Below are 57671 nucleotides of genomic sequence, written 5' to 3'. Positions count from 1 at the left end.
GTCAGCGCCGCTCCGGTTGCCGGGTCTCGCCAGGCAGGTTTGGACTCGCCCAAATTGTTGAACAATTTCGGCAAATTTTGAACATGAAAAATTTAAATTGGAATAATGGTTTACTCTCTTTGTTGAACAATCCGGCATACTCGCTAAGAGAGCATCAACATTGCCTGGCCTATCGCCCAGGTTGCCCGGCACTGGTGCAATGAGGCGCAGGGAATCGGTTAAAGCAGTCAGCGTGACCGGAAGCAACGGCTAACTAAAAGCTGGGGAACGGGCGTGTCGGTGCCGCTAGCACAACTGATGTGCGCCTTGTGCACCCGAAGCAATGCCATCGGCTGCTAGCGAGACCTTGCATGCGGAAAAATTTATGTTGGCCGCAAACCAGCAGATTTCCTATCGGAAATCGCCCAAGTTGTGCGAAGGTACTTCCGATCTACGCAACCAGGCGCGACGGACTTTATTCTTTCCGATGACCCGTGATCGAGAGAAATGTAGTCAGCCGAGGCCTGCAGCGACAAGGCCAGGCACGAAATCGGATTCCCTCAACTCGGGACTGGGGGCAGGCGTCATGACGGTTCACGCCCGTCAGGCTGCGTCGCAGGGTACAACGCGGAACATATCAAGGGCTTCCGTGCAACACGGACAACTGAATCTCCGTTGCGGGTAGCACAGGCGCGAAGCGATGCCGCGTCGTCTTGTAGGGAAGCAGCCCTTGGTCCAGCAAGATCCGCCGGCGGATGCTATCGATACGGAATGGCTCGCCAGTCTGCCAGTGCGTGACTGAAACTCTCGTTATTGTCCCGGCGAAGTCTGCGGGCGCGCGACGGCGCCGCGCTCGCGCCTGAGCGCCAAAACGACGGCCATCGCCAGCAGGTAGGACGCCGCCACGAAGAAGTAGGTGTATTGCAGCCCGATGCTGTCGCTCAACCAGCCGCCCATGGCGATGCCGGCAATCGACGAAAACTGCGTCGTGCTTTGTGCGATGCCGAGGACGTATCCCTGGTAGAGGCCGTCAGCCGCCCGCGAAATCAGCGACATCAGGACCGGGGTCGTGGCGCCGAGCAGGATGCCCCACAAGAAATGAATCGCGGTGAACACGCCGACGTTGCGCGTGAGCCCGGCAGCCAGCGTCAGGCCGGCGCAGACGAGCGCGATGAACGTCATCCTGCGCAGCGCGTCCGGCAGCGTCCTGTTCTCGAAATAGCGGGCCCAAAGCGAGGCGGACACGACAAAGCCCAACGACAGCATGCCGTAGCACAGGCCCACCACCCAGTTGCCGACGCCGAACATCGAACTCACGTAGAGCGAAAACGGTGTCTGGGTGAGCGTGCGGCTCACGAGCAGCATACCGACAACCCCGAGCAACCCGGGAATCGGCGACGAACGCCACGTGAACCGCGCACCGGACGCGGCCGCCGCATCGGCTGCCGCCACGCGCTTCGACGCCGGCACATTGGGCAGAATCAGCGCCACGGCAACGGCACAGCACACGCACAAGACAGCGGCGACGACATTGATCCAGAAGAATGTCGCGTGGTCGAGAATCAGACCGCCGGCGACTGCACCGGCCAGCGAGCCCAGATTGGTCGAGACCTGCAGATACGCAAACAGGCGCGCCCGGCGCAACGGCGACTCGATGCCGACGCCATAGGTCGTCAGCATGATGCCCAGCATGGGCCCCACATAGACCGCGACGCCGGCAAAGCCAAACTCGAAGCTGGACGTGCTGAGGGCTTTCAGATGGATCGGCCAGAATGGGCCGCTCATCTCCATGGCGCCCATGGAGACGAGTTGAATCACGAACAGCACGCGAATCAGGCGCGCCGCGCGATCCGGCGCGACGGTGACATACGTCATCGCTTAACCCTCGTTGCGCGCCGGCAGCAGCGGATTGGGCAGATGATGCTGAAGCCTGTAATCCGAATACTTGAGCAGATGCATTCGCAATACCGAACGCGTCGGCCATGGATGTTCGAGGGACGCTACCCGCTCGGCCTGCCACAGCGCGCCGGAAACACGCGGCGCGAAGGCGTCGAAGGTGCGAGCCGTTTCTTCGCGCAGAAACTGCCACAAGCGGGATTGCGCCAGCCCATATTCCTCCGTCAGCAGCAGCGCGATTTCGTGCAGATGACACACGAAGCATGCGTCCAGCACGAAGGCTCGAACCGGTTCGATGTCTTCGCTGAAAACGGTCGGCAGAATACCCGGATGCACATACGGCTTGATTTCATGGCCCCGTTCGGCAAGCAGCGGGGCATAGGTACGGCCGTCTCCGAAATCGCGAATCAACAGGCTTCGGGGCGTTCCGTCCGCGGCGAACAGCACCGACGTATTCTGCTGATGCGCCTCGAGCGCGATGCCGTAGAGCAGATAGATGCCGATTACCGGATGCGTGACGACTCGCGCATATCGCCGGAACCAGGCCTCCACCGCTTGCGCTGCCGCAGGCGCGCCGTCGTGCTCGATTAGCTCGGTGATGAGCGGTCGGCCACGCGCCGGCGAGCGGGTCAGCAACGCGGCCACGGTGATCGGGAACAGACCGTCCGTGCGTTCGAACGCATCCTTGCTGGCGCGATACGCAACCGACAGGTGACGTCCCGGCCGATCTTCCTGGCGCACCGCGTGTTTGTAGTGAAGCGCGACCTCTTCCGGAAAAATCTCGAGCGTCTGGTCGAAGCCGTTTTCGTCGGCCAGGATCTGCTTGATGACCGTGCTGACGCGCGGTCCCATATGGATCGACTTTGCCTGGAGGCTGCGCTGCTCGCTCGTCAGCCACAACGCGACCGGCAGCTTGATGAACGGCACCGGCACCGGCAGCCGCGGCATCATCGTACGGAACGACATGGTCGGCAACGTCACGATATCCGGGCCGTCGAGGATCAGCACACCCTCCTCGATCTGATTGGTGCGCAACACCGATAACATCGTGCCGTGGTCGCGAATCTGGTCGTCGTATGCCTCGATGATTTCCTGCTTCAACGGCTTGATCGACGACAGGTCCACACCCAGCCGCTGCTCGATGGCCTTGCACAGCATGCGGCTCTCCTCGTCGCTGCGTTTGAGGAAATGCGCGCCGAGTTCGGGGCAATCGGTCCACCAGCACAGCCGCGTCGAAAACGCCTTGCCGTGCCATTGCCCGTATGGTCCGATCAGCCCATAGATCACCGACCCGTGCATGATCGGGTTGCCGGGCTCGCGGCCGTTGCGTCAGCGGCCGTTGTAAGGGAGCGATCATGCTTGCGAGTCGCGGCTAAAACCGCCGCCTACAAGTTTGCACGCCATTTCCTCATCGCAAACACACGTCATCTCGAACGCATGCAACCCACAATATCGAACAATAGGATCCTCTCGAAGTCGCACTTGCTCGAAGACATGGACCGCCATTTGCACACAACCGACGGGATTCTCACCATCGTCCCAAATGTCATCCTCTGGATGTTGCAACACACCTCTCCCGAACTCGTGGACGCGTTCATTACTTGTGGTCAATGAGACACCCTGACGACTTTGCTAGGCGCGCGCGGGCGCGGTTGCCCCTCGCAGGCCCCTCCCGTGGCATGGCGACGTGTCCCCGTCTTTTAACGAACGCGCTCCGCCGCCAGCGCCGGGCGGCGGCAACTGTTCTTGCACCATTGTTTGCGATTATTTATTCCGGCTCGTCCTCGTCGACTTCTTCGCCATCCTCCGACTCAATCCGCGTGGTTCCACCCGTCGCCGGAGGGTCGCTGGCGGGGAACGTGTCTTCAATAGCCTTATCGACATCGTCCTCAGACTTTTCACGCGTGGGCTTCTGTTCCTTCGGGCTGGTGGCCATGTGGGTCTCCGATTGCGTTGGACATGACTGAGGCAAGCAAGGAGTATTCCGCGATTCTGTCTCCGCTCAGTGTCGCAAAGGCCGGTTGTCAGTCACTCCGGACGAACTGACGTCCTGCAGCCTCTTACAGGAGCGTTGTTATCGAAATGTTTTGAATCGGGACTGAAGAGCCCAGACGGCCGAAAACTCAGGCGGCATGAGGATTGCGAGAGAAATGAGGCGGCGTCACACCAGCCTGGTGCAACAAGCCGCTTTGCATTCCAGGGAGACGGTCATGCAAGTTACCAAAAAGGGAGTCATGTTGTCGATGCTGATTTTGGGTTTGTCGGGCGCCGCCTATGCGATGGGAGCCGGCGGTGGCGGTGAGGGTGGTGCGGGCACTGCCGGCCAGGGCGGCACCGGAATGGGCACACCGAACGCGAGTAGCGCGACGGACACGATGTCTGGCGCGTCCGGCGCGAACACGATGGGTCACTCTGGCAGCAAGTCGAAAAAGCAGATGCAGAAAAAAGGGACGATGGACTCGCCGGCCTCCAGTAGTGAAATGAAAAAGACCTACTAGGGGTGAGTTCCGCCAGTGCGCCCACCATGGCGCTTTCGCCGTCTTCGCGGTGAGCGCGATACAGATTGCAGCAATGGCGATTATTCGCGCGCATCTGGTGGTCAAAGAAAAGCAATGCGCGCATGCCACCGAAGCAGGTCACGGTGGCGCTGGAGCGGCAGATAAGCCATCCGCCTGGGATGGCTTACCGAATAGTGTTTTAGTGCTCGCTCGACCGGAAAGTCGGGTCGCTTTCCACCACGTCCTGTGTTGCTGACCAGTACGGTTCCCGGTTGTAATAGCTGTGCATCGACATGCCCCACTTTACGTCCGCCATGGTGGGCCAGTGGTCCTTGTCAAAACCGGGGTCGTCCTTGAGGCGCTGCGCCGCAATGTCGACGACGAAGCACTTCTGGTCCGTATCGAGAGTCAGCGCGCTCCACGGGATGGCGTGCAGATTCGAACCCATTCCAAGGAAGCCGCCCTCGGAAAGGACTGCATAAGCGACGCGACCGTTACGGACATCGAGCATGATGTCCGAAATCTTTCCGACGTGTTCGCCGTCGGAGGACATGACCTTGTTCCCATCGAGCGTTGCTGCGGCCATGATGTCCGGCCCCGGTCCTTCGCCAACACCACCGCCCACGATATTCGCTCCGCCTCGGGTGCGACTTTGCGGATTGATTGATCCCATGATTCACCTCCTTGAAAAATGGTGCTACAGCGATGTGCAAACTGTGTGCCCGCGCAGTCGGAAGCAGATACAGACATGGAGTCAAACTCTGGGTATCGGCGCTTTCTCAACTCTGCATTTTTCGTTTGTTATGCGCCTAAACAGAGCGGGCTGCCCAACAGGGATTTTTCCTTCTGGTTGCAATGGGTCGGCATCGGGCTCGTCGGACGCGTAAGTTGCGGGTGGGACAGCTCAGAAGCCGGCACATATCGCTGTCGATTAAAGTTCGGTGTCGCGGTCCCGCTAGCTTGCTGACCTACGCGTTCTCAGCATACAAGGACTATCCATTCGACGATGAGCCCGGACTGCACGCAGTCACGGCGTAGAATCTCCTGGTTTCGCGGGCGCCAGGCTTGTCACAGGACCAGATATGGAAATAAAGTGGATTGAAGACTTCATCGCGCTTGCCCGATATCAAAGCTTTTCACGGGCAGCGGAATTCCGGAATGTGACGCAGTCTGGCTTTAGCCGGCGAATCCAGTCGCTTGAGCAATGGGTGGGCGCTGACCTCATCGACCGGAGCAGCTTTCCCCCGACGCTGACGCCAGCAGGGCGACTGTTCCAGGAAGCAGCGGAAGACATTCTCGAAAAGCTCTTCGACACGCGGGCCATCATCCGCACCGAGCAGCGAATGGCCGGTAAGGGGCTGCAGATTGCGGCCGGCCATACCATCGCGCTGAACTTTCTGCCGGCATGGCTGAAGACGCTCACCGCGCATTTTGGCGAGGTGCGCGCTCGGGTCATTCCGACGAACGTGCACGATTCGATTCTGATGCTCGTCAACGGTAACTGCGAACTGATGTTTGCGTATCATCATCCGGAGTTGCCGCTGCATCTGGACCCGGCACGATACCAGCATCTGACCGTGGGCGTTGACACATTCATGCCGGTCTGCAGACCCAATGAACGCTCGGCGCCGGCGTTCCGGTTGCCGGGAACGGCGAATCGTCCGCTGCCGCTCATCTCCTATACGGAAACCAGCTATTTCGGCCGCTGCCTTGCGCTACTTCTGGGGCAAGCTACTGCTGCCCCGGCACTACAGCTTCATTACGAATCGGACATGGCGGAAGTGCTGAAGAAACTCGTGATGGAAGGCGAAGGCGTCGCATGGCTGCCCAAAAGTTCCATCAGCAGCGAACTCGAGTCAGGCGAACTGGTGCCTGCCGGGCGCTCCGAATGGCATCTCGAAGTCGAGTTGCGCGTGTACCGCGATGCCTCGAATCGAAGCGAATTTCTGGAGAAGCTCTGGGGACACATTCGCGCGGCCTCGCAACCCTCATGACAGGGTTTGCACGGGTTATGCGGAATTCGCATAGGCACATGCAGCAATAGCATCGACGTATTTTTGACGTTCCTTAATATCCGTCCATACACAAAAACCTGCTGATTCAGCGATGTTTTTGCCATTCATGCATCCGGTCATGTATCCCACCGCCGGACGCCATTCCTGGACGGATTCAAATGAAGAATCGCCTCACTCTGTATATTTTTGTCGGCATGGTGCTCGGCGTTGTCGTCGGATACATGTGTCACCGGTCGGTCGCGGATGCCGCTGAAGCGAAGATCATCGCCGGCTACTTTTCAATCATCACGGATATCTTTCTTCGCCTTGTGAAGATGATTATCGCGCCGCTGGTCTTTGCGACGTTGGTGTCCGGACTTGCCGGCATGGCGGGAACAAGCGACGTGCGCCGAATCGGATTCAGGTCGGTGGGATGGTTCGTTTGCGCGTCTCTCCTCTCCCTCGCTCTCGGTCTTGTCCTGGCGAACCTGTTTCAGCCAGGCGCCGGGTTACATATGGTGCAGACCAGCGCCGATGTCACGACAGGTCTGAATACCGCCGGGCTGAACTTCAAGGACTTCGTAACCCATGCGTTTCCGACGAGCATCATCGATGCGATGGCCCGAAACGACATCCTTCAAATCCTTGTCTTTTCTGTACTGTTTGGGGTCGTGCTGAGCGTCATCAAAACCGACCCGCGCGTGGCGCCGTTGATTGCAGGCGTAGATGCCCTGGTGCCCGCGATGCTGAAGCTGACCGACTACGTGATGCGCCTCGCGCCCATCGGTGTATTCGGTGCGCTCGCTGCGGCAATTACGACACACGGCCTGGATGTATTGACCACTTATGGCAAGCTCATCGGCAGCTTCTATGTCGGTCTGGCGCTTCTTTGGACACTTCTCATCATCGTTGGCTATTGCTTTCTCGGGAAACAGATTTGGACGCTGCTGAAGGCGGTTCGGGAGCCTGCGATGCTCGCTTTCTCGACGGCGAGCAGCGAAGCGGCTTATCCCCGCCTGACCGAAAAGCTCGAAGCGTTCGGCGTCGACAAAAAAGTTGTCGGGTTCACCTTGCCGCTCGGATACGCGTTCAATCTGGACGGCTCGATGATGTATCAGGCGTTCGCTGCGATTTTCATCGCACAGGCGTTCGGCATTGACATGCCACTGGGCGCCCAAATCATGATGTTGCTCGTACTCATGGTTAGCAGCAAGGGAATGGCTGGTGTTGCCCGAGGCTCGGTGGTCGTGGTTGCCGCGGTCGCGCCGATGTTCCATCTGCCGCCGTCCGGAGTCGTGCTCATTCTCGCCATCGACCAGGTCCTCGACATGGGCCGAACCGCCACGAACGTGATTGGCAACAGCATCGCAACGGCCGTCATCGCGAAGTGGGAAGCGAAGCGCTCAACGAAGCATGCGAAGCGCGCCAGCGACACTGCTTTCGTCCAGTTGCAAGGTGAGGCGGAATGAAGGAAGTGAAGGACAGTAACGTGCGCAAGTTCGGGGTCGTGGGTGGCCTGGGGCCTTTGGCAAGCGCGGACGTATTCTTCAAGCTCGTCAAATCGACTCCTGCTACCAGCGACGCGGAGCACTTCGACGTGGTATTCGAACAGCATCCTTTCGGGAGTTCGGGTGCCGAGACCGAAGCGACGACGCAACGCAAGCTCTATATCTTCGACCTGATTGGCCGTTTCGAAAAGCAAGGTGTGACGACGATTGTGCTTCCCTGCTTTCTCAGTCACACGTTTATTGATGAGCTGAAGGCAAATTCGCCGCTTCAGATTGTCGACATGGTTGAGGCTGTTCGCAGTCACGTTCGGCGCAAGTTCCCCTCTGCCCGTCGAATCGGCGTCCTCGCGTCTGACTACGCGCGCAGAAAAGGTTTGTTCGAGAAGTATTTTGCACCGCCCGAGTTCGAGCTTGTCTATCCCCGTGACCGGGAGAACCTGGACCTCGTCACCGAAGCGGTATATGGGCCTGAGGGCGTCAAAAGCGGAAACCTGAGTGGCCGACCGGCGGAGCTTTTGCGCGAAGCGTGTGAGGACCTCATCGCACAGGGCGTCAGCATCATCGTCCCGGGACTGACCGAAATCGCTCTGGTAGCGGAGGAGGTCGGCCCGATGCAGGTCCCGCTAGTCGATTCGAATCTGGCCTATGCACAATACGTCGTATCGGGACAGTATTCTTCGCCCGAAACGCTGTTCAAGGTCGGCGTGGTCGGCGGGGTTGGACCGGCGGCAACCGTCGATTTCATCCACAAGATAGTCAGGAACACGCCAGCTCAACGCGACCAGGACCATATCAAGCTGCTGGTCGAGCAGAACCCGCAGATTCCGGACCGCACTGAAAGCCTGATTGGCGATGGACCTGACCCGACCATCTCCCTTTACGCGACATGCAAGAAGCTCGAAGCCGGAGACGCGGACATCATTGCTATCCCATGTAACACTGCTCACGCGTTCGTCGAGCGTATCCAGCCCTACCTCGGAATACCCATCGTGAACATGCTGACGGTTACTGTCCGCTACCTTCGCGAGACCTTTCCCTCGCTGCGTTCAGTCGGCGTGCTGGCGACCTCGGGTACGGTCGAGAGCGGTGTCTACGAAAAGGCGCTCATCTCACAAGGGTTGCAGCAGGTCGTTCCGGGCCCGGCTTTGCAGGCGCGAGTTATGGATGCAATTTATGGCAAGCAAGGCGTGAAAGCAGGATTCACGGCCGGGCAGTGCCAGTCCGATATCGCTGCAGCGATTGATGGACTCATTTCCCAGGGCGTGGAAGTCATCATCCTTGGCTGCACCGAGCTGCCGCTACTACTTCCGCACGCGAATTTCGTCGGTTCGAGTGGCACATCGGTCCGCCTGGTGGACCCCACGGATGTGCTCGCCCGGCAGTGCGTTGCGTACGCAACCGTGGCATCGGAATCGCACCGCCCCTAAGCGACCGACCAAATCATTCTTCGCCGACCCCGTGATGCACATGGGAGTCGGGTGTCCAACTTCGCCGGTACTTTTTTAACCTCTCGGTCGGCTCGACGACATCCGGCGCACAGAACAGAAATCACGCGACTCCCGCCTCTTTCCGGGTCACTACGCGCCCGCACGATATTCCAATCAACTTCGCTCCCGCGGCCGCTTCGGCGGCGAGGTCATGCGGAGTCATTCGTCATCTGGAGCGGGTTGCACGTTACAGCGACTCAACGGCTTCAAGTCGCGCTTGCGCTATCTGCGCAATCTGGCCGGGGTGTTGGCAATGGTACGTTCCAAACAGCTGGGAGCATAGCTGGGCAAGGGAAGCAAGGTCCACGGCCTGGTCCGCGTGCTCGACTTCGCGCGCGTTGAGTACATCGTCGAGAACCGGAGCGAGACGGCGCACGCGGATGGACTGCCTGCTACGCGAAGGCATTTGTTACGCGTCCCATTCGGGCGCGAACGGCGGAGTTACGAAGCGGTGGTCCTTCGGCAACACCGCAATGGCATGCCGGTCATCATCGTCGAGTTTCACCGCCAGCGCGTCGAGATTGGATTTCTGACTTTCGCGGCGTTGAGCCTTGGGAATAACGGCCACCCCGTCCTGTTCCAGAAGCCACGCAAGAGCAACCTGGGCAGCGGTCACGCCATGCTTGACGCCGATTCCCTGAAGTACGGGGTCGCTCGCTGCCCGGCCTTGTGCAAGCGGGGCATAGGCGACGAGTGGAATGCCTTTCTCGCGCAAGTAGCTCAGCATTTTCGACTGGTCTAGAAACGCGTGGTATTCAATCTGATGGCAGGCGATGGGTGCGCCGATTTCCTCGATGGCTGTTCGCAGCATCGTCTTGTTGAAATTGCACACACCGATTGAGCGAACTGTGCCGTTCTGCAGAAAGCCTTGCATTGTCTCCATGACGGCGCCGAGGTCCATGTCACGCGACGGCCAATGCACCATGTACAGGTCAACATAGTCGACACCCAGCTTGCCGAGGCTGGCGTCCAGCGCGCGATGGAGAGACTCCGGCTTGAGGTTCTCGTGCCATACCTTGGTCGTCAGATGCAGTTGCTTACGCGCGAGACCCGAGGCAGCAATTGCGGCGCCTACGGCTTCCTCGTTCTGATACATCTCGGCGGTGTCGATGTGTCGATATCCGAGCTCCAGTGCACTTTCGACTACCGGCTGGCAATCTCCACCCGGCATACGGTATGTGCCGAATCCGAGGCGCGGCAGTTCAATGCCCTGTGTCTTCAAAACTTCCATTGATGCACTCCCAGGCTGGTTCAGGTCCGCAGCGCAAGCCGCCGCAGCGTTCAGGCGGACAATTTCTCATTTTTTGATTGTTGAATAAAGTACGTACTGTTCAAATCACTCGTGATTAAACTATCTGAATGAGACTGGCATTGGAGGGAATATGACATTTGATGGTCGGCTGTTTTCTGGCATCACTGTGCTCGCCGCAGTCGCGGAGAGCGGCAGTTTCGTGCGCGCAGCAGACGCTCTCGGATTGTCGCCATCGGGCGTTAGCCGTGCTGTTTCACGCCTCGAGAAGCGGGTAGGCGTGCGGCTGCTTGACCGTACGACGCGCTCGCAGACGCTACTCGAGACGCGCATCATTACGGTCGCATCGCCACGGTATGTGGCTGAGCACGGGCAGCCAGGAAAACCGGAGGAGGTGAGCAAACATCAGCGAATCATGTTTTATAACCCGGTGACTGCAAAGCCCTTCGAGTGGGAGTTCCATCGGGGCAAGAAGGTCACGGAGATACCCGCAGAGGGGCGCCTCCTCGTGTCGGACGTGGAAACCATGCTCGGCGCGTGTATCGCCGGCGCTGGCATCGCCCAGGTGATGGAGATTGGCGTCGAGCAGGTAATGCGCGATGGCTTGCTCGTGGACCTCTTCCCGGACTGGTCGGACGAAAGATTTCCGCTGTACGCGCTCTTTCCGTCACGGCGCCATCGAGCTGCGAAAGTTGAGGCATTCATCAATTTTTGCATCGAGTCATTGTCGGCAGCGGCGCCCGTTAGGCACGCTCAGATACGCCCCCGTGGAGCGTCGGCAGCGAAAAAGCTAAGGCGCACACCTCATGGCGACCGTGACGATTAATATCAAAGCTGTGCATGGAGACTGTCTCGCGCGACACTGACCACTTTTTTACTTGACACCTAAACTATCGAAGCCTAAATTACCCCTCATAGCAGCATCCACATGGGGAAACGAGCATGCGCATCGTCTGTATCGGCGGCGGCCCGGCCGGGTTGTACTTCGGTTTGCTGATGAAGGGCCGGAACCCGGCGTATGAAGTCACGGTCGTCGAGCGCAACCGCCCGTACGACACATTCGGCTGGGGCGTCGTGTTCTCCGACCAGACCCTCGGCAACCTGCGCGCAGCAGACGCCCCAAGCGCCGACGCGATCCTCGACGCCTTCAACCACTGGGACGACATCGAGATCAATTTCCGCGGCAGGCAGATTCGCTCGTCGGGTCACGGCTTTTGCGGCATCGGCCGCAAACGTCTGCTGAATATCCTGCAGGCGCGCTGCGAAGAACTCGGCGTCAAGCTGGTTTTCGAAACCCAGGTAACCGACGACACCGCCTACGAAGCCGACCTGATCGTCGCCTGCGACGGCGCCAACAGCGCAATCCGCCAGAAACACGCGGCCACATACAAACCCGGCATCGATCTGCGCGATTGCCGCTTCGTCTGGCTCGGCACCAAAAAGCTATTCGACGCCTTCACCTTCGCCTTCGAAGAAACCGAATTCGGTTGGTTTCAAGCGCACGCCTATCGTTTCGACGATCAGACCTCGACCTTCATCGTCGAAACACCCGAGCGCGTGTGGCGCGCCGCCGGTCTCGACGAGATGAGCAAGGAAGACAGCATCGCCTTCTGCGAAAAACTTTTCGCGAAGTATCTGGACGGCAACGCGTTGCTATCGAACGCCGCGCATCTGCGCGGCTCGTCGCAATGGATCCGTTTTCCGCGCGTCGTCAACGAGGAATGGGTGCATTGGCGCAACAACGCCGACGGCACCCAAACACCGATCGTATTGATGGGCGACGCGGCACACACGGCACATTTCTCGATCGGCTCAGGCACCAAGCTCGCACTTGAGGATTCGATCGAACTCGCGAACAGGATCGGCGCGCACCCCGGCGGTCTGCCCGCCGCGCTGAAGCACTACACGGACGTGCGCAGCATCGACGTACTGCGTATTCAGAACGCCGCGCGCAATTCGACGGAATGGTTCGAGCACGTCGACCGCTATACGTCGTTCGAGCCAGAACAGTTCGCGTATTCGTTGCTCACACGCTCGCAGCGCATTTCGCACGAGAATCTGCGTGAACGCGACGCGCGTTACTTATCCGAATTCGAAGACTGGCTGGCGCGGCGTTCGGGCGTGGAACGCGAACCGGACAAGCATTCCGTGCCGCCGATGTTCACGCCGTTCAAGCTACGCGGCGTCACGCTGAAGAACCGCGTGATCGTCTCGCCAATGGCGCAATATTCCGCTGTCGACGGCGTCGCCGGCGACTATCACCTCATGCATCTCGGCGCCCGCGCGATGGGCGGTGCCGCACTGGTCATGACGGAAATGACCTGCGTGTCGCCGCAAGCGCGCATCACGCCCGCTTGTCCCGGCATGTATGCGCCGGAACATCTCACCGCGTGGAAACGCATCGTCGATCTCGTGCATCGCCAGTCGGACGCGAAGATCGGCATGCAGCTCGGCCATTCCGGCGCCAAGGGTTCGACCCGCGTCGCGTGGGAAGGCATCGATCAGCCGCTCGACGAAGGCAACTGGCCGCTTATATCGGCATCGCCCCAGCAATATCTGCGCGGCGTCAGCCAGCACTCCCGCGAAGCGACCCGGGGCGAGCTGCGCGAAATCGAAGCGCAATTCGTCCGCGCCACGCAAATGGCCAACGAAGCCGGCTTCGACTGGCTCGAACTGCACTGCGCACACGGCTATTTTCTGTCGAGCTTCCTGTCGCCGTTGACCAACCACCGCACCGACGAGTACGGCGGCTCGCTGGAAAACCGCCTGCGCTACCCGTTGCAGGTCTTCAAAGCAATCCGCGCGGTCTGGCCGCAAGACAAGCCGGTTTCGGTGCGCATTTCCGCTCACGATTGGGTCGACGGCGGCACGACGCCCGACGATGCGGTTGAAATTGCACGCGCGTTCAAAGCGGCGGGTGCGGACATGATCGACGTATCGTCGGGTCAGGTCAGCAAGGAAGAAAAACCCGTATTTGGCCGCATGTTTCAGACGCCGTTCGCCGATCGTGTCCGCAACGAAGCCGGCATCGCGACGATCGCGGTCGGTGCGATCTCCGAAGCCGATCACGTGAACAGCATCATCGCGGCGGGCCGTGCCGATCTATGTGCGATCGCGCGTCCGCATCTGGCGAATCCGTCATGGACCTTAAACGAAGCCGCAAAAATCGGCTATTTCGACGTGATGTGGCCCAAGCCTTACATGGCGGCAAAGTCACAGCTCGAACGTAATCTCGAACGTGAACGCGCGCAGGCTGCCGCCAATGCGGGCCTGTCGCCACAAGAACGCGCGCAACGCGCTGAGGGAACCACGTGAATACGAATACCTCGACACTGGCAGGACAGCACGCCGTCGTCACCGGCGGCGGCAGCGGCATCGGCGCGGCAGTCGCCGAAGCGCTGCTGCGCGCCGGCGCGCGTGTCACCTTGATGGGCCGCAACCCGCAGCGTCTCGATACCCAGCGGGAAAAATTCGAAGCGCTCGGCGAGGTCGCCTGCATCAGTGCGGATGTCGCGAGCGAAGACTCGGTCGAACAAGCATTCGCTCAAGCCGGCGCAATCGACATCCTTGTCAACAATGCAGGCCAGGCGCAAGCCGCCCCATTTACGCATACCGATATGGCGCTCTGGCAGCGCATGCTCGACGTCAACCTCACCGGCGTATTCCTCGGCACGCGCGCTGCCTTGCCGGGCATGCTCGAACGCGGCCACGGCCGCATCGTCAATGTCGCGAGCACGGCGGGACAGATCGGCTACGCGTACGTCGCCGCCTACTGCGCCGCGAAACACGGCGTGATCGGCCTGACGCGTTCGCTCGCCGTGGAAGTCGCGACGAAAGGTGTGACGGTCAACGCGGTATGTCCGGGCTACACCGAGACCGAACTGCTGCACGCATCGCTCGAACAGATCACCAGCAAGACCTCGCGCACCGAACAGCAGGCACGCGAAACGTTGCTGCGCTCGAACCCGCAGCGTCGCTTCGTCAGTCCTGAACAGGTGGCCAACGCCGTGCTCTGGCTCTGCCAACCCGGCTCGGACGCCATTACGGGCCAATCCATATCCATCTCCGGCGGAGAAGTAATGTGACCAAGTCAACGAACATCAAAAAGCCCGCGGCGGCAGAGGCTAAACCGCCGCGCAAAGGCGTTGCCAAACCTGCGGAGAACGTCGTGGATCTGGAAATGAGCACGGGCGCCGATAGTCACATGGGTTTGCGTTTGTGGCTGCGCATGCTGACCACGACCAATCTCGTGCAAGCAGAACTGCGCAAGCGCCTGCGCAACGAATTCGACACCACGCTGCCGCGTTTCGACCTGATGGCGCAACTCGAACGTCATCCTGAAGGCCTGAAGATGACCGAACTGTCGCGCCGATTGATGGTGACGGGCGGCAACGTCACCGGCATTACGGATCAGCTCGAAAAAGAAGGGCTCGTTTCGCGGGATACGGATCCGAACGATCGCCGCTCGATCAGCGTCTGCCTGACGCCCGCGGGCCGCAAGGCGTTCGACAAGATGGCAGTCGCGCACGAGCAATGGGTCGTCGAGTTGTTCGGCGGCCTGAGTCTCGATGAGAAATCGCGTACCCATCAGCGCCTCGGCAAGCTCAAGCAACATCTGCTCGACAGTCTGAAAGACTGATAGGAGACTTCCATGACACGATCCAACGCCGACGCACTGCTGGCCGGCAATCGTCTGACGCTCACCGGTTACGAGGCGCAGCACTTCGGCTGGTCGGTCGCCGGCAAGATCGCGACGATCACGCTGAACCGGCCCGAGCGCAAGAATCCGCTCACCTTCGAATCGTATGCGGAGTTGCGCGACCTGTTCCGGCAACTCGCCTATGCGACCGACGTAAAAGCCGTGGTGCTTCACGGCGCAGGCGAGAACTTCTGCTCCGGCGGCGACGTGCACGACATCATCGCGCCGCTGATCGATCTGCCGATGCCGGAACTGCTGCTGTTCACGCGCATGACCGGCGATCTCGTCAAAGCCATGCGGCATTGCCCGCAGCCTGTGATTGCCGCGGTCGACGGCGTTTGTGCCGGCGCCGGCGCGATTCTCGCCATGGCATCCGACCTGCGGCTCGGCACCGCGCGCAGCAAGCTTGCCTTTCTGTTCTCGCGAGTGGGTCTCGCAGGTTGCGACATGGGCGCCTGCGCGATCCTGCCGCGCATCATCGGCCAGGGACGCGCCGCCGAATTGCTCTTCACCGGCCGCTCGGCCAGTGGCGACGAAGGCTATGCATGGGGTTTCTACAATCGTTTGTGCGAACCGGCAGCGCTCCTCGAAGAAGCACACAAGCTCGCTTCAGACCTGGTTGCCGGTCCGACTTTCGCGCACGGCATCACGAAGAAGATGCTGCACCAGGAATGGAGCATGAGCGTCGATGAAGCGATCGAATCGGAGGCGCAAGCGCAAGCGATCTGCATGAGCACCCGCGATTTCGAGCGCGCCTATAGCGCGTTTGCCGCGAAGTCGCGCCCAGTGTTCGAAGGAGATTGAGTTGAGCGCTCACGTAGATCCGCACAGCGCGCTGGCGTGGCCGTTTTTCGAACCGCGTCATCGCGAACTGGCCGCCGGTATCGAGGCATGGTCTCGCACGCATCTCGCGCACGTCGAACACGATGACGTCGATGCCGCCTGCCGCAAGCTCGTCCGTGAACTCGGCGCGGCCGGCTGGCTGAAATACGGCGTCGGCGGCGTCGCGTATGGCGGGCATGGCGACACCATCGACACCCGCGCCGTTTGCCTGCTGCGCGAAACGCTCGCCAAACATTCCGGTCTCGCGGATTTCGCTTTGGCAATGCAGGGGCTCGGGTCAGGCGCGATCTCGCTCGGCGGCACGCATGAGCAAAAGACGCGCTACTTGCCGCGCGTGGCGAACGGCACGGCGATTGCCGCGTTCGCTTTGTCGGAGCCGCAAGCAGGATCGGACGTCGCCGCGATGGCGCTTGCCGCCCGCGAAGACGGCGACGCCTATGTGCTCGACGGCGACAAGACGTGGATTTCGAACGGCGGCATCGCCGATTTCTATGTGGTGTTCGCCAGAACCGGCGAAGCGCCCGGCGCACGCGGCATCAGTGCATTCATCGTCGATGCCGATACGCCGGGGCTGGACATCGCCGAACGCATCGACGTGATCGCGCCACACCCGCTCGCGCGTCTGCACTTTGCCGGCGCGCGCGTGCCGCGCAGCCAGATGCTCGGCGCACCAGGCGAAGGTTTCAAACTCGCGATGCGTACGCTCGATATTTTTCGCACGTCGGTGGCGGCGGCGTCGTTAGGCTTCGCACGTCATGCGATGGCCGAGGGTCTCGCTCGCGCAGCGTCGCGCAAGATGTTCGGTCAGACACTCGGCGATTTTCAACTGACCCAGGCGAAGCTCGGACAAATGGCGTTGACGATCGACAGCAGCGCGTTGCTGGTCTATCGCGCGGCATGGTTGCGCGATCAGGGCGAAAACGTCACGCGTGAAGCCGCGATGGCGAAGTGGCACGCGAGCGAAGGCGCGCAGCAGGTGATCGACGCCGCCGTGCAACTGTTCGGTGGCATGGGCGTGCAGAGCGGCACGGCCGTCGAGATGCTGTATCGCGAGATTCGGGCGTTGCGGATCTACGAAGGCGCGACTGAAGTGCAGCAGTTGATTGTCGGCCGCGACCTGCTTAAGGCGCACGCTGCTGCCCTCAAGGACAACATTGAGGACAACACGAAATGAGCACGCGCTTCGAAAGGCCCGTTCGCATCCGCTTCTCGCACTGCGATCCGGCGGGCATCGTGTTCTTTCCGCAATATCTGGTGATGACCAACGCGCTGGTCGAAGACTGGTTCAACGAAGCCCTGCATATCGACTACGCGCACATGATCGCGCAGCGCCGCGTCGGCTTGCCGATCGTCAAGCTCGATTGCGAGTTTTCGCGGCCGAGCCAGATGGGTGAAACGATCACGCTCTCGCTCGCCGTGCTTGCGATCGGACGCCGCTCGCTAAGCATCGATATCGTCGGCTATTGCGGCGACGAAACCCGCTTCCGCGCGAAGCAGGTGCTCGTAACGACCTCGCTCGAAAGCGGCACATCCATCGACATCCCCGCCGACATCGCGAGCGCGCTCGCGAAGTTTGCCCCACAGCCTGAACCCATCGAGGCGCAACGCTCATGAAAACAGCACTCCTCCCCGCCGGTTGGGTCAAGCCGCGCGGTTATGCGAACGGCGTCGCCGCCACCGGCACGCAAGTGTTCATCGCCGGCCAGATCGGCTGGGACGAACAGGCGCGTTTCCAGACCACCGACTTCGCCGCCCAGGCCATTCAGGCGCTCAAAAACATCGTGGCCGTACTGCATGAAGCGGGCGGTTCGCCGCATCATCTGGTGCGCCTGACGTGGTACGTCACCGACAAACGCGAATATCTGGCATCGCTGAAAGACATCGGCCGCGCGTTTCGCGAGTTGATCGGCGACTACGACATCGCGATGAGCGCGGTCCAGGTCGTCGCGTTACTCGAAGACGAGGCCAAAGTCGAGATCGAAGCGACAGCAGTGATCCCCAACTAAGCCAACCGAAGCGCAATCAAGCCGGCTCAACACCCGGGAGACCATGATGGAACCGTCAGCACACGTCGATACCTTCGCGCGCGACAATCTTCCGCCGCAGGATCAATGGCCCGTTTTTCTGCTCGACAATCCCGACGTTGCATACTCCGCGCGCTTGAACTGCGCGACGGAATTGCTGGACCGGAGCATCGAAGCGGGCCATCGCGATCACCCGGCAATCTGGTCCGAGGTGGACGGCAAGCCTCAAGCCACCACCTACGGCGAGCTCCTCGCGCTGGTGAACCGCAGTGCGCATGTGCTGGTCGACGAGATGGGGTTGCAACCGGGCAACCGCGTGCTGCTGCGCGGGCCGAACACGTTGCAAATGGCCGTGACCGCACTCGCCGCGCTGAAGGCGGGCCTCGTCGTGGTGCCGACCATGCCGTTGCTGCGCGCGAAAGAACTGAAGCAGATCATCGACAAGGCGCAAGTCGGCGCGGCGTTATGCGATGCCCGTCTAACCGAGGAACTGGCGCGCTGCATCGATCCTCAAGACGAGTTCTATTGCTCGGGCCTGAAGCAAACTCGTCTGTTCCATGACGACACCGCCGATTCTCTCGAGACGCTCGCGATCAACAAGCCGGACCAGTTCACCGCGTGCGACACCGCCGCCGACGACGTCTGCCTGATCGCTTTCACCAGCGGCACGACCGGCGCACCCAAGGGCTGCATGCACTTTCATCGCGACGTCCTGGCGATGTGCGACCTGTTTCCGCGTCACGTGTTGAAACCGTCTTCGAGCGATATCTTTTGCGGCACGCCGCCGCTCGCCTTCACGTTCGGGCTCGGCGGCATGCTGTGCTTTCCGCTGCGCGTCGGCGCGTCGACGGTGCTGATCGAGCGGCTCACGCCCGAGACCTTGCTGCAGACTGTCGAGCGCTTTCACGCCACCATCATGTTCACCGCGCCGACGTTCTACCGTCAGATGGCGCCGCTGGTTGCGCATCACGACGTGTCGAGCCTGCAAAAGACGGTGTCGGCGGGTGAAGCGTTGCCGGATTCGACGCGTCATCTTTGGCGCGACGCCACCGGCATCGACATGATCGACGGGATCGGCGGCACTGAACTGATCCATATTTTCATTTCGGCGCAGGGCGAAGAGATTCGTCCGCATGCAATCGGCCGCGCGGTGCCCGGCTACGTCGTCCAGGCGGTGGACGATGCGATGCAACCGGTCCCGCCCGGCACGATCGGCAAACTCGCGGTGCGCGGACCGACCGGCTGCCGCTATCTGGCCGACGAGCGGCAAGCGAAGTTCGTCCGCGACGGCTGGAACCTGCCCGGCGACTCGGTCTACCTGGACGAAGACGGCTATGTGTTCTACCAGGCCCGCGCCGACGACATGATCGTCTCCGCCGGGTACAACATCTCCGGCCCGGAAGTGGAAAGCGTGCTGATGCAGCATGACGCGGTGGCCGAATGCGGCGTGGTCGGCGTACCGGACGAAACGCGCGGACAGATCGTCAAGGCGTTCGTGGTGCTGAACCCGGGTTACGCGCCGGGTGACAAACTGGTCGCGCAGCTGCAGGATTTCGTGAAAAATAGCGTGGCGCCGTATAAGTATCCACGCGTCATTGCTTTCATCGACGCGCTGCCGCGTACCGAAACCGGCAAGCTCAAACGCTTCGCGTTGCGTGCGATGAACTTCTGAGCTGAGGCTGACGGACGGCCTCAACTCGCGAGCCGATGCCGGGCGACCAGGAATTCGTAGTTGTAGTCCGGCATTCCCCGGGCTAGACTCGAAAATCCCCATTGCCATCAACGAGTTGCCGATGTCTCGCGAAGCGGCGGCGCGTCCGGCATCCGACTGAGCGCGGCAAAGGAGTTCCCTGCATGACCCATTCCATCCACGGCAACAAACGCTGGCTGGCGCTGATTGTTCTGTGCCTCGGCGTGCTCATGATCGTGCTCGATACGACGATAGTGAACGTTGCACTGCCTTCGATCGCGGCGGATCTCGGCTTTAGCGAGACTTCACTGGTGTGGGTGGTCAACGCCTACATGCTCACGTTCGGCGGCTGTTTGCTGCTGGGCGGCCGGCTCGGCGATCTGTACGGGCACCGCAAACTGTTCCTCGGCGGCATCACGCTGTTCACGCTAGCGTCGCTCGCGTGCGGCATGGCGAACTCGCAAGTGCTGCTGGTGTGCGCGCGCGCCGTTCAAGGTTTGGGCGGTGCGATCGTCTCCGCCGTTTCGCTGTCGCTCATCATGAATCTGTTCACCGAGCCCGGCGAACGCGCGAAAGCGATGGGCGTCTACGGTTTCGTCTGCGCGGGCGGCGGTAGCATCGGCGTATTGCTCGGCGGTCTGCTCACCAATCTGCTGAGCTGGCACTGGATCTTTCTCGTCAATCTGCCGATCGGTATCGCCGTCTACGCGTCATGCATCGCGCTGTTGCCGTCGGCACGCGGCCACGCGCACGGCGAACGGCTCGACGTCGCCGGCGCCTTCACGGTCACCGTTTCGCTAATGCTGGCGGTGTACGCGGTCGTGAACGGCAACGAAGCAGGCTGGACCTCGCTACAGACGCTCGGTCTGCTGTTCGCGGCGCTGGTGCTGCTCGCCGTGTTTCTCGTCATCGAAGCGCGCGTGCAGCATCCGCTGATGCCGCTCGGGCTGTTCCGCCTGCGCAATGTCGCGACCGCCAATGTGGTCGGCGTGCTGTGGGCGGCGGCGATGTTCGCGTGGTTCTTCATCTCAGCGTTGTATCTGCAGCGCGTGCTCGGCTACCGGCCGTTGCAGGTTGGGCTCGCGTTTCTGCCCGCTAATCTGATCATGGCGTTCTTCTCGCTGGGTCTGTCGGCGCGGGTGGTGATGCGCTTCGGCCTGCGGGTGCCGCTCGCCGTCGGTCTGCTAGTCGCGGCGGCGGGACTTGCGCTGTTTGCGCGCGCGCCGGTCAACGGCAGCTTCGTGCTCGACGTGTTGCCCGGCATGATGCTGCTCGGCTTCGGCGCGGGCATTGCATTCAATCCCGTGCTGCTGGCCGCGATGAGCGACGTCGATCCGAGCGATTCGGGCCTCGCGTCCGGGATCGTCAATACGTCGTTCATGATGGGCGGTGCGCTCGGTCTCGCGGTGCTCGCGAGTCTCGCGGCCGCGCGCAGCAGCGCCGTGCAGGCTTCCGAAAACGCGATGACGGCGCTCAACAGCGGCTATCACGTCGCGTTCCTGTTCGGGGCGATTTTCGCGGCTGCGGCGGGCGTTCTTGGCGGATTGCTGCTGCGGCCAGGGCAACAGGCAAATGCGGACGCCCACGGCCAGGACGCGTCGGCACCCGCACATTCACAGCGCACAGAGAATAAGGCGGCCACGCCAAACTACTAACCCCCACCTGAACTGGCGGCCATCTCGGACCATCGCAAAACCGCAAGCGCGATCAAATGCGCCGGAGCGCAACTGGCTATGCTGGCTTCATGCTGACATGAGAGCCGATATGAACCCTGTCGGAAGAGCACTCTGGTTTATCGAAAGCCACTTTGCCCGCGAGTTGTCGCTCGACGAGATCGCCGGCTGTGGATGCGTGTCGCGCTTTCACATGGCGCGCGCATTCGAAGCGGCCACGGGGTTTCCGGTCATGCGCTATGTCCGCGCGCGTCGCTTGAGCGAAGCAGCACGACGTCTCGCCAACGGCGCACCGGACATTCTGGCGGTCGCACTCGACGCCGGCTACGGTTCTCACGAGGCATTCACGCGCGCGTTTCGCGAGCAGTTCGGGCTCACGCCCGAAGCGCTGCGCGCGTGTGGTCATTTCGACAATCTTGCCATCGTGGAGCCGATCAAAATGGACCAGACCCTTCTTGCCCATCTCGAACCGCTGCGTTTCGAAGACGGCAAACCGTTCCTCGTCGCGGGCCTGAACGAGCGCTACTCCTGCGACTCCAGTCAGGGCATTCCCTCGCAATGGCAGCGCTTTGGCGCTTACTACGGCAAGGTGCCGGCGCAAGTGGGCGGCGTCGCCTACGGCGTTTGCTACAACGCCGACGACTCGGGCAATTTCGATTATCTGTGCGGCGTCGAAGTCAGCGACTTCTCGGCGCTGCCGGCCGAATTGAGCCGCGTGCGCATTCCCGCACAGCGCTATGCGGTATTCAGCCATCGCGAGCATATCTCGACGATCCGGCGCACCTGGAACACGATCTGGAATCAGTGGCTGCCGGCGTCGGGACATGTGCCCGCCGATGCGCCGAACTTCGAGCGCTATGACGAGAAGTTCGATCCCGTCAGCGGAATGGGCGGGCTCGAGATCTGGTTGCCGTTGAAGGCCTGATTTGCACGTTCACAGCCTGCCAGCTTCATCACGGCGATGCACGAGCGCGGTGCGGCGCCGGTAAGCGCTAGTGACGCAGGCGTATGCGTCGCGCCGTCTGTCGGTGATCCTCGACAGCTATACCGTGTACCGCGATTTATGGATCGTCGATGCGTCGGGCGACGTGGTTGCAAACGGACGGCCCGATACGTACGCGGTGCACGGGCGCAATGTCGCCGACGCGCGCTGGTTTCGCGAGGCGATGAAAACGCCTTCCGGCGCGGATTTTGTCACGGGCGATATCGAAGCGCTGACGCTGTTGAAGCACGCACAGGTCGCGACCTATGCCACGGCGATTCGCGAAAACGGCGCGGTCGACGGTAAGCCGCTCGGCGCGCTGGTGATCTTTTTCGACTGGGCGCCGCAGGCATCGGCGGTCGTCAAGGGTGTGCGGCTCACGGACGAAGAATGGCGCCGCACGCGCTGCATGATCGTCAACGCGTCGCATCGCGTAATTGCCAGCTCGGACGACAAGGGCGTGCTCGAAGAACAGTTTCGCCTGACGACCGACGGCAAGCCGACTGGCTTCTATCGGTTGACGGATGGCCGCACCGTATCGTTCGCCGCCACGCCTGGCTACGAAAGCTATCGCGGACTGGGATGGTATGGCGTGGTGGTGCAATCGCCGCCGGTTTGAGCGTTCGCTTTGGGCGAGGCGTTACACGTAGCGCCTGCCTGCGCGCCGCTCCATGCTGTCGAGCACGGCGTGATGGATCATCACCGGACGCTCGCGTTCATTCCGCTCGTTGACGAATTCCGCATCGAGCCGATCCGGCGCGCCGCATACAGAATCGTAATCTCGACATACGCTTGCTTGCTCTGTCATATTGGAAATAGCCGTCTGCTGGCCAGGACAACACGATAAACGCTACGATGCAGGTTTCATCCGAAGCCGATGCGTACCCGCAAAACTTCGATCGACATTCAAAACCGACCGAGCACCTTCCCTTGACCATCCACATCCGCTCTGCCCACACGTCCGACGCCGCTCTGATTCTGCGCTTCATCACCGAACTCGCGGTGTATGAGAAAGCGGAGCACGAGGTTGTCGCTACCGTCAAAGATATCGAAGCGAGCCTGTTCTCGGCCGAATCCACCGCGAAAGCTTTGATCTGCGAGATGAACGGCGAGCCGGTTGGCTTCTGCGTCTATTTCTTTTCTTATTCGACGTGGCTCGGCAAGCAAGGGCTTTATCTGGAAGACCTGTACGTGTCGCCGAAGTCGCGCGGCAGCGGCGCGGGCAAACAGATGCTGCGCCACCTCGCACGCATTGCATGCGATACGGGCTGCGGCCGCTTCGAATGGAGCGTGCTCGACTGGAATGAACCCGCGATCGGCTTCTACAAATCGATCGGTGCGAGCGCACAGAGCGAGTGGGTCCGCTACCGGTTGGCGGGCGACGCGCTCAAGGCGTTTGCAGATGGCGATGCGTGAGGGTTTTGGTCGGGGCACTAACGCGTTGCGCCGCCGCTAACTATTTCGTCGCGCCGTCCGCCGCTGCTGCGACTTCGAACGCGTCGCCAGTGGCAAAGAATGTTCCGCCTGCAACGTAATGGCATGTCCGCAGATCCGGATCGTCGCCGAAGTGCCAGCGGTTGTTCGAATACACGCGGCTATCCGCGTACGCCGCCACGACTTCGCCGATGATCAGATCGTGCCGCTGGCTATCGTCCGGAATCACCTTGCATTCCATCCACGTGATGCAGCCGGCCAGCATCGGTACGTCGATGTTTTGCGCCGGGAATGTTTCGAGGTCGAAGGCGGCGAACTTGTCGAGTTCGGCGCCCGCGTTCGAACCCACCGCCAGCGTCTGCGCGGCAAAAGCGCGGCTCGGCAGTTGCAATCCGAACACGCCGCTCGCTTCGATCAGTTGCCGCGTCAGCGTGCGGCTGTCCACCACCACGACGACCTTCGGCGGGTTGAAATCGAGCGGCATCGCCCACGATGCCGCCATCACGTTCGAGCGCCCGTCGTGCGCGCTGGTGATGATCGTGACCGGTCCATGATTCAGTAATTGCGTCGCCCTCGGCAATGCCACGGCCTCTCGAGTGCCTTTCATACGTCCTTTCCGCGTCGATGGATTGGGTCGATTGTAGCGGGCCGCACGCGGCGTCGCAGCGATGCTGAAGTTCGCGCTGAAAGCCGACGAGAAATCCGGCGCGCAGCTGATGGTGTGGTGGGACGGCGACCGCGCGGCCCGTGTGCTGGTGCGCGACGCCGAAGCGTTGAAGCTGGACTGGGAACCCAGCGGATTCAGGACGGCAGCCGCCTGGCCGCCGCCCAAGCTTGCATCAATGCGTGGCTTTACCGTTGGGCAACACATCCAACGGTTTGTGCTGTTCCTCGCCGAGCCCTGGGAAGAACACGTTCCAGGCGGCGCGCACACCTTGCGCCGCCGTGGCCTCCGCGCTGATCGATTCGGTCTGCTCGCCTGCGGGAACGCTCGCCGGATCGGCGGACAGGCCGCGCCAGTGCGTGAATACCAGCAGCGGTTTTTCGGTCCATACGCCGTCGCCGAATTTCGCAAATGCAGTGTCCCCGCTCGTCAACTGCACCTCGTACCAGCCTTCACGGACAGGCGTATGGACGGCAAGCTCAAACCATGGGGTCGGTTCGATTTCCTTCATGTCTTCTCCGGTCTGATAAATCGTCATCGACAATCACAAAGGCATTCTTCATGCCCGAGCCCGGCAGCGGCCCGGCGAGCGCGCCCACATTTCAAGCGATGGTGCAGTGCGGCGCGCTGAGCATGACCTGCGGGCGATTCGCCAAGCTCGCGCACCTGGAAAATCGCCACGCATAATCGACACGATAGCGCGACATCGGCCGCGCGGACAAACGTAAAAGCTTACGCGACGCGTGCACCCGCCATCTTGCCCGCCAGGCCGGCAAGAATCGCCTGCTGCAAGCGCTCGATCCACTGCTTTTGCAGCGGTGCCCGGTTTTTCGCCGACGGCGCCGGCGCCGCTCGCGGTGGACTGATGAGTGAGCGGACCAACGATTCCGAGCAACGCTGCTGGACCTATCAAATGCGCTTGATCTGGATCTTTTTTACATACCACGTTTGCCGTATCGTTCTCTCTGACAATCGACCGATTGAACCAGGGAGAGCAGACATGGAACCCAGACGTAACGCGTTCGGCCAGCCGATCGGCGCACCGGTGCCGGGCTGGAACGGCGCGCGGGCGCCCGGCCGCGAGCCGCTGGCGGGCCGCTATTGCCGGATCGAACCGGTGGACGTCGAACGCCACGCCGAAGACCTCTACGACGCATACAGCTCGGCAGCCGATGGCCGCGACTGGACCTATCTGATGGTCGGACCGTTCGAGAGTCTCGCCGCGTATCGCGAGCATTTGACACGCATGGCGGCGTCTGCCGATCCGCTGCACTACACGGTGATCGATCTGGCGACCGGCAAGGCTGTCGGCACCCTCGCGCTGATGCGTATCGACCGCGCGAACGGCGTGATCGAAGTCGGGCACGTCACGTATTCGCCGCGCCTGAAGCGCACCCGCATCGCCACCGAAGCGATGTTCCTGCTAATGCGCCACGTGTTCGACGACCTCGGCTATCGCCGCTTCGAATGGAAGTGCGACTCGCTCAACGGTCCATCACGGACGGCGGCGCTGCGCTATGGGTTCACGTTCGAAGGCATCTTCCGCCAGGCGATCGTCTATCGCGAACGCAATCGCGATACCGCGTGGTTCTCGATAGTCGACGGCGAACGGTCCGCGCTGCTTCCGTGCTACGCACGTTGGCTCGACGCCGGCAACTTCGATGCGCAGGGTCAGCAGATTGAACGGCTGGCGGATCTGATCGCGCAACAGCGGGCGGCGGCGAGTGAAGGGGGTCAATAAGCTGCGAGCCGGCAACGACATATAACCCGCACGGCGCGCGACGACTCAGGTACCACCTGCCGCGCGCCGCAAGACAATGGTCGGCTGGCCTTTGTACGTCGTGCGAAGCCGCTCGCGATAGCCGCACTTATCCGCGACGCGCAGCGACGGCAGATTTTCCGGCGCGATGATGCAGGCGGTTTCGGCGTCCGGCCACTGCCGGTCGGCCCAGCTCAGCGCAGCGCGCACGGCTTCAGTCGCGTAGCCGCGGCCATGCACCGCCGGATCGAGAGCCCAGCCGATCTCAGGGGTGCCCATCAGCGAAGGCTCGATCTCGCGGTGGTAGTCGGCAAAGCCGACTTCGCCGAGGAACCTGCCGCTCTCCTTTTTTCGAACCACCCAGTAGCCATAACCCAACATCGCCCAGTGCCCGGCGTAACGCAGCAGGCGCGCCCAGACTTCTTCGCGCGTGAACGGCTTGCCGCCGATGTAGCGGATCACCTCGGGATCGGACCACATCGCATAGCTTTCAAGGAAATCGTCGCGCGTGTGCGGACGCATGATCAGACGGTCGGTGGTGAGGATAGCGGGGGTGGACATTGAAGAGGGGCGAGTTGGTTGGGTTGGGAGACTTTGAAGCGTTGAAGGAGTGCGTGGGATGATCGCATATGTATTGACCACGTAGACTACGCACATCCGCTGCACGACGCAGCGCAAGACCCAACAGGAGCGGCACGCGATGAAAGCGATTCAGTTCAAGACTTTTGGCAGCCCCGAGGTGCTCGAATACGTCGATCTGCCGACGCCGCAAGCCGACGCCGACAACGTTGTCGTGCAGGTCAAGGCGGCCTCGGTAAACCCGAGCGACGTCAAGAACGTATCCGGCCATTTCGAACACACAGTACTGCCGCGCACGCCGGGCCGCGACTTCAGCGGCGTGGTGGCGGATGGACCCCAGCAATGGCTCGGCGCCGAAGTGTGGGGCACCGGCGGTGACATCGGCTTCACGCGCGACGGCACGCATGCCGGGTTCATCAAGATTCCGCTCGGCGCGCTGTCGCGCAAGCCCGCGACACTCAGCCACGCCGAGACGTCGGCGATCGGCGTGAATTTTGTGGTCGCCTGGCTCGGCACGGTCGAATACGCACGATTGCAAGCGGGCGAATCCATCGCGGTAATCGGTGCGGGCGGCGGGGTCGGCGGCGCGGTGGTGCAGATCGCGAAAGCGCGCGGCGCTCGCGTGATCGCCGTCGACCGTCATCCGCTTTCTGCCGATTCGCCCGCGGGCCGCCTCATCGACGACTACGTGCCATTCGACGAACATGTGACCGAGCGCGTCAAGGCGCTGACCGGTGGCGCTGATGTCGTGTACGACACGGTCGGCGGTGTGGCGTTCGAGACCGCACTGAGTCTCGCCAAACGCCGTGGCCGGGTGCTGGAAATCAGCGGGACCGGCAAGCGCCGCGTCGAGTTCGACCTGATCGATTTCTATCACAACGAAACGCAACTGCTCGGTGTGGATAGCGCGAAGCTGGGCGTCGCCGAATCGGCACCGTTGATGACCGCGTTAGTGGAAGGCTTCGAAAGCGGCAAGCTGCAAGCACCGGCTATCGCTCAGCAGTTCACACTCGAGCGCGCACGCGATGCGTACGAAGCGGTGGCCGCGGGCACGCGCGGCCGCGTCGTCATCACGATGCAGTAGCGAGCGCCGTCCGGAATTCAAGAAAAGCTTTGCCTCGGAGAATGAGATGTCTGAAGAATATGAAGTGCATGGCCCGCACGACCACGCGGTCGAACACGCCGGCCACCACGACGCCGATCCGTTCGCGAGCCGCATGGCCGTGATGACGGCGATCCTCGCGACGATCGGCGCGCTGTGCGCGTACCAGAGCGGCAATAGCGAAAATCTGGCGCTGTACTACAAGAACGAAGCCGCCATCAAGAAGACCGAGGCGTCGAATCAATGGAGTTACTACCAGGCCAAGGGCGAGAAGCAGAATCTCGCTGAACTCGGCGCGGCGTTGTCGATCGCCAATACCGATGCGCACGCCAAGTTCGCCGCCGACGTCGAAAAATACACGCAGCAGAAAGAGCCGATCCGCGCGAAGGCTGAAGCGATCGAGAAGGAGGTCGTGCTGAACGACGCTAAAAGCGAGGCGCTTCTGCATGGCCATCATCGATGGGCGCAGGCCACCACACTGATCCAGGTCGCGATCGCGATGAGCGCGATCACGTTGCTCACGCGCAAGAACTGGCTGCGCAATCTGTCGTTCGGTGTCGCGACGGCGGGCGTGCTGATGAGCGTCTGGGCGTTTTTCTCGGCGTGATGCGTGCGCCGGCGGGCAAGCGCAGCTTGATCGTCGCATTGGGTGTACGGCAGTTGATACGGTAACACCGGTACTTTTCGCTTCGCCGCTCAATGCGCCATCTCACGCGCCCGCGCGAGCAACAACTCGCGCTCGCGCGCATTGCGCGTCATCGCCGCGGCGCGTTCGAATTCGGCGCGCGCCTCGGCCACGCGCCCGAGCTTCGCCAGCAGATCGCCGCGCACACTCGGTAACCAGTGGTAGTTCGCGAGCGTCGCATCGGCAGCGAGTGCGTCGACGATCTCCAGACCGGCGGCCGGCCCGAACGCCATACTCACCGCCACCGCGCGATTCAACTCGACCACCGGCGACGGCGCCACCTGCGCCAACGCGTCATACAGCGCGACGATCTGCGCCCAGTCCGTATCCTCGGCACGCCGCGCGCGCGCATGACACGCGGCCAGCGCAGCTTGCAGCGCATACGGTCCGCTCGCGCCGCCGAGCGCGTGGGAGCTGGCGAGCGCGGCCATCCCGCGACGGATCAGGAGCGGATCCCAGCGGCTGCGGTCCTGGTCGAGCAACAGCACCGGACGGCCCTCGGCATCGGTACGCGCATGCGTGCGCGACGCCTGAATCTCCATCAACGCGACGAGCCCGTGCACCTCGCTTTCGTCCGGCACGAGACCGCTCAGCACCCGCCCAAGCCGTAGCGCTTCCTCGCAAAGCGACGGACGCATCCAGTCTTCGCCGGCGGTCGCCGAATAGCCTTCGTTGAAAATCAGATAGATCACTTCGAGCACCGACGCGAGCCGCGGCGCACGTGCATCCGCTTGCGGCACTGCGAACGGCACCTTGGCCGCCGACAGCGTGCGCTTGGCCCGCACGATGCGCTGCGCGATGGTCGGCTCGGGCACAAGGAACGCGCGCGCGATTTCGTCCGTGGTGAGGCCGCCGAGCAGGCGCAGCGTCAGCGCGACGCGTGCATCGGTCGACAACACCGGGTGACACGCGGTGAACACCAGCCGCAACAGATCGTCGCCGATATCGTCGGCACGCGCGGCATCGAGGGCATCGACGAAATCCGGCACGAGGTGAGCCTCCTGCGCATCGAGATCGTGGCCGAGCTCTTCGCGCTTGCGGGCATGCAGCGCTTCCTGGCGCAAGCGGTCGAGTGCGCGGTTCTTCGCGGTCGCCATCAACCACGCTCCCGGGTTATCGGGCACGCCCGCGTCGGGCCAATGTTCGAGCGCCGCCACCAACGCGTCCTGCGCCAATTCTTCTGCCAGCCCCACGTCGCGCACGATCCGCGCGACGTGGGCGATGACTTTGGCGGACTCGATCCGCCAGACCGCCTCGATGGCACGATGTGTGGCCGCTGTCGTCACGGCCTCAGCCCGCCGCCTTGGCGTTCGGGTCCATATGGATCAGCTCCCAGATGTGCCCGTCGATATCTTCGAAGCCGTGTCCGTACATGAAGCCATGGTCCTGCGGCGCGCGCGGCGCCGTGCCGCCGGCGAGGTTCACGTAGATCTGCTTGTGCATGTGAAGTCCATTAATCGAGTAATGCACGGGCTGCACGGGCGCTGAGGTGCTTCAGATCAGCGCCTGGTCGCGTTCAGTTCGCGAAAGCGCTCCACTTCGGGACTGGGCTCGAAGTCTTCGAGTTCATAGAGTTGCCGAACTTCGATTTCGCCGTCGGCGTGCTCGCCGAACGGCGCGGGAAAACGCCGCGCCCATTCCATCGCTTCTTCGCGCGTACGCACCTGGATCAGCGTGTAGCCGGCAATCAGTTCCTTGGTTTCCGCGAACGGGCCGTCGAGCACCGTGCGCTTGCCACCGCTGTAGCGGATGCGCCAGCCTTTGAAACTCGGTTGCAAGCCGGTCGCGTCGAGCAGCACACCAGCCTTTGCCAGTTCTTCGTGGTACGTGCCCATCGCGGCCATCAGGGATTCGTCGGGCGGGCCGCCGGCTTCGCTGACGGCGGTCGCCTTCACTATGATCATGAATCGCATCGCAGGTACTCCTTTCGTTGTGAGTGGCAAGCCGCAGCTTGTTTGCTGGCTCCTTACTCACACGACGAGCGGTACGCGACCGGATCGACATCAATTTTCGAAGTCCAGGGAAAACCCTGGACCAATAGCGCCGACGCTTAGTGTGCGTGCGGCTTACTCGAAACAAGGTCCGAGCTTGCGGACTTCGACCGTGCACCACGACGCCGCCGGGCAGGCTTGCGCGATCGCGACAGCTTCTTCGCGGGTTTCACAATCGAGCAGGAAGAAGCCGCCGATCATTTCCTTGGCTTCGGCAAACGGGCCGTCGAGCAGCCTCGCACGACCTTCGCGCACCTGCACGCGTACGGCGTCACTGGTCGACGTCAGCGATTCAACCGCGAGCAATTTGCCGCGTTCTTTCAGATCGGCGGCGAAGCGCACCATCTGGTCGTAGACTTCGCGCCCGGCACGCTCACCGCGTTCAATGCGTTGTTCCGGGGGTTCGACGATAAGCAGCATGTAAGACATAGCGTCTCCGATTGAACGTGCCGCAGACGTGAAAGCCCGGTAGGCATATGACAGCAAAAACGCGCTTGCGGACAGCTTGCGAGAGGCAGTCTAACAAGCGTGGATAACTCCAGCAAACCCGTTTCAACGCTGGGGCAGCGGTGAATCGCACGCCCTACGAACACTCGTAGCGACGACACAACGCTATTCACCTCACGTCGATATCAGACTTTCCTCCGCGAAGTCCTTCAATGAGCTTGATATCGCACCAGCCACGTAATAGCTGGGTAAGCAAAGCGCCATTTCCCCGTAACGCCCCGATGCTCCAATGTACGTGGGTTTTTAAACGCTCCCTACACGCCGCTGAATTCGCCACGACTAGCGGTCGAAAAAATAGCTAGCAAAACAATATCCGGAGTTAAAACGTATGCTTTCCCGAGCCTTCCTTTTTGGCGTATCAGGCATCACTATGGCGGTCGCGCTGTATGCGTGCGGTGGCAACAACGGTAATTCGCTCACTCCCGTGTCGGTGCAGAATCAGTTGACCACGTCGACGCCCATCAAGCATGTGGTCGTGATCTATAACGAGAACGTCTCGTTCGATCATTACTTCGCCACCTATCCGAGTGCGACGAATCCGGCGGGCGAACCCGCGTTCACGGCTGCGGCTGGCACCCCGACGGTGAACGGCCTGAGCGGCACGTTGCTGAGCGCGAATCCGAACTTCACGAACACCGCGAACGGCACGGGCGCTGCCAATCCGTTCCGGCTGGACCGCACTCAGGCCGCGACGGCCGACCAGAACCATGCGTACACGGCGGAGCAGCAAGCGTATGACAACGGCGCTGTCGACCTTTTCCCGAAGTACACGGGTAAGGGGTCGAGCGGCGGCGCCGGCGCCTTCGGTACGACTGGCCAGGTCATGGGCTACTTCGACGGCAACACCGTGTCGGCGATGTGGAACTGGGCGCAGCACTTCGCGATGAGCGACAACGCTTTTACGGATACGTATGGTCCGTCGACTCCGGGTGCGCTGGAAGTTATCGCTGGCCAAACCAACGGCGTGCAACTGGTCAAGACCAGCCAGCAGCCGTTCAATCTGACGACGGCATCCCATTCGTACTACGTCAACGATGGTCAAGGCGGCGTCACCCTGATCAATGACGTCGACCCGGCTGCCGACTTGTGCTCCAGCACGACGGACCAGATCCTGATGTCCGGCAAGAACATCGGCGACCTGCTCAACGCGAAGAACGTCACGTGGGGCGGCTTCATGGGCGGCTTCAACCTGTCGACGACCAACAGCAACGGCACGACCGGCTGCAAGCGCAGCACGGTGTCGCCGGTGGTCGGACAGGCAACGGCCGACTACATCCCGCACCACAACTGGTTCCAGTACTACGCATCGACGGCGAACCCGCAGCACTTGCGCCCGAGCTCGACGGCAGCCATCGGCTACACGCTCGAGTCGGACGGCAAGACGGTCGACCCGGCCAATCATCAGTACGACTCCGACGACTTCTTTGCCACGGTGAAGGCAGGCAACTATCCGTCAGTCAGCTTCATCAAGGCGCCGGCGTTCCAGGACGGCCATGCGGGCTACTCCGACCCGCTCGACGAACAGGCGTTCACGGCCAAGATCGTCAACTTCCTCCAGCAACAGCCTGACTGGAAGAACACGGCCGTGATCGTCGCGTGGGACGATTCGGATGGCTGGTACGACCATGCCTATGCAAACCCGACGTCTTCGTCGTTCGATGCGCAGGCGGACCTGCTGAACGGCGCCGGCAAGTGCGGCACGGGAACGGCTCCGCCCGGCGTGAGCGGCGCTGCGGTCAACGGCCGTTGCGGCCCGGGCACGCGCATTCCGTTCATCGTGATTTCGCCGTGGGCGAAGGTCAATTATGTCGACCACACGCCGATTAGCCAGGCATCGGTGGTTCGCTTCATCGAAGATAACTGGCTGGGCAGCCAGCGAATCGGCGGCGGCTCCTTCGATGCGACGGCAGGCAGCATCATGAGCCTGTTCAACTTCAACGGCGGCGGCAGCAACCCGACGTTGTTCGTCGACCCGAACCTGGGCACGCCGGTCTCGTCGGTCCCTGCTATCTAGGTTCCGCGCTTCGCGTCGGCGCTCGGGCGCCGATGCGAAGCTGGACGGTATCTCCGTGTTGCCAACCTGTTCGGGTTGGCAACTTTTTGCGTTTTTAGCTTCCTCGCCGTTACCCCTATGCCTGCTTCCGCAGTTCGTCCCGTCGAATCACGTCCTCCCCAGCATCAGTCGCGGTGCGGCGCCAAACGCATTCTGGCGCTGCTCGCCGCCGCCGTGCTGATCGCGTCGATCGGCTTTTGTGTCTGGGCGTTGGCGTACCCGTCGCGAGTTCCAGCCGCGGTCGGCGCGCTTGTCGAAGACCTGACGGGGGCGAATGCCAATCCCATCGTGCTCCAGCGTCCGGTTGCACCGGCTCAACTGAGCGCCGTGGCGCAACTCGGCAAGAAGATGTTTTTCGACCCGACGCTTTCCGCGTCCGGTCGCCAATCATGTTCGTCATGCCACAGCCCTGCGCACGCGTATGGTCCGGCCAACAATCTCGCCGTCCAGTTAGGCGGCCCGACTTTGTCACAGCAAGGCTACCGGCCGCCGCAGTCGCTCATGTACCTCTACCGGCAGCCTAATTTCAGCATCGGCCCGGATAGCGGCGACGCGGACAATGCGCCCGATCTGGCGAAGATGGCGACTCAGGCGGCAGGCGTGGAAAAGGCCCAGAAGAACGCGGGGGTGGCGCCTGCCGCGCCTGCCATGGTTCCGCAAGGTGGCATGTTCTGGGACGGCCGCGCCGACACGCTCCAGGCACAGGCATCCGGTCCGATGCTGAACCCGGTCGAGATGGCGAATGCGAGCATGGCCGACGTGCTGGCGAAGCTTCAGCGCACACCGTACCGGAACGACTTCATTCAGCTATTCGGTCCGAACGTTTTTGAAAACACGAACCTCGCGATGTCGGAGGCCATGTTTGCGATTGCGCGCTACCAGGTGGAAGAGCAGTCGTTTCATCCTTACACCAGCAAATACGACTATTGGCTTGAAGGAAAAGTGCGGCTCAGTCAGGCGGAACTGCACGGGCTGCGTCTGTTCAACGACCCGAACAAGGCGAACTGCGCGGGCTGCCATCTTTCGAAGCCGGGTTCCGACGGCCTGCCGCCGATGTTGACGGACTATCAGTACGAGGCGCTCGGCGTGCCACGGAATGCCGGCCTTGCCGCCAACCGGGATCACGGCTTTTTCGACATGGGCATCTGCGGGCCCTTCCGTACCGACCTGAAGGACCAGACGCAATATTGCGGGATGTTCCTCACGCCGACGCTACGCAACGTCGCCACACGCCAGGTGTTCTTCCACAACGGCGTTTATCGTTCGCTCGAGGACGTCATGGCGTTCTACAACGAACGCAATATCGCGCCGCAGAAGTTCTACGCGCGCGGCCCTGATGGAAAGATTCAGAAGTACGATGATCTGCCGGCGAAGTACCAGGCAAACATCGACGACAAAGACGCGCCGTTCGACCGAAAATTCGGCGACAAACCTGCGATGAGCGACGATGACATTCGCGACATCATCGCGTTCCTGAAGACGCTGAACGATGGATACAAGGTGAGCGCGCGCTGAGCGGTAGTGATAGCGGCTTGCTCCGGAGTCAAAAAACGCCCTACGTAGGGCGTTTTTGTTCTTTGTTTCCGGGTTCTACGGAGCGAAGAACCATGCGGCTAGACCGTCGCTTCGGTAGCCGCCTGTATCCGGGCCGCTCTCATCAACCCTTCGAGCATTTTTGCTTCGGCGTTCGCGATGTCGCTCAGCGAGGCGATGGACAGTTGTCCGTCCAGAATGGCCAGCGCAGTGCAAAGGCGGGAATATTCGCTGTCCTCGAGTGTCCAGAGGCCGTCTCGATGCTCGCGGGCGTCGAGCTGAACCATCGCCGCGTGTGCGCTTTCAATGTAGGCAAGCACGTCCGCCCCGAGCCCGAGACGCGAAAGTTCTTGCGACACCAGCAAGTGCCGGCTCAGCGTCATGTACAAGTTCCGCGAGCCGTGACCATGCCGGAATGCATCGAGAGCGGTGTAGCACTGCAAAAGCATCGCCTCGGTGACAGGCTCGTGCGCGGTGCGGCTATAGGTAAGCGCGCGCAACAGCGGCGACATGGCTGGCTGACTGTGCTTGCGGCTTCGCGATTTACTGGACATATCGGTTCAACCTCCTTCGCTAACTCTCGGTTTTGCCACCGGAATTTTGCTGTCCGGTGACAAACGCCGCCGATGCGCCGGCGGCCTGACAGACTCCGAATGTGAGTCCGTTTCGTCATCATGGCAAGCAACTATTAAGACAGACTTAAGCGAATGCAAGTCGCCATGTGCTGCACCGACGAAAAAAAACCCTGTTCCGCAAGGGAACAGGGCCGGACAGGATGGAGGAGTCGCGCAGGCGCGTGGATGCTTGCCGACCTATACCCACCACTCACTAACAACGCTGCTGCTACTTCGACTGCTATTTCAACCTCAACTGCTACTTCAACTTCAGTTACTACTGCAACTTCGATTGCTACTTCAGCTTCGATTGCTACCGCATCACAGCTCGGTCCGTCGCTTTACTACACCTCGCTGCAATCCCCTGCTGTTTCCAGCGCCTATTGAATCGACTGCGCGCTGTTCCGATTGCTTCTACTTCCTACTGCTTTCCTGCCCTGCCGCTTTCGACAACCGCGGCAAACTGCCATCAACGGTACGGTTCAAAACAACGCGGGGGAAGACCGCGTCGATGGGCTCGATGACCTGTCGCTCCATGGAAACCAGTTTATGCGAGCGCGCGCGAATGCAATTGCGCGAAACGAGGGGAAATGGCGGCCCAATTTGGCGAATCGCCGCCGGTTTGCTGAAGGCACATCCGACACTGAATGGGTCGTCGTGCAATTGCAGATCGCGTCAGAGCACCAGGGCCGCAGCATCGGCGCGCGCGCATTGCAAACGGTCCTGCAGGCTGCACAAGCCGACGCGTTGGCTAGACTTCGACGCGCGGCAATGCGCGAATCGTGACGCTACCACGAGTGGATCGCGCGTCGCCACAGCGCTACTGGCTTGCTACACACTGATTGCAGCCGCCGCCTTCGCAACAGCTTTGCCCCATTCTTCAAGACGTGCCGATTCATAGCGCGATTCCGGCATCGAGATGCAGATGCTCGCCGCCGGCGCCCCGTCTGAATCGATGATCGGTGCGCCGATCGCGCACACCGCATGGCGGTATTGCGAGAGATTCACCGAGTAGCCACGTTGCCGGATGCGTTCGAGTTCCAGCCGTATCTCGGCCGGATCACATGGCGTTGTCTCGCTGAACTTCGGCAGATCCCGACTCAGGATTTCGTCGACATCGGAGTCCTTCATATAGGCCAGCACGGCGAGGCCTGTGGCGGTGGCGTGAAACGGGCTCAGGTCGCCAATCGGGCTAAAGGTCCGCACAGTCTGTGTGCAATCCGCGCGGTCGATCAGGACCATCGAGTTGGTGCTGTCCGGGACCGACAGGTGAACCGTTTCGTTGGTGAAGTCGCGCAACTCTCGCATCGGCTCGCGCGCGGCCGCGTAGAGCGCGCCGCCGCGCAGAGCGGCAGGCCGCACGCCGAGAATTCGCGGACCCACTTCCCACCGCGTCAGATCGCCGCTCGCTTGCCGAAGCCAGCCGGCCTCGTGAAACGTCAACAGGACGCGCTGCACGCTCGACTTCGGCATGTCGAGCAGGCGCGCCAGCACGCCCACGCTGACCGGCTGGTTCTGCGACACAGCCTCCAGAATTTCGAGGCTCTTCAACAGGCTTTTCATGCAGGTCTCCGAGGAAGCACCGGCGCTCGGGCGAGCGCGCACACACGCCGCGCTTGCAACGCAAAAAAACGCGTGTTACTTTTCACGCACTGGATATGGAACGCCATGCCGTATTGTGGCACACCTTCACTGAATTGAAAAGCACTGGAGAACGATTACGCGATGGGACCATCTCTTGAGCGACGCGGCGCGTTGCCGGTTATCGAAGCTAATGGCGCGCGCATACCGGGAATCGGTCTCGGCACGTGGCGATCCACTCATGACGAAGGCGTGCAAGCGGTGCGCGCGGCGCTCGAAGCGGGCTATCGGCATATCGACACGGCGGCGCGTTACGAGAACGAACAGGCGGTCGGCCAGGCGCTCGCCGCGAGCGGTCTGCCGCGCGACGAGGTGTTCGTGACGACCAAGGTCTGGCACACCGAATTGCGCTCCGCCGATTTCAGGCGCGCCGCTGAAGCAAGCGGCGCGCGGCTCGGGCTCGATCACGTCGATCTGTTGCTCGTACATTGGCCTAGTCCGGAAGTGCCGCTCGAGGAAACCATCGGCGCGTTGTGCGAAGCGCAGCGTAGCGGCTTGACGCGGCATATTGGCGTATCGAACTTTCCGGCAGCGCTGCTCGATCGCGCAGTCGCGGTTGCCTCCGTTCCGTTGGCCGCCAATCAGTGTGAATACCACCCGTACCTGGATCAGACCAGAGTGCTCGAAGCCTGCCGGCGGCATGGCATGGCGCTCATCGCGCACACGCCGCTCGGCAGCGGCAAGCTGCTCGCCGATCCGGTCATCGCGGAGATCGCACGCGAACACGAGCGCAAACCGGCTCAGATCATCTTGCGCTGGCTCATGCAGCAGCCTGGCGTGGCGGCGGTTCCCAAGTCATCGAATCCGGTGCGCATTGGCGAAAACCTGGCCGTATTCGATTTCGAACTCGATGCAAGCGCGATGGCGCGCATCGGCGCGCTGGCTCGAGCCGACGGCCGCGTGAGCAAGCCGGCGTGGCATCCCCAGTGGGACGCTCCTGCAAATTCATCAGCGGCAGGCAAACCATGAACTTCATCGACACCGCCATGAACCCGGCGATGCGCACGCATGGCGAACTGACGCTCGAGACCGACCGGCGACATTTGATGCATCCCGGCACGCACGCGTCCGATCATGCGTCAGGCCAACTCAATGCACGCCTCATCTCGCGGGCAAAAGGGATTCGCATAGAGGATCACGCGGGGCGCTCGTACATCGACGCGTTCGCGGGACTCTACTGCGTGAACATCGGCTATGGACGCGAGGAAATGGCCGACGCCATCGCAGCGCAGACGCGCCGGCTGTCGTTCTATCACACGTATGCGGGCTTTTCGAACCATCCCGCTGTCGAACTGTCGCGGCGTCTGATCGAAGAGTGGGCGCCGTCTGGCATGAAGAAGGTGTTCTATGGCATGTCAGGCTCGGACGCCAACGAGACGCAAGTGAAACTCGCCTGGTACTACAACAACGTGCTCGGACGGCCGCGCAAGAAGAAGATCATCGCGCGGCAACGCAGTTATCACGGCTCGGGCATTGCTACCGGCAGTCTCACGGGCCAGCCGAAATTTCACGCCGGTTTTGATCTTCCCATGCCGCAGGTGCTGCATACCGCGAGCCCCGACTTCTATCGCGACGCACGTCCCGGCGCGAGCGAAGCGGAGTTCGTGGCGGATTGCGTCGAGCACCTGGAGCAACTGATCGCGCGTGAGGGCGCCGACACGATCGCCGCATTTTTCGGCGAGCCGGTGATGGGCTCAGGCGGCATCGTGCCGCCGCCGTCAGGTTATTGGCCCGCGATCCAGGCGGTGCTGAAACGTCACGACATTGTCTTCGCCGTCGATGAAGTGGTGTGCGGCTTTGGCCGCCTCGGTTCGCGCACGGGTAGCGAGCACTACGGTCTCGTGCCCGATTTGATGTCCTTGGCGAAAGGGCTGACGAGCGGGTATCTGCCGCTGTCGGGTGTGATCGTCAGCGAGCGCGTGTGGGATGTAATCGAACGCGGCTCGCGTGAGCATGGCGCGATGAATCACGGATGGACGTACTCCGGCCATCCAGTGTGCGCGGCGGCGGCGTTGACGAATCTCGACATCATCGAGCGCGAGCAGTTGGTGAACAACGCTGCGCAGGTCGGCGCTTATTTCCAGGCGCGTTTGCATGAAGAGTTCGACGCGCATCCGCTGGTCGGCAATGTCAGGGGCGTGGGCATGCTCGCCGCGCTCGAACTGATGGCCGACAAGACTGAGCGCTGCCCCTTTCCGGCCGCCACGAAGGCGAGCCAACGAGTGGCACAGGCAGCGCTTGCGCGCGGTTTGATCGTGCGTGCGCTCGGCACGAACGACATCGTTGGCTTTGCGCCGCCGCTCGTCGCGACGCGAGCTGACATCGACGAAATCGTTGCTGTCACGCGCGATGCGCTGCGCGACGTGAGCGACGCTTTATGCGTCTGACGACCAATGAGGCCGATACGGTGACTGAAAGCCCGCAGGAAACGCACTGGTTTCTATAAGTAGTCGCAGCAAAACTTCACGCCCTCGCTGACCAGACGAGCGGGGGCTGTTCAACCCAACCAGGGACTCGACCGTGTCCACGCGCAACCACGTTTTCTCGTCCGATTTCACCGACACACCGTACTGGTGGAAGGACTGGCGCCCCCATGACGAACTGATGTCCGATGTGCCTCGCGAAGTTGACGTGGCGATTGTCGGCGCCGGCTACGCGGGTTTGTCGTGTGCGCTCGAACTCGCGAAGCAGGGCTTGCGCGTCGCCGTGCTCGAAGCGGACGTGCCGGGCATCGGGGCAAGCACGCTGAGCGGCGGGCAGGTCTCCGGCGGCGTGAACGTGGGCAAGGCGCCGTCCGGCAAGAAGCTCGATAATTCGGTGTCCGAAGAACGCCAACGCAGGTTGCTGAGCGAAGCGTCGATATCGTACGAGGTGTTCGAAAGCATCCTGCGCGATAACGCGATCGAGTGCAGCTATGTGAAGGCAGGACGTATCAACGCAATGTGGACCGACGCGCATATGACCGCGTGGCGCAAGCGCATCGTCAACCTGAACGCGTATGCGCGCGCCGGCGCACGTATTCTTTCGCGCGATGAGCTGCGCGGCGAACTCGCGAGCGACATCTATGCGGGCGGCGTGCTGCTCGAACGCGCGGGCCAGGTGCATCCGTCGATGATGTTCGCCGGTCTCCTCGCCGCCACGCGCAGGGCGGGCGTTACGGTATGCAGCCGCGCCGTGGTACGAAGCATTACTCGCGTCGGAGCGCAATACGGCATCGAGACATCGCGCGGCGCGCTCGTCAGCCGGCACGTAGTGATCTGCACGAACGGCTACACCGGCGCGTCGATGCCCGACCTTCAGCGCCGGGTGGTGCCGGTCGTCTCGCATCAGATCGCGACGGAAGAATTGCCGGCCGATCTGCAGCGTTCGCTGATAGCGAAGCGTCGCGGCGTCTCGGAGACGCGCCGTGTCGTCAACTACTACCGTTATTCGCCGGATGGCAAGCGTCTGCTGTTCGGTGGCCGGGCGCGCTTTTACAGCCTCGATCGTCGTCAGTCCGCTGCAATCCTGCACGCACAGATGGTCGAGCGCTTCCCGCAGATGGCCGACGTCAAGGTGGCATACAGCTGGGGCGGCACGGTGGCGCTCACGCTCGATTTCCTGCCGCATCTCGGCCGTACCGCCGACGGCATCTACTACGCACTCGGCTGCAACGGCAGTGGCGTGGTGATGATGACATACCTCGGCTACAAGGTCGCGCGGCTGATCGTCGAAGGACAAGCGCCCGAAACGAGCGCCTACGGCACGCCCATGGTCACGCATCCGTTTTATAGCGGCAAGCCGTGGTTCATGCCCGCGCTCGGCACCTACTACCAGATTCGCGATGTCATCGACAAACGCAGGCAGCACGCCTGAACACGGCCGCCGCGCGAATACGCACATCACATCAGACTGGCAAGGACACGACAATGGGTTTGAGAATCGGAGTCGATATCGGTGGATCGTTTACCGATTTTGCGGTATTGGACGAAGCCACGCGCTCGATCCGCACGCTGAAAGTGTTTTCGCGTCCGGACAGCCCGGGCAGCGAAGTGCTGGCCGGCGTCGAAGGACTGCGCGAGCGCTACGGCATCGAGCCGCACGAGGTGACCTATTTCACGCACGGCACGACCGTCGGCGTGAATGCAGTGGTGCAGCGCCGCGGGTTGAAACTGGGCCTTATCACCACGCGCAATTTCGAAGACGTGCTCGACATCGCGCGCTTGAAGATCCCCGATATGTACCACCTGATGTCCAGCCGCCCTGCACCGCTAATTTCGCGCGACCGCGTGTTCGGTGTGATTGGGCGTCTGGGTGCTGACGGCGAAGAAGAAACGCCTGTCGACGAGCAAAGCGTGCTCGATGCTGTACGCGGCTTGCAGGCGGCGGGCTGCGAAGGCGTGGTGGTGTCGTTGCTGCATTCATACCGCAACCCGGCGCACGAACAGCAGGTGAAAGCGATTATCGAGGCCGCGCTGCCAGGCTTCTTCGTGTCTTGCTCGCACGAGGTCTGGCCGATCATCCGCGAATACGAGCGCACGGTGACGGCGACTATCGGCGGCTACGTGCAACCGCGCGTCTCTAACTATCTGACGCAGTTGCAGGCGGCGCTGGCGGAAAGCGGCGTCGCTGCGGATCTGAAAGTCACGAAATCGAATGGCGGCGTGATGAGCGCCGAGCACGGCAAACAGAACTGCGTGCAGATGATCTTGTCCGGAACGGCGTCCGGCGTGATCGGCGCGGCGTATCTTGCCAAGCTCTGCAAGGTGAAAGACTGCATGAGTCTCGACATCGGCGGAACGACTGCGGACATCGCGCTAATCGTGGATGGCCAACCGCAATACGCTACCGGCGAATACATCGGCGAATTCCAGATTCATATTCCGTCTGTGTCGGTGTCATCGGTCGGCGACGGCGGCGGTTCCATTGCCTGGGTCGACGAATTCGGCGTGCTGAAGGTCGGGCCTGAGAGCGCAGGATCGAGCCCAGGGCCAGTCTGTTACGGCCGTGGCGGCACGCGCCCGACAATCACCGATGCATTCGCCGTCATCGGCGTGCTCGGCAGCGCCACGCTCGGCTACAACGCGGTGAAAGTCGACGCGAACGCGTCGCGGCGAGCAATCGAGCCGCTCGCCCGGCGCCTCGGGCTCGACGTCTATCAGACCGCCGCGGCCATCATCGAGGTGTCGATCTCCGGCATGTACGCGGGCGTGAGCCGGCTCAGTTCGCGCTTCGGGATCGACCCGCGCACTTTCGCGCTGATGCCGTTCGGCGGCGCCGGACCCATGCTCGGCTGTTTTCTCGCGCGGGCCCTGAAGGTACGCAATCTGCTGGTGCCGACCACGCCAGGCGTGCTCAGCGCGCTCGGCGGCCTGATCGCCGATACGAAGAACGATTTCGTTCGGACGACATACTATCCGCTCGACCGCGCGTCGCTCGCACTGCTCGCGCAAGATCTCGCCCATCTCGAAGCCGACGCTCGGGCATGGGTGATTCGCGAGACCGGTACGGACGCCACCGCCGACATCGTCGTATCGGCCGATATGCGCTATCGCGGACAATCGTTCGAAATCGACACCCCGCTTGCGACGGAAGCCATCACCGGCGGCGATATCGAAGCGATCGCGCGGGCTTTTCACCGCGAACACGCGCGCCTCTTTGGGCATAGCGACGAGAAGTCGCCGATTCAGGTGGTGGCGCTGCGGCTCGTCATCACCGCGCCCACGCCGAAGCCCGCGCTGCCGCACATCGCGATAGGCGAGGGTGCGCCGCGCGTGGAGTCGGAGATCGACGTGTATCTGGACGGAGCATGGCGCCGCGTCCCGCTTTACCGGCGTTCCGCGCTGCTCGCGGGACACCGGTTCGCCGGGCCGGCGATCATCGCGCAGGACGACACCACGACCTGCGTGTTGCCGGGTTTCGACGGACGCGTGGACGAATACGGCAACCTCTTTCTCGAAGCCGTCTGACTGGCCGATCCAGGAACACACCATGACATTCGATAAATCCGTCCTTCAGATCTTCGCGAACTATTGCGTCGCGGCCGCCGAAAGCATGGCGTACACGCTGGTGCGAACCGCGCACTCCGCGTTCGTGAAGGAGACAGAAGACTTCTCCTGCACGCTGATGAACACGCGCGGTCTGACATTCGCATCGCCGAAAACGCTCGGCGCGACCTGGTATCCCGGACTCGATTTCGGCGCGGTGATCGACATGATCGATCACTACGAGCCGGGCGACATCTGCATGACGAACGACGCGTACAGCGGCTATGTCGCCACTCACACGCCCGACGTGATGATGTGGAAGCCCGTGTTTTTCGGCGGGGAAATTGTCTGCTATGTCGGCGGGCATATTCACAATACCGACATGGGCGGCGCGGTGCCGGCTTCGCTATCGCGCACACTCACGGAGATCTATCAGGAAGGCATCCGCTTCGCACCGACGAAGATCGTCCGCGCCGGCGTGCTCGATGAAGCGCTGCTCGAACATATGGCGATCAACGTGCGCGCGGCGGAGCAGAATCGCGGCGACCTGAAGGCGCAGATCGCGATGCTCATGACCGGCGAGAGGCGCGTGCTGGAAATAATCGAGCGCTTTGGCATCGAACAGTTTCGCGCCGGCATGGACGCACTGCTCGACTATTCGGGGGAGCAGGCGCGCACGATCGTGCGAAGCATGCCGGATGGCGAATACTTCTTCGCCGAATATGCCGATGAAGATTCAGTCAACGGCAAGCCGCTGCGTGTGGCCCTGACGCTGACAGTGAAGGACGGTTCGCTGGTATTCGATTTCACAGGCAGCGACCCGCAATTGAATTCGTCGCTGAACATGCCGACGGGCGGCAAGGAGCGGCACGTGCTCGCGCTCGTCGGCCTGAACTATGTGCTGTATTCGCTGAATCCTGATTTGCTGCTGAATGCGGGCATGCTGAAAGTGGCCCGCTGCATCATGCCCGAAGGCACGATCATGAACTGCGTGCCGCCGGCCGCGGTCGGCATGCGCAGTCTGACCGCCAAGGTCGCTCAGTACGTCACCTTCGGCGCGTTTTCGATGGTGTGCCCGGAGCGCTTGCCGGCCTGTCCCGCGGGCGGCATGTCGATTCTCAACGTGAAGACCGTCGACCGCAACGGTCGCACGGTGATCGCGTCGATCGGACCGGTGGGCGGCGGCGCGGGCGGCATGGCGTCGGCCGACGGCTCGGACGCATCCGGTGCGAACGTCGCGTTCCTGCGCAACACGCCGGTCGAGATCAACGAAGCTGAAGTGCCGATCCGCGTCACGCGCTATGGCGTGGTGCCGGGCAGCGCCGGCGCCGGCAAGTATCGCGGTGGACTCGGAACCGTGATGGAGTTCCGCGTCTCGTCGCCAGGCACGCTGGTGACGGCGCGTAATCGCGACCGTTCGCGCTTTGCTTCGTGGGGCGTGCTAGGCGGAAAGGCGGGCGCCGTATCGCGGTTTACCCGCAACCCAGGTACTGACAGCGAAGAAGATCTCGGCGTGACCGATCTCGTGATGTGCGGTCCCGGCGATGTGATCCGTCTCGAAGGATGCGGCGGCGGCGGCTACGGTCATCCTTACGAACGGGATCTACAGAAGGTGCTCGAAGACGTGCGACGCGGCTATCTGTCCGTCGATCAGGCGCGCGATCTGTACGGCGTGGTGCTGGCCAATGGCGGCGTCGACGCAGACGCGAGCGCGCGTGTGCGAGAGGCCGCGAGGAACGACGCCCAGCGGCGGCCAGCATCTCACTTCGACTATGGCGCGGAGCGCAACGCGTACGAAGCGAAATGGACGCGCGAGCGCTACGACATGCTGACTGGCATTCTCGCGCGCGCGCCGGTTGTATGGCGGCATTTTCTCAAGCACAAGATCTTCGATGCGCTCGATGCTAGAGAGGCAGCCGGCACCTTGAAGTCGGGGCCGCAAGTGATCACGCAACTGTATGAGGAAGTGCTGCAACGCTACCCGCAGTTGCTCGAAGCGGAGGCGTCGGCGAGCGCCTGACATCGCTCGTTCATGCCAGCTCTGCCGCGCAAAACCGGCGACCATGCAAATTGCCGCGTTAGCAGTGCAAGAACAGTTTGTTTATGCCGTCTGCCTTTTTTTGTCGGCGCTTTACGCGGTTTCTGCAGGCATACGATGCTGCTAACGAGACCTCGAAAATCTTCTCGCCGCCTACACAACGTTGCCTGGATCATTTACCTCTGCGGAGCCAATTCAAGTGAACGACGAAACGAATAGCCGCGGCATCAGCCGCCGCGACATGATGCGCATGTTGGCTGGGACCGGCATGATGGTCGCCGGCGGGGGACTCCTTACGGCCGCGCCCGGCGCGCTTGCCGCCGGAGTTCCGAAGAAGGGCGGCAGCATTCGTGTCGCCTATAACGCGGGTTCGGTATCGGATACGCTCGATCCCGCAGCGGGCTCGACCGGCGGCGACTATATCCGCTTCTTCATGTTTTACAGCGGCCTGACGCAGCTTGACGAAAGCCTGACGCCGCGCATGAACATCGCCGAATCGGTGTCGAGCGCGGACGCGAAGACGTGGATCATCAAGTTGCGCCCGGGCGTGACTTTCCACGATGGCAAGACGCTTACGCCGGCCGACGTCGTCTATTCGCTGATACGTCACAAGAATCCGCAAACGGCCTCCCGCGTGAAGACACTTGCCGACCAGTTCGCAAGCGTGACGGCGAGCGGGCCAAACGAAGTGACGTTGACGCTGCAGGTGCCGAATGCGGATCTGCCCGTGATTCTCGCGACGCCGCAACTCGTCATCGTCAAGGACGGCACGATCAACTTCAACTCGGCGATCGGCACTGGTCCCTACAAGCTGAAGAGTTTCAAACCGGGCGCGGGCACAGTCGGCGTGCGCAACGACAACTACTGGAAGCCGGGGCAGCCGTATCTGGATCAGATCGAACTGATCAGCATCAGCGACAACGCGGCTCGTGTCAACGCGCTGCTCGCCGGTGACGTACACCTGATCAACTCGGTCGATCCTCGTTCGACGCGGGGTATCTCCACAACGCCTGGGTACGAGGTCAAGGAGACCAAGTCGGGTCTGTACACGGACCTGATCATGCGCCGTGACAACACGCTCACGGGCAACCCCGACTTCGTGAAGGGTATGAAGTACATGTTCGATCGCGAGCAGATCCGCTCGGCGGTGTTTCTCGGCTATGCGGTGATCGGCAACGATCAGCCGATTCCGCCGGGTCATCGATACTTCAATGGTTCGCTGCCGCAGCGCAGCTTCGACCTCGACAAGGCGAAGTTTTATATGCAGAAGGCCGGCGCGGTCGGAGCCGCATTGCCGCCGATCTATGCCACCACGGACGCAAACGGCTCGGTTGAAATGGCGCAGCTGATCCAGCAAACGGCCGCCAGGATCGGCGTGAATCTGAGCGTGAATCGCGTCCCCGCGGACGGCTACTGGTCGAATCACTGGATGAAGCACCCGCTCGGTTTTGGCAGCATCAACCCGCGGCCTAGCGCGGATGTGCTGTTCACGCAGTTCTTCAAATCGGACGCGCCGTGGAACGAATCGGCGTGGAAGGATCCAAAATTCGATCAATTGCTCGTGAGCGCGCGTGCAGAGACCGACGACGCAAAACGCAAACAGATGTACGGCGAGATGCAGGCGCTGGTCACGGACGAAGGCGGTATCGGTATCCCGTCGTTCATCAGTCTGATCGATGCGAATGACAAGCGCCTCAAAGGGCTTGGCTCGATTCCGACCGGCGCGATGATGGGTTTTTCGTTTGCCGAATATGCGTGGTGGTCGGCCTGAGCCAGGCGGGTCCTCGCTGTTGATCGCTACGGTGACCGGCTCGCCGCGAACGCTTCGCTGGCGAGGCCGGTCTGCTTCGAAGTATTCAATCGAAAATTCAATGAAGCTAGATTCGTACTGGCTGGACACCGCCCCCGTATTCAATGAGGGCGCCGACGGTCCCGTAGAGGGGCGCAGCGATGTTGTCGTGATCGGCGGCGGCTTTACGGGCTTATCGGCCGCACTGGAACTTGCCGTGCGTGGGACGTCGGTCACGGTGCTCGAGGCGGGGCGGGTAGCGGGCCAGGCGTCGGGGCGAAACGGTGGGCAGTGCAACACCGGCGTCGCGCAAGACTTTGCTTCACTCGCGGCGAGCGTCGGGCTGGAACAGGCTCGCGAGTTTTATCGCGCGTACGAAAGCGCGGTACAGACGGTGGAATCGATAGTGACGCAGCATCGGATCGACTGCGATTTCGTACGTAGCGGCAAGCTCAAACTCGCGGCGAAGCCCAAGCACTTCGAGAAACTCGCGCGGACCTACGAAGTGTTGCATCGCGAGGTCGATCAGGATATCGAATTAATCGAGCCGGCGCGCATGCGCACTGAGGTCGGTTCGGATGGTTTTCATGGCGGACTGTTGCAACGCAACGGCGCGCAGATGCACATGGGCAAGTTTGGCGTGGGGCTCGCGCAGGCGGCGGCGCGTCACGGGGCGCGCATCTTCGAGAACGCGGCAGTGACGCACATTAAGCGAACCGACGGCGGCGGCTACGAGATTACGTCGGCACGCGGCCTGGTTCGGGCGGACAACGTCCTCGTGGCGACAGGGCCTTCCCGGCAGGGCTCGCTGCAATGGTTCCAGCAACGAATGGCGCCTGTCGGCAGTTTCATCGTGGTGACGGAGCCGCTTTCGAAGGGGCAACTGGACGCGCTTTTCCCTCAGCGGCGCAACTACGTGACCTCGCTGAACATCGGCAACTACTTTCGCGTGACACCCGATAACCGGCTGCTGTGGGGCGGGCGAGCCAGATTCGCGATGTCTGATCCGCGCTCGGACGCGAAGAGCGGTCACGTGCTGCAAGCCAACCTCGCGAAGTATTTTCCGGAGCTGTCTGCAACGAGGGTCGACTATTGTTGGGGCGGTCTCGTCGACATCACAGTGGACCGCCTTCCGCGCGCCGGACAACATGACGGGCTCTACTACTCGATGGGCTACAGCGGACACGGCGTGCAGATGTCCACGCATATGGGCCGGGTGATGGCAGACGTGATATACGGTTCCGCCGAGGCCAACCCGTGGCGCGCGCTGCCCTGGCCGCCGGTGCCGGCGCATGCGGCGCGCCGGTGGATGCTGCCGCTCGTCGGCGCCTATTATCGGATCCAGGACATCGTCCATTGACATGACGCGGTGCTAGCTGGCGAGCCGATCACGACGTTGCGTATCCTGCTCGGACTCGAGCAGCCGCGACGCCGCGTGGGCCTTTCGCGAGAAGATCGACGCGCATTGGAACGGCAAGCTGCAATTGGGCCGCTTTCACGAGCGTCCGGTCGGACCGCATCCGATGTGGTCGTATCAGCTCGCATTCGGCCAGGAGCAGTTCGCCGAGATTGTCGGCTGGCTCGCGCTGAATCACGGCTCGCTCGATGTCTTTCTACACCCGAACACCGGCGATGCCCTGCGCGACCATCGCGATGCGGCCGTGTGGATCGGCCATTCGCATCAACTGTTGCTGGACGCGTTGCGTTGACGCGCGCGCGAACAGCGCCCGTTCGTTCACATCAGATGTTTGAATACGAACTGCACCAGCCGCGCGCGGCGACCTGCTTGTCGCCGAACAGCGTGCAGCCGCCGTAGGCGTCCGTGGCCTTACCCTGGAACAGCGAGCAGTTGCCGCACGTTTGTCCGGCGGTGTAGCCGGGGAATTTCGCCTTGTCGACCTTGGAAGCGTCCTCTTTATAGCCGACGGCTTGCGCCTTCGGATCCGCTTCGCTGAGCTTGCCGCCTGTGTCGGCGAATGCGGCACGCGAGAGCACGAGCGTCGAGCCGACGCCCACGCTCAATATCAGAAAGTTTCGGCGCGATGTTTTCATGGTGATCCGGTGAAGTTGGCAGTCTGAGACGATTCTAGCCCGCCGGGGCAGTTTCTCGCTTGCAGCCTTGCAGGCTTGCCTGCGGTGCCGGTCGTTGCTTGCTTTGTTTGCCTACGCGGCGCCGTTGTTCGTGTATCTGCGGCGCGGCGTTGGCAAACAACCCCGCTGCGCAGCAAAAAACCTCACTTGAAAAGACCAGCCCGCTGATTAGCCTCCGGCAATTGTCGCGTCTCCCGAACGGATTTCGGATGCCACAAACGCGCCCCGCCCTCGATACCGGCATCGTTCGACACAATCGCGACGTTCGCCGGCAAATCTATCGTCAGCCGCGCAGCATTCCCACCCCCGATCCAAAGCTTGTCGTAATTCACCAGCGCCGCAAGAATCCCGATCACCTTCTCGACGCGTCGATTCCACCGCTTATTCCCTGCCTTCTCGCGCGCCGCCTCGCCGATGTACTCGTCGTACGCCATACCCTTCTTGCTGACCGGATGATGCGCAAGCTCCAGATGAGGCATCAGTTCGCCGTCGCGAAAGAGCGCCGTTCCCGCGCCGGTGCCCAGCGTCAGCACGAACTCGATGCCGTGGCCTTCGATCGCGGCAAACCCTTGCATCTCGGCATCGTTGATCATTCGTGCCGGCAAACCGCCCAAGCGCCGCGCCAGTGAATCGGCCAGCGGAATGTCATGCCAGCCTTCAACGCCGAAGTGCGGCGCGGTCAAAATGCGGTTGTCTCGTACCACGCCCGGAAAGCCGATCGACATCAGCGTTGCCGGCGCCTTCTCGACTAGCGGCTCCACTAGCTTCACCAACGCATCCACCAGTTGATCCGGCGTGCACGGATGCGGCGTCGCTACCCGCAAACGCTCGGTTTTCATGTGCCCGGCACCATCGATGATCGCGGCCTTCAACCCCGTTCCGCCGACGTCGATCGCCAGAATCCGCTCGCTGCCGCCTGTCGCTTTCTTCTTACGTGTCGTCGCCATCGCGCCCCCCGATTGTGTTGCTGCGTTTCATGAAGTTACTTCTTCTCGACTGCGTTCCTTTGCAAAGGCCGCCATGCATGTCCATTGCATGCGAGCAGCGCATCCGCTTCCGCGGGGCCTTCGCTGTCGGCCGCAGATAGAAAGGCACCCTCGCTCAACGCCAGTTCTCGGCGACCACGCGAACTACTTCGTCGCGGCGGTCGCCAGCGCAGGCTCAGGCGTGTGTGCCGGTGCGGGAGCCGGTTCCGGTTCGCCGGTCAATGGCACATTGCCCGATCCGGCCATCGCTCTCGGTTGCAACAGCAACGCAACCAGCCCGCTCCACCCGGTTTGATGCGAAGCGCCCACGCCGCGCCCGTTGTCGCCATGGAAATACTCGTGGAACAACACGAGATCGCGCGAACGCGGGTCCGCCTGCAATAACGGATACGCGCCCATCACCGGCCGCTCGCCGTCCTTGTCCTTGAGAAACAGTGTGGTTGCGCGGCGCGCCAGTTCGTCGGCGATTTCGCACAGCGAAAACTTCTGCCCTGAGCCGGTCGGATACTCGACACGAAAATCGTCGCCGTAGTAGCGATGAAATTCATACAACGATTCGATCAGCAGGTAGTTCACCGGCATCCACACCGGCCCGCGCCAGTTCGAATTGCCGCCGAACACGCGTGAGTCCGACTCGGCTGGCAAATATTTGACGCAGAAACTGTTGCCGTTGAAGCTGAACTCAAACGGCTTGTCGCGATGCACGCGCGACAGTGCCCGCACACCGTGATCGGAAAGGAATTCGCTTTCGTCGAGCGCACGGCGCAACAATGCTTTCATCCGATGTCCGCGCAACACCGACAGCAGGAGGCTATTGCCCTTGCCGGGCTCATTCCAGCGCGATACCAGCCTCGCCAGATCGGGCCGATGCTGGAGGAACCAGACGAGCCGCTCACGCAGACCCGGCAAGCCGCCATGCAGGCGTTCTTCGAGTACGTGTACGGCAAATAGCGGAATCAGCCCGACAATCGAGCGCACCCGCATCGGCATGTTGCTGCCGTCCGGCAGGCGCAGTTTGTCGTAGAAGAATTCGTCCTCGCTGTCCCATAGACCGGTGTCGCAACCGTCGTCGCAACTGACGGCTTGGGCGATATACAGGAAGTGCTCGAAAAACTTCACACCGATATCGACGAACACATGGTTCGCATACGCCAGCTCGAGCGCGATGCGCATCAGGTCGAGCGCGTACGCGGCCATCCATGCGGTGCCGTCGGCCTGATCGATGTGGCCGCCGGTCGGTAGCGGCGACGAGCGATCGAAGATGCCGACGTTGTCGAGGCCGAGAAAGCCGCCCTGAAAAATATTGTGGTCGTCGGCGTCCTTGCGGTTCACCCACCAGGAAAAATTCAGCAACAGCTTGTGGAATACGAGTTCGAGAAAATCGCGATCCGCCTTGCCGGTCAGCCCCCGGTCGATTTCATAGACGCGCCATGCGGCCCATGCATGCACCGGCGGATTCGCATCGCCGAACGCCCATTCGTACGCGGGTATCTGGCCGTTCGGATGTTGGTAGCGATCCTTCACGAGCAGCAGCAATTGACGCTTCGCAAACGCCGGATCGATCAACGCGAAAGCAGCCGCATGAAACGCCAGGTCCCACGACGCGTACCAAGGGTATTCCCACTTGTCGGGCATCGACACGATGTCCGCGTTGCACAGATGCCGCCACTCCGCGTTGCGGCCGCGCTTGCGGCTCCCGGGCGGCGCAGGTTGCAGCGGATCGCCTTCGAGCCAGCGCTGCACGTCGAACTGGTAGTACTGCTTGGACCACAGCATGCCGGCGAGCGCCTGACGCTGCACGAGGCGCGCATCGGGATCGTCGATCTCATGCTGTAACGCTCCATAGAATTCGTCTGCCTCGGCGATGCGGTGAGCGAATACCGCGTCGGCGTCGAGCAGGACGTCATCCGGACTCGACTGCGGGCGCCAGCGCATGTACACCACGGCGCGGCCATGCGGTGCGAGTTCGAGCGGCGCGTGCGCGGCGGCCTTGGTGCCGGCGTCGTGGCGCACCGCCTGGGCATCGCCGTGCACGAGGTAATCGTTGAAACCGTCTTTGAACGGGCCCGCGCCGTCCATGTTGAACAGGCGCTTGACGTTGGTGTCGTTCTCGCAGAAAAGCCACGTCAGTTGCGGCGCATCTTTCGACCACGCGGTCACGACAATCGGCTCATGACCATGCTGACGGCCGACTACATGTGCTTCGCCGCTATGGTCTTCGCCGGCGACGAGCGTTGGCTTGTCCTTGTTTTCCTTCCACGACCACGAATTGCGCGCCCAGATCTGCGGCAGCACATCGAGCGATGCCGCCCGGTCCGCGCGATTCTCGATCGTCACGCGCATCAGGATGTCGTCGGGGGCATGTTTCGCATACTCGACCTGCACGTCGAAATAGCGCGAATCGTCGAACACGCCGGTATCGAGGATTTCGTACTCCGGCATATCGGCGCCGCGCCGCGCGTTCTCCTGAATCAGATCGTCGTAGGGAAAGGCCGCTTGCGGGTACTTGTAGAGCATCCGCATGTACGAATGCGTTGGCGTGCCGTCGACGTAGAAGTACAACTCCTTCACGTCCTCGCCGTGATTGCCCTGCGCGTTCGTGAGGCCGAACAGGCGTTCCTTGATAATCGGATCGTTGCGGTTCCACAGCGCAAGCGAGATGCACCAGCTGAGCTTGTCGTCGCCGAAACCGGCGATGCCGTCTTCGCCCCAGCGATACGCGCGGCTGCGCGCATGGTCGTGCGGGAAGTAGTCCCATGCGGTGCCGTTCGCGCTGTAATCCTCGCGAACCGTTCCCCATTGACGCTCGCTGAGATAGGGTCCCCAGCGTTGCCAGTGGTCACACTCGGCCGAATGCAGGCGCGAACCTTCAGTAGTGGCGAGTAAATTGGCAGCGCGCAGCGGTGGCATGAATACGTCCTTGCGTCGAGCCTGGCGGCGGGATTCATATCGTAGCGCGGATTACGCGGCGATGGGCTCCATCCGGGCAAGCAGATATTCGATGCGTAACAGCTCGCCCAGCGACCACGCCTGAAACGGCGTGCCGGCGGGCGTGTGCGGCGCGTCGCCGTCGGCGATTTCGGAGAGGTGGTCGAGACCGGCGTGGTCGAGATGTGCATACAGCGGGTCGAGAAAGCGCGTTTTGGCTTGCGCGCGGACCTCGTGCCCGGTCGCGTGAACCCGCAGCCACGCTTCGATAAAAGGGCCCAGTAACCACGGCCAAGCGGTACCTTGATGATAGGCGCCGTCGCGTTCCAACGGCGTGCCGGCGTAGTGGCCCTGATAGGCGGGATCGGACGGCGCGAGCGTTCTTAAACCGAGCGGCGTAAGCAGCTGCGCTTCGACCTGATCGACTACCGCACGTGCCGCCACACCGTCGAGTAATTGAAACGGCAAGCCACCCACGGCGAAAATCTGATTCGGCCGGATCGAGCGATCGACGGCGCCTGTTACGTGATCGACGTCGATGTTGTCGAAAAGCGCTTGCGTCGACGGATCGATAAAGCGTTCATGAAACGCTTGCAACGCTCGCTCGGCGGGCTGCCGCCATTGCGAATTCCACATTGCCGCGATGCGCAATGCGTTGATCCAGAGTGCTTGTACTTCCACTGGTTTGCCGATGCGTGGCGTGACTACCCAGTCGCCGACCTTTGCGTCCATCCACGTTAGCTGCACGCCGGGCACGCCCGCGCTCAACAGTCCATCGTCAGCGGACGCCTTGATCCCGAAGCGCGTGCCGTTCGTATAGACCGCGAGGATGGTTTCCACTGCCTGCTGCAAGCACGTGCGCGTGGCGGCGGTGGCGTGATGGGTCGCCAGATAGTCGTGCACGGCGATGACGAACCACAACGACGCATCGACGGCGTTGTATTCCGGCGTGTCGCCATAGTCGGGGAAACGATTCGGTAGCATGCCTTCAGACAGCGTGCCGGTCCATTCGAGCAGGATCGCTTCGGCGTCGCTATATCGGCCCGATGCAATCAGTAAGCCACGCATGGCGATGAACGTGTCGCGGCCCCAATCGGTGAACCACGGAAAGCCGGCGACAATCGTACGGCCTTCGTTACGCGTGACGACATAGGCATCGGCGGAACGCTGGAGGCGGGAGCCTAGTGCGGTGCGGCGTTGTTGTTCGATGTTGGCGAGTTGCGTGGCGTGGGCGATGGCAGGTTCAATGTTTGCAGTCTTCGCCGCTGTCGCTATGGATGCGCTCAGGATCATCACCGCTTCGCCATCGGCGAGATTGAAGCTAAACACGCCGGGCGTCGCGAGATCCTCGCTGAAATCGAGACCACGCTCGCGCTCGCGGACGTAGCAGAAGTTTCGATACCAATCAGGTGCGTGCGTGTAGGTGCCATTCGTTACGGCTTGAATGGTCGGCAAGTCGCCGTAGGGTTGCCAACTGACGCGCGCTTGCTCGTCATTCGTTTGCGCGTTGAAGTTGAACGCGGGATTTTCATGGTGCAGCGCATGATAGTCGCGGCCGGAAAGCAACGGCCTGACCTTCAACGTGAACGCGTTCGCGTTGGAGGGTTGTTCGGAACCCTCCGCGCGCCAACGCAAAACCGTTTCGCGCGTTGTCTTGCTGACGAACACTTCGGCCGTCAGCAGCGTTTGCGCGTCGAGTTGAAAGCGCCATGTCGGCCACGGCTGAGTGTCGAAGTCCAACAGGCTCGCCGTCACGTCCGGATAGATCACGTCCGGCACATAGCGCTGCGTGCTTAGCGGATAACGCTTGCCGTTGGCCTCGAGCCACGCCTCGACGCCGTTGACGAGCACGACGCGCCCGCCCGGGGCACGCGTGGCGGTCAGCAGCAACGCGTGATAGCGGCGCGTGCGTAACGTGCCGGCGGTGCCCGAAGCGAAACCGCCGAAGCCGTCTGCTTCGAGCCATTCGTCTTCGAGACGCGAAATGTCGAAGGGTCTGCCGATGCGTGTCATGGACTTACCGGGGTTATGCAAACCGCAAATCTTTCGGTGTGCCTGGACTTCGGGCGCGTGGCGCGCGTGAACATTCGCCAGCTTATCGCGTTCCGTTGCCTTTCGAGAAATCGACGCGAATTGTTAAGTTTTGTTGGCTTGCGAACGCTTCATTATTTCTCGAAAGAAATGGAGGCTGCAGCGATAAGCTGGGGAAGATGTCGGCCGTAATGCACGACGCAAACGATGCGGCCTCAAGCGCCGCGCAGGACAAAAAAGCGGCACCGCGCACGCGAGCAAACGCAAGGGGCGACGCAACTCCCACCATCACGACGTTGAGCGTCGCTTCGACTTATAGCACTGCCAGAGTCTCACTGTCATTACATAGAGAATGATCGTCACAATCAGGTCTATGAGCGTCATTGCTCCGATATAAAGCAGTTCGTAATCGCTTATTCCGAATTTATCCGATATTTCGATCAGTAACTGCTGTTGATCTAATGTCATCGGTAGCGGGTAGGTGTGGACATATCGCACAGATATAAAAAATACTCCCAAAAAGAGAAGTATCTTGCAAACTTTACGGGCAAGTTTCACCAATTGTTACTACCTCTATCCAGCCATAAGCACGTGCCCCTGAATTGCCAGCGGGAACAGTCGTTGTGTCCAGTAGTGTTTGCCGAAGTCTCCGAAAATCCGCGAGACTTTTCAGCGTGATACATCCGAATGAAAGTCCGGCCCCGCTAGCGGGATGTAATCGAAAATTGCCGCGTCTTACACCGCTTAAGTTCGCCAATTAGTTTTATCTAAAATCCGGTGGCATCCATGCAATTCTGCGCAGTTGTTCAAACAATTAAGAAGGCGCGATCAATCGCACCTTCTTTCGTTACGGATGCCTATCTTAGTCGGTTATTCCACTCACACGCTGCCCATCTGGAACGAGTTCGGGGTGCTTTTTGTAAATCGGAATGAGCGCTTGCTCGAAGACCATGTACATCACCTCTCCCATGGCTCGTTTGAAATTATCAACTTCTTCGACGGAGCAATGCTCCTGAACGAAGACAATCGTTTCATCAATCGATGCATTGATTTTCAGCATTCGGCTGCATACTTCCGAGGCTACTGCCTTATCTTCAATCATTTACGTAGCTCCTTTTAAATATCCTGCCCTCACCAGCGAGGGTATCCGAGTTCCAAACGATCTGTTGATACACACCGCTATGCCTATATTCTTGGGCATCCACGCATCTCCGCACAATCGTTGACACAGTTCCAGAACGTGATGCCAAAATCGCCAGTGGGCAATACTGTATATGAACACTTCGAGCGGCATGTAGTTCTGACAGCTTGGCAATCCGAGCCGTCCTTGCATTTCACGAATCCCGATGTTTGCGCAGCAGCACTCGGGAACAGTTTCGCGTAGAGCGCAGTCCGTTGTGACAGGTTCGGAGTCAACACCGGGAACGGTAGCTGGTTCTGCGCTGCAACCTGAATTTCAATCGGATCATCCGCGACGGGTTTTCCGGTCTGTGCGTTGAAATAAAGGTCGTGGAGGAACAGCGGCCATGCGAGGCGCGCTTGAATGAACCCGCAATCCACACATACGGCGCTAATGCTCTGTGTGGCATCGGACGTGATTGACTTCAACCAGCCAAGACGGCTTGCAGGAGGTCCTACAGGGTCGATACCCGCCTGATAGTTATCCAGCCACTTATCGGTATCGTCACTGCTGATTGCAACCGCAGCCCCGCCATTGGTTGCTACTGTGCCGCTGCGAGATACCACACGACCATCCGGCGAATAGCCATGGTCTACGATCAGTAGCCGACGGGGCCGGCCGGTTGCGACTATCGGCTTCTCATCGTATGTGAGCCGGGTAACTCGTCCTCTGGGGTCGTAGGCAATACGTGCCTCGCGGTAGTTGCCAGTTTGCAAGGTCACACGGTGAGCTGCATCGCGATCCTGATTGCCAAAGAGCCACCCGGAGACGAGATTCTGTGCTGTGTTGAGATTCCCTGTGAAGTCGTAGAAGTAGACCCAATCCGCCGTCTTGACGTTGTTAACGTAAGTGATCGCTTCGACCAGCCGGTTAAACTGATCGTAACGGGCGCCAATAGTGCGCTGCTGTTGGCCGTCCCAGGTTGCCTCGAAACCGGCCTCGCCAGTCAGATCGTTTGTGAGGCGCTCGCTATATCCAGTAACGCTGCCATTGTTGTCATACACGAACGACATTAGCTTGCCTGGCATGGCAACTACCGCAGGATGAAGGCTCGTTGCATCGGCGTACTGCACCGAAGTGACCGAGACACCGGACGTGGTTCGCACCGTCGCTTTCACCGGGCGACCCGTATTGTCGTAACTATAGACGGCATTGCGCCCCGGTGCTGTCGTCCCCAGGAGGCTGCCCGATGTATCCCATGTCATCCCGCCCGATACTGAACCACTACTGCCGGTTAGCCGAACCTTGTCACCAATGGTCGAGAACGAAAGCGTCCTTGCGCCGTTGCTATCCGTGACAGTTGTCGTTCCCGTGCCATACGCAAACTGTACGTTTTGTGTCGTGTCTGGATGACTGACAGTAGTCGCCCGCCCCTGTGCGTCGTATGTCCACGTCGCAATACGCGAACCTGTTTCGTCAACTATGCCGGTCAGCGCACCTTTGAATCGAGAGTCTCCATAGACGTACTGTCGGACGTTTCCATCTGGCCACGTGACAGAAACGAGGTTGCTGCTTGCGTCGTACTGGTACAGAGTAAGGCGTCCCGCAGGATCGACCAATCGCGCAATACGACCTTTA

53 protein-coding genes and 2 pseudogenes are annotated in these 57671 nt (G+C 61.4%); 32 read left to right on the top strand and 23 right to left on the bottom strand.

The features are described from left to right. Positions 1 to 789: 789 nt before the first annotated feature. From SB772_RS23025 to SB772_RS23015, 3 genes are all read right to left on the bottom strand, one after another. The gene (locus SB772_RS23025; protein ID WP_410835507.1) at positions 790 to 1854 is read right to left on the bottom strand and encodes an MFS transporter; all 1065 of its coding nucleotides are present in this window, start codon (positions 1852 to 1854) and stop codon (positions 790 to 792) included. Positions 1855 to 1857: 3 nt separating this feature from the next. Then, positions 1858 to 3174 carry an IucA/IucC family C-terminal-domain containing protein gene (locus SB772_RS23020; protein WP_410835506.1) on the bottom strand — a complete coding sequence of 439 codons (1317 nt, stop codon included), beginning with the start codon at positions 3172 to 3174 and terminating at the stop codon, positions 1858 to 1860. A gap of 469 nt (positions 3175 to 3643) precedes the next feature. Continuing rightward, complete coding sequence (locus SB772_RS23015) at positions 3644 to 3811, bottom strand: hypothetical protein (RefSeq protein WP_410835505.1); 168 nt, start codon at positions 3809 to 3811, stop codon at positions 3644 to 3646. 274 nt (positions 3812 to 4085) lie between these two features. Here SB772_RS23015 and SB772_RS23010 point away from each other — a divergent pair, with 274 nt between their 5' ends. Further along, entirely contained in the window at positions 4086 to 4373 is a 288-nt protein-coding gene (locus tag SB772_RS23010) for a hypothetical protein (RefSeq protein WP_410835504.1), read from the top strand. 199 nt (positions 4374 to 4572) lie between these two features. On the opposite strand, the gene SB772_RS23005 is transcribed toward SB772_RS23010, so the two are convergent. Beyond that, positions 4573 to 5046: a PRC-barrel domain-containing protein gene (locus SB772_RS23005; RefSeq protein WP_410835503.1), complete on the bottom strand. Its 474-nt coding sequence runs from the start codon at positions 5044 to 5046 to the stop codon at positions 4573 to 4575. Positions 5047 to 5455: 409 nt separating this feature from the next. Between SB772_RS23005 and SB772_RS23000 the strand changes: the two genes are divergently transcribed. The 3 genes from SB772_RS23000 to SB772_RS22990 all read left to right on the top strand — a co-directional run bounded on the left by SB772_RS23000 (position 5456) and on the right by SB772_RS22990 (position 9302). Beyond that, positions 5456 to 6367, top strand: coding sequence for a LysR substrate-binding domain-containing protein (locus SB772_RS23000; RefSeq protein WP_410835502.1), 912 nt, complete (start codon positions 5456 to 5458; stop codon positions 6365 to 6367). A gap of 179 nt (positions 6368 to 6546) precedes the next feature. After that, entirely contained in the window at positions 6547 to 7836 is a 1290-nt protein-coding gene (locus SB772_RS22995) for a dicarboxylate/amino acid:cation symporter (protein WP_410835501.1), read from the top strand. After that, a complete protein-coding gene (locus tag SB772_RS22990; RefSeq protein WP_410835500.1) occupies positions 7833 to 9302 on the top strand; it encodes an amino acid racemase in 1470 nt (489 codons plus the stop codon). The genes SB772_RS22995 and SB772_RS22990 overlap by 4 nt, the downstream gene beginning before the upstream one ends. Positions 9303 to 9771: 469 nt before the next feature. Here SB772_RS22990 and SB772_RS22985 read toward each other — a convergent pair whose 3' ends face one another. Next, positions 9772 to 10593: an aldo/keto reductase gene (locus tag SB772_RS22985; RefSeq protein ID WP_410835499.1), complete on the bottom strand. Its 822-nt coding sequence runs from the start codon at positions 10591 to 10593 to the stop codon at positions 9772 to 9774. A gap of 151 nt (positions 10594 to 10744) precedes the next feature. On the opposite strand from SB772_RS22985, the gene SB772_RS22980 reads away from it, so the two are divergent. The 12 genes from SB772_RS22980 to SB772_RS22925 all read left to right on the top strand — a co-directional run bounded on the left by SB772_RS22980 (position 10745) and on the right by SB772_RS22925 (position 23141). Continuing rightward, positions 10745 to 11437 carry a LysR family transcriptional regulator gene (locus SB772_RS22980; protein WP_410835498.1) on the top strand — a complete coding sequence of 231 codons (693 nt, stop codon included), beginning with the start codon at positions 10745 to 10747 and terminating at the stop codon, positions 11435 to 11437. A 116-nt stretch (positions 11438 to 11553) separates the two neighbouring features. Next, a complete protein-coding gene (locus SB772_RS22975; RefSeq protein ID WP_410835497.1) occupies positions 11554 to 13926 on the top strand; it encodes a bifunctional salicylyl-CoA 5-hydroxylase/oxidoreductase in 2373 nt (790 codons plus the stop codon). Further along, positions 13923 to 14696, top strand: coding sequence for an SDR family NAD(P)-dependent oxidoreductase (locus tag SB772_RS22970; protein WP_410835496.1), 774 nt, complete (start codon positions 13923 to 13925; stop codon positions 14694 to 14696). Before SB772_RS22975 ends, SB772_RS22970 begins: the two co-directional genes overlap by 4 nt. Continuing rightward, positions 14693 to 15250, top strand: coding sequence for a MarR family winged helix-turn-helix transcriptional regulator (locus tag SB772_RS22965; protein WP_410835495.1), 558 nt, complete (start codon positions 14693 to 14695; stop codon positions 15248 to 15250). The genes SB772_RS22970 and SB772_RS22965 overlap by 4 nt, the downstream gene beginning before the upstream one ends. Positions 15251 to 15262: 12 nt before the next feature. Beyond that, positions 15263 to 16114: an enoyl-CoA hydratase family protein gene (locus tag SB772_RS22960; RefSeq protein ID WP_410835494.1), complete on the top strand. Its 852-nt coding sequence runs from the start codon at positions 15263 to 15265 to the stop codon at positions 16112 to 16114. Position 16115: 1 nt separating this feature from the next. Continuing rightward, positions 16116 to 17327, top strand: a complete 1212-nt coding sequence (locus tag SB772_RS22955; protein WP_410835493.1) for an acyl-CoA dehydrogenase family protein — start codon at positions 16116 to 16118, stop codon at positions 17325 to 17327. Further along, a complete protein-coding gene (locus tag SB772_RS22950; RefSeq protein WP_410835492.1) occupies positions 17324 to 17767 on the top strand; it encodes an acyl-CoA thioesterase in 444 nt (147 codons plus the stop codon). The genes SB772_RS22955 and SB772_RS22950 overlap by 4 nt, the downstream gene beginning before the upstream one ends. Beyond that, the gene (locus SB772_RS22945; protein WP_410835491.1) at positions 17764 to 18159 is read left to right on the top strand and encodes a RidA family protein; all 396 of its coding nucleotides are present in this window, start codon (positions 17764 to 17766) and stop codon (positions 18157 to 18159) included. Before SB772_RS22950 ends, SB772_RS22945 begins: the two co-directional genes overlap by 4 nt. A 46-nt stretch (positions 18160 to 18205) precedes the next feature. Further along, a complete protein-coding gene (locus tag SB772_RS22940; RefSeq protein ID WP_410835591.1) occupies positions 18206 to 19849 on the top strand; it encodes an AMP-binding protein in 1644 nt (547 codons plus the stop codon). Between the two features lie 182 nt (positions 19850 to 20031). Next, positions 20032 to 21522 carry a DHA2 family efflux MFS transporter permease subunit gene (locus tag SB772_RS22935; RefSeq protein ID WP_410835490.1) on the top strand — a complete coding sequence of 497 codons (1491 nt, stop codon included), beginning with the start codon at positions 20032 to 20034 and terminating at the stop codon, positions 21520 to 21522. Between the two features lie 109 nt (positions 21523 to 21631). Beyond that, positions 21632 to 22465 carry a GyrI-like domain-containing protein gene (locus tag SB772_RS22930; RefSeq protein WP_410835489.1) on the top strand — a complete coding sequence of 278 codons (834 nt, stop codon included), beginning with the start codon at positions 21632 to 21634 and terminating at the stop codon, positions 22463 to 22465. A gap of 70 nt (positions 22466 to 22535) precedes the next feature. After that, positions 22536 to 23141 (top strand): cache domain-containing protein, encoded by a 606-nt coding sequence (locus SB772_RS22925; RefSeq protein ID WP_410835488.1) that lies wholly within the window; start codon positions 22536 to 22538, stop codon positions 23139 to 23141. A gap of 21 nt (positions 23142 to 23162) precedes the next feature. On the opposite strand, the gene SB772_RS22920 is transcribed toward SB772_RS22925, so the two are convergent. Then, a complete protein-coding gene (locus SB772_RS22920) occupies positions 23163 to 23330 on the bottom strand; it encodes a hypothetical protein (RefSeq protein ID WP_410835487.1) in 168 nt (55 codons plus the stop codon). A 122-nt stretch (positions 23331 to 23452) separates the two neighbouring features. On the opposite strand from SB772_RS22920, the gene SB772_RS22915 reads away from it, so the two are divergent. Next, positions 23453 to 23938, top strand: coding sequence for a GNAT family N-acetyltransferase (locus SB772_RS22915; RefSeq protein WP_410835486.1), 486 nt, complete (start codon positions 23453 to 23455; stop codon positions 23936 to 23938). Positions 23939 to 23978: 40 nt separating this feature from the next. Here the strand turns inward: SB772_RS22915 and SB772_RS22910 are convergent, their stop codons facing one another. Further along, a complete protein-coding gene (locus tag SB772_RS22910; RefSeq protein WP_410835485.1) occupies positions 23979 to 24563 on the bottom strand; it encodes a flavin reductase family protein in 585 nt (194 codons plus the stop codon). A gap of 52 nt (positions 24564 to 24615) precedes the next feature. On the opposite strand from SB772_RS22910, the pseudogene SB772_RS22905 reads away from it, so the two are divergent. Next, a pseudogene (locus SB772_RS22905) lies at positions 24616 to 24720 on the top strand (aminoglycoside phosphotransferase family protein); the annotation flags it as partial. Between the two features lie 75 nt (positions 24721 to 24795). Here SB772_RS22905 and SB772_RS22900 read toward each other — a convergent pair. Continuing rightward, on the bottom strand, positions 24796 to 25131 hold the full coding sequence (locus SB772_RS22900) for a hypothetical protein (RefSeq protein ID WP_410835484.1): 336 nt from the start codon (positions 25129 to 25131) through the stop codon (positions 24796 to 24798). A gap of 50 nt (positions 25132 to 25181) precedes the next feature. Here SB772_RS22900 and SB772_RS22895 point away from each other — a divergent pair, with 50 nt between their 5' ends. Further along, the gene (locus SB772_RS22895) at positions 25182 to 25307 is read left to right on the top strand and encodes a hypothetical protein (protein ID WP_410835483.1); all 126 of its coding nucleotides are present in this window, start codon (positions 25182 to 25184) and stop codon (positions 25305 to 25307) included. 45 nt (positions 25308 to 25352) lie between these two features. Here the strand turns inward: SB772_RS22895 and SB772_RS22890 are convergent, their stop codons facing one another. Further along, positions 25353 to 25502, bottom strand: a complete 150-nt coding sequence (locus SB772_RS22890) for a hypothetical protein (protein ID WP_410835482.1) — start codon at positions 25500 to 25502, stop codon at positions 25353 to 25355. 118 nt (positions 25503 to 25620) lie between these two features. Here SB772_RS22890 and SB772_RS22885 point away from each other — a divergent pair, with 118 nt between their 5' ends. After that, on the top strand, positions 25621 to 26361 hold the full coding sequence (locus SB772_RS22885; RefSeq protein WP_410835481.1) for a GNAT family N-acetyltransferase: 741 nt from the start codon (positions 25621 to 25623) through the stop codon (positions 26359 to 26361). Positions 26362 to 26406: 45 nt separating this feature from the next. Here SB772_RS22885 and SB772_RS22880 read toward each other — a convergent pair whose 3' ends face one another. Beyond that, positions 26407 to 26940 (bottom strand): GNAT family N-acetyltransferase, encoded by a 534-nt coding sequence (locus SB772_RS22880; protein ID WP_410835480.1) that lies wholly within the window; start codon positions 26938 to 26940, stop codon positions 26407 to 26409. Positions 26941 to 27079: 139 nt separating this feature from the next. Here SB772_RS22880 and SB772_RS22875 point away from each other — a divergent pair, with 139 nt between their 5' ends. Both SB772_RS22875 and SB772_RS22870 read left to right on the top strand, forming a co-directional pair. Continuing rightward, on the top strand, positions 27080 to 28042 hold the full coding sequence (locus tag SB772_RS22875) for a quinone oxidoreductase family protein (protein ID WP_410835479.1): 963 nt from the start codon (positions 27080 to 27082) through the stop codon (positions 28040 to 28042). A 46-nt stretch (positions 28043 to 28088) separates the two neighbouring features. Further along, positions 28089 to 28667 carry a DUF4337 domain-containing protein gene (locus SB772_RS22870; RefSeq protein WP_410835478.1) on the top strand — a complete coding sequence of 193 codons (579 nt, stop codon included), beginning with the start codon at positions 28089 to 28091 and terminating at the stop codon, positions 28665 to 28667. An 89-nt stretch (positions 28668 to 28756) separates the two neighbouring features. Here SB772_RS22870 and SB772_RS22865 read toward each other — a convergent pair whose 3' ends face one another. The 4 genes and pseudogenes from SB772_RS22865 to SB772_RS22850 all read right to left on the bottom strand — a co-directional run bounded on the left by SB772_RS22865 (position 28757) and on the right by SB772_RS22850 (position 31165). Further along, complete coding sequence (locus SB772_RS22865) at positions 28757 to 30031, bottom strand: RNA polymerase sigma factor (protein WP_410835477.1); 1275 nt, start codon at positions 30029 to 30031, stop codon at positions 28757 to 28759. A gap of 4 nt (positions 30032 to 30035) precedes the next feature. After that, a pseudogene (locus SB772_RS22860) lies at positions 30036 to 30161 on the bottom strand (VOC family protein); the annotation flags it as partial. Positions 30162 to 30244: 83 nt separating this feature from the next. After that, positions 30245 to 30658, bottom strand: a complete 414-nt coding sequence (locus SB772_RS22855) for a YciI family protein (protein ID WP_410835476.1) — start codon at positions 30656 to 30658, stop codon at positions 30245 to 30247. A gap of 153 nt (positions 30659 to 30811) precedes the next feature. Continuing rightward, on the bottom strand, positions 30812 to 31165 hold the full coding sequence (locus tag SB772_RS22850) for a YciI family protein (RefSeq protein WP_410835475.1): 354 nt from the start codon (positions 31163 to 31165) through the stop codon (positions 30812 to 30814). Positions 31166 to 31571: 406 nt separating this feature from the next. Here SB772_RS22850 and SB772_RS22845 point away from each other — a divergent pair, with 406 nt between their 5' ends. After that, positions 31572 to 33257 (top strand): phospholipase C, encoded by a 1686-nt coding sequence (locus SB772_RS22845; protein WP_410835474.1) that lies wholly within the window; start codon positions 31572 to 31574, stop codon positions 33255 to 33257. A gap of 117 nt (positions 33258 to 33374) precedes the next feature. After that, complete coding sequence (locus tag SB772_RS22840) at positions 33375 to 34811, top strand: cytochrome-c peroxidase (protein ID WP_410835473.1); 1437 nt, start codon at positions 33375 to 33377, stop codon at positions 34809 to 34811. 98 nt (positions 34812 to 34909) lie between these two features. Here SB772_RS22840 and SB772_RS22835 read toward each other — a convergent pair whose 3' ends face one another. Then, positions 34910 to 35383 (bottom strand): hypothetical protein, encoded by a 474-nt coding sequence (locus tag SB772_RS22835; protein WP_410835472.1) that lies wholly within the window; start codon positions 35381 to 35383, stop codon positions 34910 to 34912. A gap of 891 nt (positions 35384 to 36274) precedes the next feature. Then, positions 36275 to 37006 (bottom strand): IclR family transcriptional regulator, encoded by a 732-nt coding sequence (locus SB772_RS22830; RefSeq protein ID WP_410835471.1) that lies wholly within the window; start codon positions 37004 to 37006, stop codon positions 36275 to 36277. 162 nt (positions 37007 to 37168) lie between these two features. Here SB772_RS22830 and SB772_RS22825 point away from each other — a divergent pair, with 162 nt between their 5' ends. The 8 genes from SB772_RS22825 to SB772_RS22790 all read left to right on the top strand — a co-directional run bounded on the left by SB772_RS22825 (position 37169) and on the right by SB772_RS22790 (position 48586). Next, positions 37169 to 38053: an aldo/keto reductase gene (locus tag SB772_RS22825; RefSeq protein ID WP_410835470.1), complete on the top strand. Its 885-nt coding sequence runs from the start codon at positions 37169 to 37171 to the stop codon at positions 38051 to 38053. Continuing rightward, on the top strand, positions 38050 to 39471 hold the full coding sequence (locus SB772_RS22820; protein ID WP_410835469.1) for an aminotransferase: 1422 nt from the start codon (positions 38050 to 38052) through the stop codon (positions 39469 to 39471). Before SB772_RS22825 ends, SB772_RS22820 begins: the two co-directional genes overlap by 4 nt. Positions 39472 to 39604: 133 nt before the next feature. After that, positions 39605 to 40939: an NAD(P)/FAD-dependent oxidoreductase gene (locus SB772_RS22815; RefSeq protein WP_410835468.1), complete on the top strand. Its 1335-nt coding sequence runs from the start codon at positions 39605 to 39607 to the stop codon at positions 40937 to 40939. Positions 40940 to 40992: 53 nt separating this feature from the next. Next, positions 40993 to 43032, top strand: coding sequence for a hydantoinase/oxoprolinase family protein (locus SB772_RS22810; RefSeq protein ID WP_410835467.1), 2040 nt, complete (start codon positions 40993 to 40995; stop codon positions 43030 to 43032). Between the two features lie 22 nt (positions 43033 to 43054). Beyond that, complete coding sequence (locus tag SB772_RS22805; RefSeq protein WP_410835466.1) at positions 43055 to 45070, top strand: hydantoinase B/oxoprolinase family protein; 2016 nt, start codon at positions 43055 to 43057, stop codon at positions 45068 to 45070. Between the two features lie 259 nt (positions 45071 to 45329). Next, on the top strand, positions 45330 to 46859 hold the full coding sequence (locus SB772_RS22800) for an ABC transporter substrate-binding protein (protein ID WP_410835590.1): 1530 nt from the start codon (positions 45330 to 45332) through the stop codon (positions 46857 to 46859). Positions 46860 to 46959: 100 nt separating this feature from the next. After that, on the top strand, positions 46960 to 48237 hold the full coding sequence (locus tag SB772_RS22795) for an NAD(P)/FAD-dependent oxidoreductase (protein WP_410835465.1): 1278 nt from the start codon (positions 46960 to 46962) through the stop codon (positions 48235 to 48237). A 16-nt stretch (positions 48238 to 48253) separates the two neighbouring features. Further along, the gene (locus tag SB772_RS22790; protein WP_410835589.1) at positions 48254 to 48586 is read left to right on the top strand and encodes a DOPA 4,5-dioxygenase family protein; all 333 of its coding nucleotides are present in this window, start codon (positions 48254 to 48256) and stop codon (positions 48584 to 48586) included. Between the two features lie 31 nt (positions 48587 to 48617). Here the strand turns inward: SB772_RS22790 and SB772_RS22785 are convergent, their stop codons facing one another. The 7 genes from SB772_RS22785 to SB772_RS22755 form a co-directional block, all read right to left on the bottom strand. Then, positions 48618 to 48929, bottom strand: coding sequence for a high-potential iron-sulfur protein (locus SB772_RS22785; protein WP_410835464.1), 312 nt, complete (start codon positions 48927 to 48929; stop codon positions 48618 to 48620). 182 nt (positions 48930 to 49111) lie between these two features. Continuing rightward, positions 49112 to 49915: an ROK family protein gene (locus SB772_RS22780; protein ID WP_410835463.1), complete on the bottom strand. Its 804-nt coding sequence runs from the start codon at positions 49913 to 49915 to the stop codon at positions 49112 to 49114. Positions 49916 to 50098: 183 nt separating this feature from the next. Further along, positions 50099 to 52864 carry an MGH1-like glycoside hydrolase domain-containing protein gene (locus SB772_RS22775; RefSeq protein ID WP_410835462.1) on the bottom strand — a complete coding sequence of 922 codons (2766 nt, stop codon included), beginning with the start codon at positions 52862 to 52864 and terminating at the stop codon, positions 50099 to 50101. Between the two features lie 51 nt (positions 52865 to 52915). Then, positions 52916 to 54895, bottom strand: a complete 1980-nt coding sequence (locus SB772_RS22770; protein WP_410835461.1) for an amylo-alpha-1,6-glucosidase — start codon at positions 54893 to 54895, stop codon at positions 52916 to 52918. A 559-nt stretch (positions 54896 to 55454) separates the two neighbouring features. Further along, positions 55455 to 55670, bottom strand: a complete 216-nt coding sequence (locus tag SB772_RS22765; protein WP_410835460.1) for a tlde1 domain-containing protein — start codon at positions 55668 to 55670, stop codon at positions 55455 to 55457. 105 nt (positions 55671 to 55775) lie between these two features. Continuing rightward, positions 55776 to 56015: a hypothetical protein gene (locus SB772_RS22760; RefSeq protein ID WP_410835459.1), complete on the bottom strand. Its 240-nt coding sequence runs from the start codon at positions 56013 to 56015 to the stop codon at positions 55776 to 55778. An 83-nt stretch (positions 56016 to 56098) separates the two neighbouring features. Beyond that, entirely contained in the window at positions 56099 to 57298 is a 1200-nt protein-coding gene (locus SB772_RS22755) for a hypothetical protein (protein ID WP_410835458.1), read from the bottom strand. Positions 57299 to 57671 lie beyond the last annotated feature (373 nt).

The sequence above is a fragment of the Paraburkholderia sp. SIMBA_030 genome (assembly GCF_046535245.1).
Classification (GTDB): domain Bacteria; phylum Pseudomonadota; class Gammaproteobacteria; order Burkholderiales; family Burkholderiaceae; genus Paraburkholderia.
This window is presented reverse-complemented; position numbering and strand designations above follow the sequence as displayed.

Bases quoted from the DNA above. Each gene is read 5' to 3' on its own strand.
- SB772_RS23025 (WP_410835507.1), bottom strand. From the start codon at position 1,854: ATGACGTATGTCACCGTCGCGCCGGATCGCGCGGCGCGCCTGATTCGC.
- SB772_RS23020 (WP_410835506.1), bottom strand. From the start codon at position 3,174: ATGCACGGGTCGGTGATCTATGGGCTGATCGGACCATACGGGCAATGG.
- SB772_RS23015 (WP_410835505.1), bottom strand. From the start codon at position 3,811: ATGGCCACCAGCCCGAAGGAACAGAAGCCCACGCGTGAAAAGTCTGAG.
- SB772_RS23010 (WP_410835504.1), top strand. From the start codon at position 4,086: ATGCAAGTTACCAAAAAGGGAGTCATGTTGTCGATGCTGATTTTGGGT.
- SB772_RS23005 (WP_410835503.1), bottom strand. From the start codon at position 5,046: ATGGGATCAATCAATCCGCAAAGTCGCACCCGAGGCGGAGCGAATATC.
- SB772_RS23000 (WP_410835502.1), top strand. From the start codon at position 5,456: ATGGAAATAAAGTGGATTGAAGACTTCATCGCGCTTGCCCGATATCAA.
- SB772_RS22995 (WP_410835501.1), top strand. From the start codon at position 6,547: ATGAAGAATCGCCTCACTCTGTATATTTTTGTCGGCATGGTGCTCGGC.
- SB772_RS22990 (WP_410835500.1), top strand. From the start codon at position 7,833: ATGAAGGAAGTGAAGGACAGTAACGTGCGCAAGTTCGGGGTCGTGGGT.
- SB772_RS22985 (WP_410835499.1), bottom strand. From the start codon at position 10,593: ATGGAAGTTTTGAAGACACAGGGCATTGAACTGCCGCGCCTCGGATTC.
- SB772_RS22980 (WP_410835498.1), top strand. From the start codon at position 10,745: ATGACATTTGATGGTCGGCTGTTTTCTGGCATCACTGTGCTCGCCGCA.
- SB772_RS22975 (WP_410835497.1), top strand. From the start codon at position 11,554: ATGCGCATCGTCTGTATCGGCGGCGGCCCGGCCGGGTTGTACTTCGGT.
- SB772_RS22960 (WP_410835494.1), top strand. From the start codon at position 15,263: ATGACACGATCCAACGCCGACGCACTGCTGGCCGGCAATCGTCTGACG.
- SB772_RS22950 (WP_410835492.1), top strand. From the start codon at position 17,324: ATGAGCACGCGCTTCGAAAGGCCCGTTCGCATCCGCTTCTCGCACTGC.
- SB772_RS22945 (WP_410835491.1), top strand. From the start codon at position 17,764: ATGAAAACAGCACTCCTCCCCGCCGGTTGGGTCAAGCCGCGCGGTTAT.
- SB772_RS22940 (WP_410835591.1), top strand. From the start codon at position 18,206: ATGGAACCGTCAGCACACGTCGATACCTTCGCGCGCGACAATCTTCCG.
- SB772_RS22935 (WP_410835490.1), top strand. From the start codon at position 20,032: ATGACCCATTCCATCCACGGCAACAAACGCTGGCTGGCGCTGATTGTT.
- SB772_RS22930 (WP_410835489.1), top strand. From the start codon at position 21,632: ATGAACCCTGTCGGAAGAGCACTCTGGTTTATCGAAAGCCACTTTGCC.
- SB772_RS22920 (WP_410835487.1), bottom strand. From the start codon at position 23,330: ATGACAGAGCAAGCAAGCGTATGTCGAGATTACGATTCTGTATGCGGC.
- SB772_RS22910 (WP_410835485.1), bottom strand. From the start codon at position 24,563: ATGAAAGGCACTCGAGAGGCCGTGGCATTGCCGAGGGCGACGCAATTA.
- SB772_RS22900 (WP_410835484.1), bottom strand. From the start codon at position 25,131: ATGAAGGAAATCGAACCGACCCCATGGTTTGAGCTTGCCGTCCATACG.
- SB772_RS22895 (WP_410835483.1), top strand. From the start codon at position 25,182: ATGCCCGAGCCCGGCAGCGGCCCGGCGAGCGCGCCCACATTTCAAGCG.
- SB772_RS22885 (WP_410835481.1), top strand. From the start codon at position 25,621: ATGGAACCCAGACGTAACGCGTTCGGCCAGCCGATCGGCGCACCGGTG.
- SB772_RS22880 (WP_410835480.1), bottom strand. From the start codon at position 26,940: ATGTCCACCCCCGCTATCCTCACCACCGACCGTCTGATCATGCGTCCG.
- SB772_RS22875 (WP_410835479.1), top strand. From the start codon at position 27,080: ATGAAAGCGATTCAGTTCAAGACTTTTGGCAGCCCCGAGGTGCTCGAA.
- SB772_RS22870 (WP_410835478.1), top strand. From the start codon at position 28,089: ATGTCTGAAGAATATGAAGTGCATGGCCCGCACGACCACGCGGTCGAA.
- SB772_RS22855 (WP_410835476.1), bottom strand. From the start codon at position 30,658: ATGCGATTCATGATCATAGTGAAGGCGACCGCCGTCAGCGAAGCCGGC.
- SB772_RS22850 (WP_410835475.1), bottom strand. From the start codon at position 31,165: ATGTCTTACATGCTGCTTATCGTCGAACCCCCGGAACAACGCATTGAA.
- SB772_RS22845 (WP_410835474.1), top strand. From the start codon at position 31,572: ATGCTTTCCCGAGCCTTCCTTTTTGGCGTATCAGGCATCACTATGGCG.
- SB772_RS22840 (WP_410835473.1), top strand. From the start codon at position 33,375: ATGCCTGCTTCCGCAGTTCGTCCCGTCGAATCACGTCCTCCCCAGCAT.
- SB772_RS22835 (WP_410835472.1), bottom strand. From the start codon at position 35,383: ATGTCCAGTAAATCGCGAAGCCGCAAGCACAGTCAGCCAGCCATGTCG.
- SB772_RS22830 (WP_410835471.1), bottom strand. From the start codon at position 37,006: ATGAAAAGCCTGTTGAAGAGCCTCGAAATTCTGGAGGCTGTGTCGCAG.
- SB772_RS22825 (WP_410835470.1), top strand. From the start codon at position 37,169: ATGGGACCATCTCTTGAGCGACGCGGCGCGTTGCCGGTTATCGAAGCT.
- SB772_RS22820 (WP_410835469.1), top strand. From the start codon at position 38,050: ATGAACTTCATCGACACCGCCATGAACCCGGCGATGCGCACGCATGGC.
- SB772_RS22810 (WP_410835467.1), top strand. From the start codon at position 40,993: ATGGGTTTGAGAATCGGAGTCGATATCGGTGGATCGTTTACCGATTTT.
- SB772_RS22805 (WP_410835466.1), top strand. From the start codon at position 43,055: ATGACATTCGATAAATCCGTCCTTCAGATCTTCGCGAACTATTGCGTC.
- SB772_RS22800 (WP_410835590.1), top strand. From the start codon at position 45,330: ATGATGCGCATGTTGGCTGGGACCGGCATGATGGTCGCCGGCGGGGGA.
- SB772_RS22795 (WP_410835465.1), top strand. From the start codon at position 46,960: ATGAAGCTAGATTCGTACTGGCTGGACACCGCCCCCGTATTCAATGAG.
- SB772_RS22785 (WP_410835464.1), bottom strand. From the start codon at position 48,929: ATGAAAACATCGCGCCGAAACTTTCTGATATTGAGCGTGGGCGTCGGC.
- SB772_RS22780 (WP_410835463.1), bottom strand. From the start codon at position 49,915: ATGGCGACGACACGTAAGAAGAAAGCGACAGGCGGCAGCGAGCGGATT.
- SB772_RS22775 (WP_410835462.1), bottom strand. From the start codon at position 52,864: ATGCCACCGCTGCGCGCTGCCAATTTACTCGCCACTACTGAAGGTTCG.
- SB772_RS22770 (WP_410835461.1), bottom strand. From the start codon at position 54,895: ATGACACGCATCGGCAGACCCTTCGACATTTCGCGTCTCGAAGACGAA.
- SB772_RS22760 (WP_410835459.1), bottom strand. From the start codon at position 56,015: ATGATTGAAGATAAGGCAGTAGCCTCGGAAGTATGCAGCCGAATGCTG.
- SB772_RS22755 (WP_410835458.1), bottom strand. From the start codon at position 57,298: ATGACATGGGATACATCGGGCAGCCTCCTGGGGACGACAGCACCGGGG.